58 protein-coding genes and 1 tRNA gene (1 of these 59 cut by a window edge) are annotated in these 56,359 nt (G+C 67.9%); 30 read left to right on the plus strand and 29 right to left on the minus strand.

Annotated elements, in window-relative coordinates; all coding sequences use genetic code 11:
* Positions 1-27: 27 nt before the first annotated feature.
* The 4 genes from KZ810_RS14210 to KZ810_RS14225 all read right to left on the minus strand — a co-directional run bounded on the left by KZ810_RS14210 (position 28) and on the right by KZ810_RS14225 (position 2,657).
* Positions 28-252, minus strand: a complete 225-nt coding sequence (locus KZ810_RS14210) for a hypothetical protein (RefSeq protein ID WP_219769788.1) — start codon at positions 250-252, stop codon at positions 28-30.
* A 410-nt stretch (positions 253-662) separates the two neighbouring features.
* On the minus strand, positions 663-1,322 hold the full coding sequence (locus tag KZ810_RS14215) for a UPF0149 family protein (RefSeq protein ID WP_219769789.1): 660 nt from the start codon (positions 1,320-1,322) through the stop codon (positions 663-665).
* On the minus strand, positions 1,319-1,516 hold the full coding sequence (locus KZ810_RS14220; protein WP_219769996.1) for a hypothetical protein: 198 nt from the start codon (positions 1,514-1,516) through the stop codon (positions 1,319-1,321). Before KZ810_RS14220 ends, KZ810_RS14215 begins: the two co-directional genes overlap by 4 nt.
* Positions 1,517-1,766: 250 nt before the next feature.
* Entirely contained in the window at positions 1,767-2,657 is an 891-nt protein-coding gene (locus KZ810_RS14225; RefSeq protein ID WP_219769790.1) for a LysR family transcriptional regulator, read from the minus strand.
* A 99-nt stretch (positions 2,658-2,756) separates the two neighbouring features.
* On the opposite strand from KZ810_RS14225, the gene KZ810_RS14230 reads away from it, so the two are divergent.
* On the plus strand, positions 2,757-3,542 hold the full coding sequence (locus tag KZ810_RS14230; RefSeq protein ID WP_219769791.1) for an SDR family NAD(P)-dependent oxidoreductase: 786 nt from the start codon (positions 2,757-2,759) through the stop codon (positions 3,540-3,542).
* A gap of 764 nt (positions 3,543-4,306) precedes the next feature.
* Here KZ810_RS14230 and KZ810_RS14235 read toward each other — a convergent pair.
* From KZ810_RS14235 to nusB, 11 genes are all read right to left on the minus strand, one after another.
* Positions 4,307-4,382, minus strand: a tRNA-Phe gene (locus KZ810_RS14235).
* Positions 4,383-4,412: 30 nt separating this feature from the next.
* The gene (locus KZ810_RS14240; protein WP_219769792.1) at positions 4,413-4,583 is read right to left on the minus strand and encodes a DNA gyrase inhibitor YacG; all 171 of its coding nucleotides are present in this window, start codon (positions 4,581-4,583) and stop codon (positions 4,413-4,415) included.
* A complete protein-coding gene (locus tag KZ810_RS14245; RefSeq protein ID WP_219769793.1) occupies positions 4,580-5,524 on the minus strand; it encodes a ribonuclease in 945 nt (314 codons plus the stop codon). The genes KZ810_RS14240 and KZ810_RS14245 overlap by 4 nt, the downstream gene beginning before the upstream one ends.
* Complete coding sequence (locus tag KZ810_RS14250; protein ID WP_219769794.1) at positions 5,517-6,083, minus strand: Maf family protein; 567 nt, start codon at positions 6,081-6,083, stop codon at positions 5,517-5,519. The genes KZ810_RS14245 and KZ810_RS14250 overlap by 8 nt, the downstream gene beginning before the upstream one ends.
* Positions 6,084-6,113: 30 nt before the next feature.
* Positions 6,114-6,359, minus strand: coding sequence for a translation initiation factor IF-1 (infA, locus tag KZ810_RS14255; protein WP_026325702.1), 246 nt, complete (start codon positions 6,357-6,359; stop codon positions 6,114-6,116).
* 233 nt (positions 6,360-6,592) lie between these two features.
* Complete coding sequence (locus KZ810_RS14260) at positions 6,593-9,457, minus strand: TonB-dependent receptor domain-containing protein (protein ID WP_219769795.1); 2,865 nt, start codon at positions 9,455-9,457, stop codon at positions 6,593-6,595.
* 178 nt (positions 9,458-9,635) lie between these two features.
* Entirely contained in the window at positions 9,636-11,807 is a 2,172-nt protein-coding gene (locus tag KZ810_RS14265; protein ID WP_219769796.1) for a sodium-translocating pyrophosphatase, read from the minus strand.
* A gap of 88 nt (positions 11,808-11,895) precedes the next feature.
* Positions 11,896-12,795 carry a thiamine-phosphate kinase gene (thiL, locus tag KZ810_RS14270; protein ID WP_219769797.1) on the minus strand — a complete coding sequence of 300 codons (900 nt, stop codon included), beginning with the start codon at positions 12,793-12,795 and terminating at the stop codon, positions 11,896-11,898.
* A gap of 2 nt (positions 12,796-12,797) precedes the next feature.
* The gene (locus KZ810_RS14275) at positions 12,798-14,336 is read right to left on the minus strand and encodes a cation:proton antiporter (RefSeq protein ID WP_219769798.1); all 1,539 of its coding nucleotides are present in this window, start codon (positions 14,334-14,336) and stop codon (positions 12,798-12,800) included.
* Positions 14,337-14,401: 65 nt separating this feature from the next.
* The gene (locus tag KZ810_RS14280; RefSeq protein WP_219769799.1) at positions 14,402-14,578 is read right to left on the minus strand and encodes a DUF4169 family protein; all 177 of its coding nucleotides are present in this window, start codon (positions 14,576-14,578) and stop codon (positions 14,402-14,404) included.
* Between the two features lie 3 nt (positions 14,579-14,581).
* On the minus strand, positions 14,582-15,070 hold the full coding sequence (gene nusB, locus KZ810_RS14285) for a transcription antitermination factor NusB (protein ID WP_219769800.1): 489 nt from the start codon (positions 15,068-15,070) through the stop codon (positions 14,582-14,584).
* Between the two features lie 108 nt (positions 15,071-15,178).
* Here nusB and KZ810_RS14290 point away from each other — a divergent pair, with 108 nt between their 5' ends.
* The gene (locus tag KZ810_RS14290) at positions 15,179-15,697 is read left to right on the plus strand and encodes a YciE/YciF ferroxidase family protein (protein ID WP_219769801.1); all 519 of its coding nucleotides are present in this window, start codon (positions 15,179-15,181) and stop codon (positions 15,695-15,697) included.
* A gap of 48 nt (positions 15,698-15,745) precedes the next feature.
* Here the strand turns inward: KZ810_RS14290 and hisD are convergent, their stop codons facing one another.
* Positions 15,746-17,041: a histidinol dehydrogenase gene (hisD, locus tag KZ810_RS14295; RefSeq protein WP_219769802.1), complete on the minus strand. Its 1,296-nt coding sequence runs from the start codon at positions 17,039-17,041 to the stop codon at positions 15,746-15,748.
* Complete coding sequence (gene hisG, locus KZ810_RS14300) at positions 17,038-17,715, minus strand: ATP phosphoribosyltransferase (protein WP_219769803.1); 678 nt, start codon at positions 17,713-17,715, stop codon at positions 17,038-17,040. Before hisG ends, hisD begins: the two co-directional genes overlap by 4 nt.
* A 66-nt stretch (positions 17,716-17,781) precedes the next feature.
* Here hisG and KZ810_RS14305 point away from each other — a divergent pair, with 66 nt between their 5' ends.
* Positions 17,782-18,882, plus strand: coding sequence for a DUF2332 domain-containing protein (locus KZ810_RS14305; protein WP_219769804.1), 1,101 nt, complete (start codon positions 17,782-17,784; stop codon positions 18,880-18,882).
* Here the strand turns inward: KZ810_RS14305 and KZ810_RS14310 are convergent.
* The 5 genes from KZ810_RS14310 to KZ810_RS14330 all read right to left on the minus strand — a co-directional run bounded on the left by KZ810_RS14310 (position 18,879) and on the right by KZ810_RS14330 (position 22,254).
* The gene (locus KZ810_RS14310; RefSeq protein WP_219769805.1) at positions 18,879-19,805 is read right to left on the minus strand and encodes a helix-turn-helix domain-containing protein; all 927 of its coding nucleotides are present in this window, start codon (positions 19,803-19,805) and stop codon (positions 18,879-18,881) included. The genes KZ810_RS14305 and KZ810_RS14310 overlap by 4 nt on opposite strands.
* Before the next feature lie 96 nt (positions 19,806-19,901).
* Positions 19,902-20,819 carry a pirin family protein gene (locus tag KZ810_RS14315; protein ID WP_219769806.1) on the minus strand — a complete coding sequence of 306 codons (918 nt, stop codon included), beginning with the start codon at positions 20,817-20,819 and terminating at the stop codon, positions 19,902-19,904.
* Positions 20,803-21,261, minus strand: coding sequence for an NUDIX hydrolase (locus KZ810_RS14320; protein ID WP_373369170.1), 459 nt, complete (start codon positions 21,259-21,261; stop codon positions 20,803-20,805). The genes KZ810_RS14315 and KZ810_RS14320 overlap by 17 nt, the downstream gene beginning before the upstream one ends.
* A gap of 4 nt (positions 21,262-21,265) precedes the next feature.
* On the minus strand, positions 21,266-21,973 hold the full coding sequence (locus KZ810_RS14325; protein WP_219769808.1) for a glutathione S-transferase: 708 nt from the start codon (positions 21,971-21,973) through the stop codon (positions 21,266-21,268).
* Complete coding sequence (locus KZ810_RS14330) at positions 21,970-22,254, minus strand: BolA family protein (protein WP_444547607.1); 285 nt, start codon at positions 22,252-22,254, stop codon at positions 21,970-21,972. Before KZ810_RS14330 ends, KZ810_RS14325 begins: the two co-directional genes overlap by 4 nt.
* A 121-nt stretch (positions 22,255-22,375) precedes the next feature.
* Between KZ810_RS14330 and KZ810_RS14335 the strand changes: the two genes are divergently transcribed.
* Positions 22,376-22,975: a J domain-containing protein gene (locus tag KZ810_RS14335; RefSeq protein WP_308461560.1), complete on the plus strand. Its 600-nt coding sequence runs from the start codon at positions 22,376-22,378 to the stop codon at positions 22,973-22,975.
* Between the two features lie 5 nt (positions 22,976-22,980).
* Here the strand turns inward: KZ810_RS14335 and KZ810_RS14340 are convergent, their stop codons facing one another.
* Positions 22,981-23,436, minus strand: a complete 456-nt coding sequence (locus KZ810_RS14340) for a VOC family protein (RefSeq protein ID WP_308461561.1) — start codon at positions 23,434-23,436, stop codon at positions 22,981-22,983.
* A 178-nt stretch (positions 23,437-23,614) separates the two neighbouring features.
* Here KZ810_RS14340 and cobS point away from each other — a divergent pair, with 178 nt between their 5' ends.
* Positions 23,615-24,619 (plus strand): cobaltochelatase subunit CobS, encoded by a 1,005-nt coding sequence (gene cobS, locus KZ810_RS14345; protein ID WP_219769809.1) that lies wholly within the window; start codon positions 23,615-23,617, stop codon positions 24,617-24,619.
* On the plus strand, positions 24,620-26,446 hold the full coding sequence (gene cobT, locus KZ810_RS14350) for a cobaltochelatase subunit CobT (RefSeq protein WP_219769810.1): 1,827 nt from the start codon (positions 24,620-24,622) through the stop codon (positions 26,444-26,446).
* A gap of 5 nt (positions 26,447-26,451) precedes the next feature.
* Here the strand turns inward: cobT and KZ810_RS14355 are convergent, their stop codons facing one another.
* Positions 26,452-26,913: a hypothetical protein gene (locus KZ810_RS14355; protein WP_258044956.1), complete on the minus strand. Its 462-nt coding sequence runs from the start codon at positions 26,911-26,913 to the stop codon at positions 26,452-26,454.
* A gap of 110 nt (positions 26,914-27,023) precedes the next feature.
* On the opposite strand from KZ810_RS14355, the gene KZ810_RS14360 reads away from it, so the two are divergent.
* The 9 genes from KZ810_RS14360 (at position 27,024) to KZ810_RS14400 (ending at position 35,524) form a co-directional block, all read left to right on the plus strand.
* Entirely contained in the window at positions 27,024-27,293 is a 270-nt protein-coding gene (locus KZ810_RS14360; RefSeq protein ID WP_219769811.1) for a ribbon-helix-helix domain-containing protein, read from the plus strand.
* 58 nt (positions 27,294-27,351) lie between these two features.
* Positions 27,352-29,817 carry a TonB-dependent receptor gene (locus tag KZ810_RS14365; protein WP_219769812.1) on the plus strand — a complete coding sequence of 822 codons (2,466 nt, stop codon included), beginning with the start codon at positions 27,352-27,354 and terminating at the stop codon, positions 29,815-29,817.
* A 16-nt stretch (positions 29,818-29,833) separates the two neighbouring features.
* The gene (locus KZ810_RS14370; protein ID WP_219769813.1) at positions 29,834-30,517 is read left to right on the plus strand and encodes a Fe2+-dependent dioxygenase; all 684 of its coding nucleotides are present in this window, start codon (positions 29,834-29,836) and stop codon (positions 30,515-30,517) included.
* A 61-nt stretch (positions 30,518-30,578) separates the two neighbouring features.
* Positions 30,579-31,742 carry a PepSY-associated TM helix domain-containing protein gene (locus KZ810_RS14375; RefSeq protein ID WP_219769814.1) on the plus strand — a complete coding sequence of 388 codons (1,164 nt, stop codon included), beginning with the start codon at positions 30,579-30,581 and terminating at the stop codon, positions 31,740-31,742.
* Between the two features lie 42 nt (positions 31,743-31,784).
* Positions 31,785-32,699 carry an acetylglutamate kinase gene (argB, locus tag KZ810_RS14380; RefSeq protein WP_219769815.1) on the plus strand — a complete coding sequence of 305 codons (915 nt, stop codon included), beginning with the start codon at positions 31,785-31,787 and terminating at the stop codon, positions 32,697-32,699.
* 327 nt (positions 32,700-33,026) lie between these two features.
* Positions 33,027-33,410, plus strand: coding sequence for a VOC family protein (locus KZ810_RS14385; protein WP_219769816.1), 384 nt, complete (start codon positions 33,027-33,029; stop codon positions 33,408-33,410).
* Positions 33,411-33,614: 204 nt separating this feature from the next.
* Positions 33,615-33,926 carry a YggT family protein gene (locus KZ810_RS14390; RefSeq protein WP_219769817.1) on the plus strand — a complete coding sequence of 104 codons (312 nt, stop codon included), beginning with the start codon at positions 33,615-33,617 and terminating at the stop codon, positions 33,924-33,926.
* An 82-nt stretch (positions 33,927-34,008) separates the two neighbouring features.
* Complete coding sequence (gene folD / locus KZ810_RS14395) at positions 34,009-34,878, plus strand: bifunctional methylenetetrahydrofolate dehydrogenase/methenyltetrahydrofolate cyclohydrolase FolD (RefSeq protein WP_219769818.1); 870 nt, start codon at positions 34,009-34,011, stop codon at positions 34,876-34,878.
* A gap of 25 nt (positions 34,879-34,903) precedes the next feature.
* A complete protein-coding gene (locus tag KZ810_RS14400; protein WP_219769819.1) occupies positions 34,904-35,524 on the plus strand; it encodes a MarC family protein in 621 nt (206 codons plus the stop codon).
* Between the two features lie 40 nt (positions 35,525-35,564).
* Here the strand turns inward: KZ810_RS14400 and KZ810_RS14405 are convergent, their stop codons facing one another.
* Together KZ810_RS14405 and KZ810_RS14410 are read right to left on the minus strand one after the other, a co-directional pair.
* Complete coding sequence (locus KZ810_RS14405) at positions 35,565-35,774, minus strand: hypothetical protein (protein WP_219769820.1); 210 nt, start codon at positions 35,772-35,774, stop codon at positions 35,565-35,567.
* Positions 35,775-35,784: 10 nt separating this feature from the next.
* The gene (locus KZ810_RS14410) at positions 35,785-37,488 is read right to left on the minus strand and encodes an AcrB/AcrD/AcrF family protein (protein ID WP_373369173.1); all 1,704 of its coding nucleotides are present in this window, start codon (positions 37,486-37,488) and stop codon (positions 35,785-35,787) included.
* Positions 37,489-37,652: 164 nt separating this feature from the next.
* On the opposite strand from KZ810_RS14410, the gene KZ810_RS14415 reads away from it, so the two are divergent.
* The 5 genes from KZ810_RS14415 to KZ810_RS14435 all read left to right on the plus strand — a co-directional run bounded on the left by KZ810_RS14415 (position 37,653) and on the right by KZ810_RS14435 (position 42,830).
* Positions 37,653-38,084, plus strand: coding sequence for a GtrA family protein (locus KZ810_RS14415; protein WP_308461563.1), 432 nt, complete (start codon positions 37,653-37,655; stop codon positions 38,082-38,084).
* Positions 38,084-38,812: a class I SAM-dependent methyltransferase gene (locus KZ810_RS14420; protein WP_219769821.1), complete on the plus strand. Its 729-nt coding sequence runs from the start codon at positions 38,084-38,086 to the stop codon at positions 38,810-38,812. Before KZ810_RS14415 ends, KZ810_RS14420 begins: the two co-directional genes overlap by 1 nt.
* A gap of 75 nt (positions 38,813-38,887) precedes the next feature.
* On the plus strand, positions 38,888-39,634 hold the full coding sequence (gene otsB / locus KZ810_RS14425) for a trehalose-phosphatase (protein ID WP_219769822.1): 747 nt from the start codon (positions 38,888-38,890) through the stop codon (positions 39,632-39,634).
* On the plus strand, positions 39,631-41,424 hold the full coding sequence (locus tag KZ810_RS14430; protein ID WP_219769823.1) for a glycoside hydrolase family 15 protein: 1,794 nt from the start codon (positions 39,631-39,633) through the stop codon (positions 41,422-41,424). Before otsB ends, KZ810_RS14430 begins: the two co-directional genes overlap by 4 nt.
* A complete protein-coding gene (locus tag KZ810_RS14435; protein ID WP_219769824.1) occupies positions 41,421-42,830 on the plus strand; it encodes an alpha,alpha-trehalose-phosphate synthase (UDP-forming) in 1,410 nt (469 codons plus the stop codon). The genes KZ810_RS14430 and KZ810_RS14435 overlap by 4 nt, the downstream gene beginning before the upstream one ends.
* 370 nt (positions 42,831-43,200) lie before the next feature.
* Here KZ810_RS14435 and KZ810_RS14440 read toward each other — a convergent pair whose 3' ends face one another.
* Together KZ810_RS14440 and acs are read right to left on the minus strand one after the other, a co-directional pair.
* Positions 43,201-45,264: a M13 family metallopeptidase gene (locus KZ810_RS14440; protein ID WP_219769825.1), complete on the minus strand. Its 2,064-nt coding sequence runs from the start codon at positions 45,262-45,264 to the stop codon at positions 43,201-43,203.
* 72 nt (positions 45,265-45,336) lie between these two features.
* Entirely contained in the window at positions 45,337-47,274 is a 1,938-nt protein-coding gene (gene acs / locus KZ810_RS14445) for an acetate--CoA ligase (protein WP_308461564.1), read from the minus strand.
* Between the two features lie 137 nt (positions 47,275-47,411).
* Between acs and KZ810_RS14450 the strand changes: the two genes are divergently transcribed.
* Positions 47,412-47,798 (plus strand): PilZ domain-containing protein, encoded by a 387-nt coding sequence (locus tag KZ810_RS14450; protein ID WP_219769827.1) that lies wholly within the window; start codon positions 47,412-47,414, stop codon positions 47,796-47,798.
* On the opposite strand, the gene KZ810_RS14455 is transcribed toward KZ810_RS14450, so the two are convergent.
* Positions 47,783-49,183: a helix-turn-helix domain-containing protein gene (locus tag KZ810_RS14455; protein WP_219769828.1), complete on the minus strand. Its 1,401-nt coding sequence runs from the start codon at positions 49,181-49,183 to the stop codon at positions 47,783-47,785. The two genes, KZ810_RS14450 and KZ810_RS14455, sit on opposite strands and share 16 nt — an antisense overlap.
* A gap of 101 nt (positions 49,184-49,284) precedes the next feature.
* On the opposite strand from KZ810_RS14455, the gene KZ810_RS14460 reads away from it, so the two are divergent.
* The 9 genes from KZ810_RS14460 to KZ810_RS14500 form a co-directional block, all read left to right on the plus strand.
* The gene (locus tag KZ810_RS14460; RefSeq protein ID WP_219769829.1) at positions 49,285-50,811 is read left to right on the plus strand and encodes an acyl-CoA carboxylase subunit beta; all 1,527 of its coding nucleotides are present in this window, start codon (positions 49,285-49,287) and stop codon (positions 50,809-50,811) included.
* Between the two features lie 46 nt (positions 50,812-50,857).
* Positions 50,858-51,148 carry a hypothetical protein gene (locus KZ810_RS14465; RefSeq protein ID WP_219769830.1) on the plus strand — a complete coding sequence of 97 codons (291 nt, stop codon included), beginning with the start codon at positions 50,858-50,860 and terminating at the stop codon, positions 51,146-51,148.
* A complete protein-coding gene (locus tag KZ810_RS14470; protein ID WP_219769831.1) occupies positions 51,145-51,357 on the plus strand; it encodes a hypothetical protein in 213 nt (70 codons plus the stop codon). The genes KZ810_RS14465 and KZ810_RS14470 overlap by 4 nt, the downstream gene beginning before the upstream one ends.
* On the plus strand, positions 51,354-51,785 hold the full coding sequence (mce, locus tag KZ810_RS14475; RefSeq protein WP_219769832.1) for a methylmalonyl-CoA epimerase: 432 nt from the start codon (positions 51,354-51,356) through the stop codon (positions 51,783-51,785). Before KZ810_RS14470 ends, mce begins: the two co-directional genes overlap by 4 nt.
* A 23-nt stretch (positions 51,786-51,808) precedes the next feature.
* Positions 51,809-52,597, plus strand: a complete 789-nt coding sequence (locus KZ810_RS14480) for an enoyl-CoA hydratase-related protein (protein WP_219769833.1) — start codon at positions 51,809-51,811, stop codon at positions 52,595-52,597.
* Between the two features lie 102 nt (positions 52,598-52,699).
* Complete coding sequence (gene scpA, locus KZ810_RS14485; RefSeq protein WP_219769985.1) at positions 52,700-54,862, plus strand: methylmalonyl-CoA mutase; 2,163 nt, start codon at positions 52,700-52,702, stop codon at positions 54,860-54,862.
* Positions 54,859-55,239, plus strand: coding sequence for a lysozyme inhibitor LprI family protein (locus tag KZ810_RS14490; RefSeq protein ID WP_219769834.1), 381 nt, complete (start codon positions 54,859-54,861; stop codon positions 55,237-55,239). Before scpA ends, KZ810_RS14490 begins: the two co-directional genes overlap by 4 nt.
* A complete protein-coding gene (gene bioB / locus KZ810_RS14495) occupies positions 55,236-56,243 on the plus strand; it encodes a biotin synthase BioB (RefSeq protein WP_219769835.1) in 1,008 nt (335 codons plus the stop codon). The genes KZ810_RS14490 and bioB overlap by 4 nt, the downstream gene beginning before the upstream one ends.
* Positions 56,240-56,359: the 5' end (the start) of a hypothetical protein gene (locus tag KZ810_RS14500; protein ID WP_219769836.1), read on the plus strand. The gene runs 255 nt beyond the window's last position; the window shows 120 of its 375 coding nt (coding positions 1-120); the start codon lies at positions 56,240-56,242; its stop codon lies off the right edge, out of view. The genes bioB and KZ810_RS14500 overlap by 4 nt, the downstream gene beginning before the upstream one ends.

Below are 56,359 nucleotides of genomic sequence, written 5' to 3' on the forward strand. Positions count from 1 at the left end.
CCCCCCCTGAGGCCGGATGACGGTTCGTCATCCTTCATGCTGCAAACCGCCATCACGGTCGCTCACTTTGACGGTATGGCCCCCGTCGTACCGCACCTCGCGAACTTGCCCTAGCGGTCCTTGCAACGCACGACCTTGGTGCGCGCTTTCTGAGAGAATTTGATGAACTTCCGTGTTGTTTCGGCAGACAGCGACGTGTGCTGGCGCGGTGATCAAAATGGATAAGATACGGGCTGCGAGCAAGAGCTTCATGTCTCATTCCATCATCTAGCAATACAGCGGGTCACTGCGTGCAAGATGCGATGAATGATCGACGTGCCGCCGCCCTTCCTCCGTAAGGTCGTGAAGGTGCACGAGGGTGACGGGCAGCTCTGGTGCCGGAACGGCGTCAAAGTCCGCGTCGTCGGTATGCAGGCGCTGGACTTGAGCGTGTGCAGTCGTGTCGCCGGCGCTGAGCGAATTATGTCCGCGCGAGATTGTCCGAATACCGCACGTTGCGGCGGGACAATCGGGCTCGCCGACCGCATGTTAAGGACGCGTTCCAGCAATCGCGGCCCGTCTCGAGGCCTCCGAAACTCCGCCTCCGCAATGTTCGGAGGAGGGCGTTTGCGCGACCACTGAAAAGCAGATCGGTTGAAGGGCCGTCTTCCGCTTAAATCCGTTCACCCACAGCAGTGTTTGTGCTTCCTTCCCGAGCCGCACGGGCAGGGGTCGTTGCGGCCGACCTTCACCGTCTTCGTGGACCCGGTCGGCGTCGGGGTCGGTCCGCCGGCATGCACGGAAGCTGCGTAGAGCAACTGAACCACGGCCGTCAGTTCGACGACGGCGTTTTCTTCGAAGGCGTTGATCTGCATGCTGTCGAGGTCGCTCTCTCCCCGCGCGACCGCCAGCAGCAATGCGAGGCGCCCGAGCGGCGCTTCCCATGGTTCGAGCCTCGCGAGCGCGTCCCACACCTCGGGTCGCAGCGATATCGCATCGCTCAGGCCGTCGACCCAATATTCCCACAAGGCTTCGCCATTGCGCTCGTCGACGTCGATGATCGGTCGCAGCCTGCCGTGATCGAGGTCGCGCGCGATTTCGCGCCGCCTGGCGGTCACGGCATCGACGAACCATTGCACGTCGATCGGATCATCGAAGGGCGGCACGCCGTCCGTCTCCGCGCCCCAGATCACCGACATCCACTCGTCGGTCGGAATCTCCTCAGGGAAGATCAGCAGGCCGGTAAGAAAGCCGTCGAGTTCGGTGAGCAGCAACGGCTCCTCGACGGGCAGGGCTGCGAGGGCGCCGTCGAGGCGTCGGAAGCGGGAGGGTGAGGGCTTCACAGACTGATGCTCCGACGCTCCATCTCCGCCGTCGCGATATTGCGCAGCGGCGAAGCTTCGCCACCCGCGAAGATGTCCGCGAAATCGAGGAGATCGTCGTTGTCGAGCGCGATGATTGCGGCCTCGATGGCATGAAGGCGATCGAGCGCGCGGTCGGTGTGCGCCGCGATGCGCTTCGCTTTGAACTTGAGCATAACTGCGCGCTAGCACCATCGCTGGCGCTTGGCAGCGGCCGTTTGAGGATCAGACCATATAGCCGGTGAGGGCGGGCCCGGACGACGCACGAACTCGCGGATATGACGCAACCCGAGACGTTATCAGCCGCCTGGTACGCGTCAGTCGGGTCCAGAGGCGGCGCTCGACGCAGTCTCTGGAGCCAGCAACGAGGTTTCCCACGTTGCGATTGCGCCCTCAGCAGGGGTGACTACGCCCGACCAGGTCAGGCTAGCCCAGCCGAAGATTGCGCGCCAGGAAGTCGACGAACGAGCGCACCCGAACCGCCAGCCGCTCGTGCGGGACGAAAAGGGCATGGATGTCCTCACCGTCGCCGGCATTGAACGCGGTCAGTACTTCCACCAGGCGACCCGACGCGAGGTCCTCCGCGATGTGGAAGCGGCCAAGGCGGGCGAGACCGCCGCCGGCGAGCGCCATCAGCCGCACCGCCTCACCAGAAGAGCCGAGGAAGTGACCTGTCGGAGTTCGCTGGACTGTTCGTCCGTGGATGCGGAACGGCCAGCTGTCGATTGACCGGCGGAAGTTGAAACGCAGGCAGTCGTGATGCTCCAGATCATGCGGATGCATCGGCTCGCCGCGCTCGTGGAGGTAGGCGGGGCTAGCCACGACCGCCATCGTGCTCCGGCCGAGCTTGCGCGCCCTTAGGTCGGCATCACGCAACGGGCCGACCCGGATCGCCACGTCGGCCTGTTCGTCGACCAAACCGACGAGTGCATCGGTCATCGTCAGGTCGACCGTCACCGCCGGACACTCGCGAAAATATGCGGGGAGAATGGGAAGCAGGCAATGCGTGCCGAGCGGGACCGACGCGTTGACCCGCAAAAGGCCCCGCGGCGTCTGATCTCGCTCGAAGCTGCGCTCAACCGAGTCTATCTCGGCGATCAGCCCTTCGACGCGTTCACGATAGGCTCGGCCCTCTGCGGTTAGTGCGAGCGCGCGGGTCGTTCGGGATGCCAGCTGCACGCCCAACCGGTTCTCCAGTCGTGCCATCGCGCGGCTCACGGCCGAGGGCGTGAGCCGCAGCGAGCGTGCAGCCGCGACGAAGCTGCCGTGCTCCGCCACAGCCAGGAAGATCATCATCTCGCCAAGCCGATTATCCATCTCGATTGATGATTCCCGTGCAATTCTGCCATGCTGGCATCCGATCTAATCACCAGTCACGTGAGTGTATAGATGACGGCGTTCACGAGGAGATGACACATGGACCTGCAACTCGCTGGCAAGACCGCGCTCGTTACCGGATCGACCGCCGGGATTGGCCTGGCGATTGCCGAGCGGCTCGCCCTCGAAGGGGTGGCCGTCACGATCTGCGGACGGGATCGCGCGAAACTGGATGCGGCCGCGCAGCGGTTGAGCAAGGCAGGAAGCGTTGCTGCGGTGCTGGCCGACCCGGCGACGTCAGCCGGGGCTGAGGCGCTGATCGAGGCAGTGCCCGACACCGACATTCTCGTGAACAATCTCGGGATCTACGAGGCGAAGCCGTTCACGGAGATCAGCGACGAGGATTGGCATCGTCTATTCGAAGTGAATGTCGTCAGCGGAGCCCGGCTGGCTCGCCACTATTTTCCCCGCATGCTGGCGCGCGACTGGGGGCGGATGCTCTTCATCGCGAGCGAGAGCGCGCTCGTCGTGCCGGGCGAGATGATTCACTACGGGATGACCAAGACCGCACAGCTCACGATCGCACGCGGATTGGCCGAGCAGACGCGCGGCACCGGGGTGACCGTCAATTCCGTTCTGCCAGGGCCGACCCGCTCTGAGGGGATCGTCGACTTCATTCGCTCGGTCGTCGACAACAAGGACGCGCCCGAGGCTGAGCGCGAAGCAGAGTTTTTTGCCAAGCTCCGGCCGCTATCGCTCATCCGCCGGTTGATCGAAGCCGAGGAGATTGCCGCGCAGGTTGCACTGCTCGCGAGTCCGCTCGGAGCGATCACCAACGGGGCGGCGGTACGGGTCGAGGGCGGTATCATCCCGACGATCGCCTAGGCGATGCTCAAGCCGCCTTTGTTTCAGATAACGAATGGCGAAAGCAGCGATGCCCGCGAGGTGGCGGGAATGACCGATTGTGGGTCTAGGCTGCCAAGATTTTTTTGCCCGGCAAGCTCCCGTCGACCAAGGTATTGTGTCTCGCAGAGGTGAAGGGCCAAAGATCCGCGAGTATCTACGGCTAAACAAAGACGTGCTCTCGCAGAAAACTGCGTAGTCTGAGGCCGAACTTCAAAACCTGAGTGATCAACCGACGCGTTTCCCAAAGCCGCAGACTTCTCTGATTCGAAGTTGGCCCATCGCCGTTGACCCCCGACAGTGGCGGTTGAAGGAAACCAGAGCGCATCATTACAATCTTGGCGAGCGCCTCGATAAGTGAGAACGGTTACATGTTCGTGGATCGCTGCGATTGCTCGACGCACTCGTAAAAGCCGGCAGATTCGCTGCGCGGTTTGACGCACAATTAAACCTATCCGCTGTCCAACAGCCGGTGCAACATTCTATGTGCGTACAGCGGGCGAAAGCGTCAGTAGTTTTTCTGCAACGAGAGATTGGAGCAGGCGGAACCGGGCGCCTCACGAATCGGACGTGAGGTATTGACCGCAATCGCAGGCTCCGTCGCTACTTTTCATTATCACGGACGCTAGCTAATAGCTGTCGAGCTTTGCGCAGCCCGACGCGGGCTGCTCGACCGTATGAGATGAATTCGAAATAAGGTGGTCACTGGACCACGGTTTGATGGCCAGCGTACCTGATCATAAACGTGGTGCCCAGGGACGGGATCGAACCGCCGACACTGCGATTTTCAATCGCATGCTCTACCAACTGAGCTACCTGGGCCAAGCCGCCGAACGGCGGTGAGCGGCGTCCTTAGTCGTGGTTGGCGGGGCTGTCCAGCGCTTCTTCGTCGGTTGACGGCCCCGGGATGCGATATCCTTCGCCGAGCCATTGCAGCAGGTCGCGGTCCTTGCAGCCGCGGCTGCAGAAGGGGGCGTGGTCGCGCGTCGCGGGGGCGGCGCAGATCGGGCAGCGGCTGGTCATGCGTCCAATATAGGCGCGCGACCGGTGCGGCGCACCAGCGCAGAATACCAGTCGGGCTCGGCGGCGAGGCGCGCGGCGACGGGCGGAGGCAGCCGGTGGTGGTTCGGCGCGGTCGGCGGCGTGCGCTCGATCTGGCGCAGCGCGGCGCGCGTGGCGGCGGCGACGGGATCGTCGCGCAGCAATTCGGGCAGCGAGGCGCGCGGGCGCGGGCGCACGATCTGGAGGAAGCCGAAGCCGTTCACCGCGGTACGCTCGAACGGCAGAGCCAGATGCGCGTCGATCGCGGCGGCGACCGCGAGACGCTGCGCCTTGCCCGTGATCGTTGGAAAGTCGATGCCGATCGAGCCGCCGATCGCGTGGCGCCGGATCGCGCGCGCCACCGCGGCCGCGGCGCGTTCGGCGAGTTGGTCGAGCGGGCCATCGCCGTCGACGTCGAACAGCGTCATCGCGGGCGTCGGCGACATCCGCAGCGCGCCGCCGGCGAATGCGATCTCGCCCGACGAGGCCTCGTCGAGCACCTCGCTCCAGCCGGCCTGTTCCAGCCGATCGGCCTCGTGGGGGCGCAGGTGGTGGACGGGGTGTCCGGTGGCCGAGATGCGCGCGAGCAAGTCGGGCCCCGCGACCGGCGCGGCGTCGGTCACCCGCGCGCGTGCGCGCTTGGCGCGCCCGGGCTCGGGGATCGTCTCGCGTACCAGCTCGACCGTGATCGCGGCGCCGAGCGTCACGCCGGGCGGGCGGCGGTCGAGCATCACCTGCTCGCCGCCGTCGATCGTCGCGAGCTGGAACTCGGTCAGCCGCGCGCGCGCGACGGTGCCCACCCGCAACCGTCCGGGGAGTTCGATCCGTGCGGCGAGGATGTGGTCGTCGTGGACGAGCGCGGCGCGCGCCTCGCCGATGCCGTCCTCGTAAAGCCAGTGCGCGTGGGTAGGGCGGTCAGCCAAGGATGCCGGCGGTGACGAGCAGCGCGCGCGTCTCGAACAGGGGCAGGCCGATCACGCCCGAGTGGCTGCCCGACAGGAACCGGACCCAGCCCTCGGCGCGGCCCTGGATCGCGTAGCCGCCCGCCTTGCCCAGACCCTCACCGCACGCGACATAGGCGTCGATCTCGTGCGGGGTAAGCGGTTTGAACGCGACGATCGTGTCGGCGAGCCGCGTGCGTTCGGTGCCGTGCGCGTCGATCACGCAGATCGCGGAGAGCGCGTGGTGGCGGCGGCCCGACAAGGCCGCGAGCAATTCGCGCTGGACCTGTTCGGACGTGGCGGGCGGCAGGATGCGGCGGCCGAGCGCGATGGTGGTATCACCGGCGAGCACGACTTCACCGTCGGCGCGGGAAACGGCGCGCGCTTTCTCCACCGCGAGGCGCAGCGCATAGGCGCGCGGCATTTCGCCCTTCAGCGGGGTTTCGTCGATCTCGGGCGCGGCGACGCGATCGGGCGCGGCGCCCAGGCGCGCGAGCAGATCGCGCCGGCGCGGCGAGGAGGAGGCGAGGACGAGCGGCATCGGAGACGCGGGCGGGTTGCGCCCGGTGCGTTATTGCGGGCCGGGGCCGCCGCGGCCGGGCATGAAGCGGTAGGTGATGCGCCCCTTGGTCAGGTCGTATGGGGTCAGCTCGACCAGCACCTCGTCACCGACGAGCACGCGGATGCGGTTCTTGCGCATCTTGCCCGCGGTGTGACCGAGGATTTCGTGATCGTTCTCGAGCCGGACGCGGAACATCGCGTTGGGCAGCAACTCGACCACCTGGCCGCGCATCTCGAGGAGTTCTTCTTTCGCCAAACGGTGTCTCTTTCGGGATTGGACGTGCGCGCCCTTAGCCGACAAGTGCGGAAAAGGGAAGGAAGCACGCGGAAAGTTCGTCGGACCGGGCAGCCGTGCAGCGACCGGCCGCCAGCTTTAATTAGATGGGAAGCGGACGGGGCGGGGGCAAGGCGCGCGCCGTCACGATAGGGGAGTGGTTCTTGGGCCGGGAAAGCGGCGGCGCCGGCAGGATGGCCGGCGCCGCAATTATCTCAGAGCCCGAAGGACAGGCGCAGATAACCGAACTGTCCCGGCACGTCGTAGGTCGTCGGGTCGTAATTATTCAGGCTGCAGCTGAAGCAGGCCGGCGGATCGCGATCGAGGACGTTGTTGACGCCGATCGTCAGCGCGAGCCGGTTGTCGAGCCAGCTGGGGCGGAATTGCAGCTGCACGTCGGTGTAGAAGCGCGCGTCGAGCCGGTTGCCGTTCTGGCTCTCGATCACATTGTCGATGTAGCGCCCGGTCAGCGTCGCGCCGATCGGACCGCCGCTCCAGTCGAGGATCGCCTGCCCCTTGAAGTGGGGATACGCCTGGTCGGGGCTGCCGCGCTCGGTCCCGGTGTAGCGCGTCGTCGTGGTGCCGTCGGTGGCCGGCACGACCTCCTCGTAGCGGAGCAGGTAATTGCCCAGCACCGACAGCCCGAACGTGCCGACGCCGGTCTCGCGCGAGCGGAAGGTGAAGGTGCCGTCGATCCCGCGGGTGCGGATGCCGCCGGTGTTGAGCAGAACGCCGTTGATCGCGGTGACGATGCCGCTCGGCGCGCGGCGGATCGCGGCGCAGCTGAGCGCGTCCGCGGTCTGCGCGCAGCGCCCGAGCAGTACGTCGGCGGGGATCGCGGCGATCGCCCCATCGACCTTGATGTCGTAGTAATTGACTTCGAGGCTCAATGCGCTGGCGAATCCGCGGCGCGCCCAGGCGGGGCTGTAGACACCGCCGAACAGCAGCGTGCGCGCGGTTTCGGGCTGGAGCGCGGCATTGCCCCCGGTCAGCACGGGAAGCTGCCCGTCGGGCTCGGCATAGCTGCCGTTGGCGGGAACGCCGTTCGCGGTGCAGTTCGTCCGCACCGTCGCCGATGCGCGATACGCGGACCCGGCGATGTTGCTGCACGGATCGCTGATCGGCTGATCGAAACGCGACTGCGCGCCGAACAATTCGCCGATCGACGGCGCTCGCAAGCTCTCGGCGTAGGACCCGCGCAGCAGCAGGTCGGCGACGGGTTTCCACAATGCGCCGCCGGTCAGCGTGGTGTTGCCGCCGAAGGTCGAATAATCCGAATAGCGCACCGCGCCGTTCAGCTCGAGCGAGGAGAAGAAGGGCACGTCGCGCAGCAGCGGCAGGCGAAGCTCGCCGTAGACCTCGTCGGTGTTGAACCGGCCCGCGGCCGCCTGCGCGGGAATGTCGGCGCTGTAGCCCGCCTGCGTGACCGGATCGGGGGTGAAGCTGCCGAACTGGTTGCGGTGTTCGTAGCCGATCGCGATGCCGACCGGCCCTCCGGGCAGGTCGAACAACTCACCCGACAGATTGGCGGTATAATCCTGCAATTCCTGGCGCGAGCGCGATTTCTCGTCGAAGCCGACGAAGCCGAGCATCGCCGGGGTGATCGAGCCGACGCCGCCGAAGAAATTGAACGGCACGCAGTCGCCGGTGCACTGGCTGACCGGGCCGAGCGCCTGTTGGAGCCTGAGCGCGTTGATGTTGCCGGTGAAGACCTGCTTGGCATCGTTGAACCCGATGACGGCGTTCGCGTCCCAGTACCAATTGTGCCCGAACATCTGGAACTTGCCGTCGAGCGTGCCGGTCAGGCTCATCGTGTCGACGCGCTGCGTGTAGGTGCGCTGCCCCGCCTCGACCAGCCGACGGAAGATCGCGGTGTAATTCTGCCCGGGCACCAGCGTGACGCCGAACGGATTGTACGGGTTGGTCGCGTCGACCGACAGCGTATCGAGCAGATTGCCGTTGCCGACGTCGGGACCGATGCCGAGCGGCAAGAACGCGGCCTGATTCTGCGAATTGCGGCGGTTGTACACCGCCTTCACGCGCAGGTTGAGCGCGTCGGAGAATGACGCGCGCGCCGACACGAACCCGCCGTAGCGTTCGTTGGGGGTCAGGAAATAATTGTACGGTGCGAAGTTGAACCGGTCAGCCGCGGTGAACGGCTTGAAACTGCCACCGGTCAGCGTCGGATCATAGACCGGCCGTCCGGTCAGCACCGGCTGGCGCAGCGTGAAATTCTGCCCGTTGATCAGGAATCGACCGAGCGGGGTGAAGCTCGAACAGCCGCCGATCGGGTCGCTGCACGACGTCTGGCCGGGATTGGGAAATTGCGAGATCGCGCGGTCGCGCGCGCTGACGTCCTGCTGCTTGGTGTAGAAGCCGCCGCCGACGACATGGACGCGGTCGTCGCCGACGCCGTAGCTCAGCTGGTAGTTCTGCGTCTGCCCGTCGTGCGTATCGAGGAACTGGCCGTATTGCGCGCTCGCCTTCAGCCCGACCTGCTTTTCCTTGGTGATGATGTTGACGACGCCGCCGATCGCGTCGGAACCGTAGAGTGACGAGGCGGCGGATTGCAGCACTTCGACCCGCTCGATCATGACGTCGGGGATCGAATTGAGGTCGACCGTGCCGGGAATGCCGCTCGCCGACGCGCCGTTGACGTAGCGCAGGCCGTCGACCAGCACGAGCGTGCGCTTGGCGCCGAGATATCGCAGGTCGATCGCGGCCGAGCCTGCGCCGACGCCGCCGCCGTCGGGCGGATTGCCGAGATTGCCCGAATTGTTGAATTTGCTGTTGAGCCCGCCCGACGACGCCGGGATCCGCTGCAGCACGTCCGCGATCGAGGACAGGCCGGTGCGCGCGATCGATGCTTCGTCGACGGTCGTGATCGGCGAGGGTTGATCGAGCGGATCGCGCCGGATGCGCGACCCCGTGACGACGATGTCGTCGCCCGGCGTCTCCGCCTGCGCTTCTTGCGCGGCGACGACGCCCGACTGCTGCGCCACAGCGGGTGCGGCGTGGATGCCGGCAAGCAGCGCGGCGGCCGCGATACCGGTTTTCAGGCGCGTGATCGTTTGTCTCATGAACCCCCCGTGCGTGCGATCGCCGTAACATTCGGCGCATTGTGGTCACGCAGGCGCAACATTCAGTGGAATTGCGGCCGGGGCAAGGGTCTAAAAATTCGCGTCCAGCAAAGCGGCGGCACTGTGGCCGCGATGCCGCAACCGGCGGGGGCGTGCACCGCCCCCACCGGACGTTTGCTCAGCCGGCACCGCCCGCCAGCGCGGCGAGCAGCAGGAGGGCGACGATGTTGGTGATCTTGATCATCGGATTGACCGCGGGGCCCGCGGTGTCCTTGTACGGATCGCCGACGGTGTCACCCGTCACCGCGGCCTTGTGCGCGTCAGATCCCTTGCCGCCGTGGTTGCCGTCCTCGATGTACTTCTTCGCATTGTCCCACGCGCCGCCCCCGGAGGTCATCGACAGCGCGACGAACAGCCCGGAGACGATCACGCCCAAGAGCATCGCGCCGACCGCGGCGAATGCGCTCGCCTGCCCGTCGACCGCGCGGACGATGAAGTAGAGCGCGATCGGCGAGAGGACGGGCAACAGCGACGGCACGATCATCTCGCGGATCGCGGCGCGGGTGACGAGGTCGACGGTGCGGCCGTAATTGGGCCGGTTGGTGCCCTGCATGATGCCGGGATTGTCGCGGAACTGTTCGCGCACCTCCTCGACCACCGCGCCCGCCGCGCGGCCGACCGCGGTCATCCCGAAGGCGCCGAACAGATAGGGCAGCAGCGCGCCGAGCAGCAGTCCCACGATGACGTATGGGTTCGACAGGCTGAAATCGACGGTCAGATCGGGGAAATAGGTCGCGAGGTCGGTCGTGTACGCGCCGAACAGGACCAGCGCGGCGAGCCCGGCGGAGCCGATCGCGTAACCCTTGGTCACCGCCTTGGTCGTGTTGCCAACCGCGTCGAGCGCGTCGGTGCGCGCGCGCACTTCGTCCTCCAGCCCCGCCATCTCTGCGATGCCGCCGGCGTTGTCGGTGACGGGCCCGTAAGCGTCGAGCGCGACAACCATCCCCGCGAGTGCGAGCATCGCGGTCGCACCGAACGCGATGCCGATGATCCCGGCGAGCTTGTAGGCGGCGATGACCGCGACGACGATGACCAACGTGGGCAGCGCGGTCGCCTCCAGGCTGATCGCGAGGCCTTGGATCACGTTGGTGCCGTGGCCCGTCTCCGATGCCTTGGCGATCGACTTGACCGGGCGATAGTTGGTGCCGGTGTAATATTCGGTGATCCACACGATCAGCCCGGTGACCGCGAGGCCGATCAGCATGCACCAGAACAGGTCGTTGCCCGTGAACGACGCGAGCGTGCCGCCCGCCTGCACCGCACCCTCCGCGCCCGTCGTCAGGTCGTCGCCCGCCGGATCGAGGAAGCCCGCGCCGCCGATCACCGCGTTCATGTCACCGAGCGTCCAGCGCGTCACCGCGTAGATTGCGGGGATGGAGAGCAGCGCCGAGGTCCAGAACCCCTTGTACAGCGCGCCCATGATCGACCCGCCGCGCCCCAGCCGCACCATGTAGGTGCCCAGGATCGAGGTCACGATGCAGACCCCGCCGACGATCAGCGGCAGGCTCATCAACCGCAGCAGTTCGGCCGCGTCCGCGCGGATAAGCAGCGCGATCGAGATCATCGTGACGCCAAGCGTGACGACATAGGTCTCGAACAGGTCGGCGGCCATGCCCGCGCAATCGCCGACATTGTCCCCGACATTGTCCGCGATCACCGCGGGGTTGCGCGGATCGTCCTCGGGAATGCCCGCCTCGACCTTGCCGACGAGGTCCGCGCCAACGTCGGCGGCCTTGGTGAAGATGCCGCCACCCAGACGCGCGAAGATCGAGATCAGCGAGGCACCGAACGCCAGCGCGGTCAACGCCTCCACGATCGCGCGGTCGTTGGGCGCGCGCCCGCCCGGCCCGACGAGGTACCAGAAGAACCCCGCGATCGCGAGCAGGCCCAGCCCCGCGACGAGCATCCCCGTCACCGCGCCCGAGCGGAACGCGGTGGTCAGCCCGCCCTGCAAGCTCCCACGCGCGGCCTCCGCGGTGCGCACGTTGGCGCGAACCGAGATGTTCATCCCGACATAACCCGCGACCCCCGACAGCAGCGCTCCGATGACGAAGCCGGTGGTCGACAGCAGGCCCAGCGTCGCGAACAGCACGACCGCGACGACCACGCCGACGATCGCGATGGTGGTGTACTGCCGCCCGAGATACGCCTTCGCGCCTTCCTGGATCGCGGCGGCGATGTCCTGCATCTTGTCGTTGCCGGCGGGTTGTCGCAGCACTTGGCCGCTCGTGAGGATGCCATAGGCCACGGCCAGCAGACCGCAGAGAATGGCGACATAGACGCTCGTCATGCCCGTTCTTCCCTCCTATTTTCACGAACGGCGCGTTTGTTCGCTCGCGCTCGCCCGTCGCCGAAGGGGCACCCAACAACGCGTTAAGTCAAGCGCCGTGCTGATAACCCAGATGATCGGGCAGGCGAACGGCCACGCCGAGATCGGTCAGCGACAGACCGGCTCCGGCCGCGAAGCGTCCGACCAACGTGGCGGGCACAGGCGGCGTCCAGTCGGCTGGCGCGGCGAACAGCAGTTCGTAATCGTCCCCCGCGGTCGCGGCGGCGAGTGCGTCCAGTCCGCAGGCGCGGGCCGCGGGCGACAGCGGCACCGCGTCGAGCGCGACCGTCACCGACAATCCGCTCGCCTCCGCCATGCGCGCCGCGTCGATCAGCAGGCCGTCGGACACGTCCATCATCGCGTGGACGTGCGGCGCGAGCATGCGACCTTCGATGAGACGTGGGGTCGGCCGGCGATAGCGCGCGAGCAGATACGCCTCGTCGTCACCGCGCGCATCGCCGCTCCGCGCGATCGCGAGACCCGGCCTGGCGTCGCCGATCGTGCCGGTCACCCACAGGGCATCACCCGCGCGCGCACCCGAACGCGGCGGCGCGGGCGCGTCTGCGCCGAACGCGGTCAGCGTCAGTACGCGCGGCGTGCCCGCTGGCCGCGTCACCGTGTCGCCGCCGAGCAGCCGCGCGTCGTATTGCGCGAGCACCGCGTCGAAGCCGCGCAGGAACGCGTCGTCCCACGCCGGGTCCGACAGCGGATAGTTGAGCAGCACGCCCTCGACCCGCGCGCCCTTGGCGGCGATATCGGACAGGTTGGTCGCGACCAGCCGCCACGCGACGTCGCCGGCCGGATCGCTCGACAGGAAGTGGACGCCCTCCACCATCGTGTCGGTGGTGACGACCAGCCCGGAGAGCAGGGCGGTATCGTCGCGCAGGCCCCTGGCGCCCGGGTGGAGCGGCAGCGCCCGCAGGCGATCGAGGAACGCGCGTTCGTCCACGCTCAATTCTCCTCGATGCGGCGATCCTCGTCGCCCGAGACGGTCAGCTGGCGCCAGTCGAGCGCCTCCTGGAGCAGCAGATAGGTGTCGCTGCTGATCGCCTGGTCGCCGCGCAACGTCTCCAACCGCTCGCGCTGCGCCAGCACCGCCGCGATCGCGAGGCCGTGGCGGCGGTTGAGCGTGTCGGGGTCCTTGCCCGACATGCCGTCGCGGATGTCCTGATATTCGCGTCGCAACTGGTCGGCGGCATCGCCCTGCTCGCCCTCCAGCCGATGGAGCGCCGCCTCGGCGAGATCGAGGCGGGCCCGGTCGATCTCCTCGCGCGCCTCTTGCTCGCGTCCGATCCCGAGCGCGCGGATCAGCGGGGTCAGCGTCGCGCCCTGGATCACCACGGTCGCCAGCACCACCGCGAACGCGGCGAGCACCACCGTGTCGCGCTGCGGGAACGCGGCGGGCAGCGCGAACGCGGTCGCGAGCGTCACCAGCCCGCGCATCCCCGACCAGCCGATCAGGAACGTCTCGGCCAGACTGATCGGCTTCATCCGGTGCCCGCGGTTGACCCGCCACAGCACGACGCCGCGATACCCGAACGCGATCAGCAACCGCGTCGCGACGACGCCCAGCACGACCCACAAGGCGAGCCAGCCGGCGTTGATCAATTCCTGCCCCGACATCGCGGTCACGATGTTGCGCGCCTGCTCGCCCATCAGCAGGAACGCGAACACGTTCAGCAGGAACACGACCGTGGTCCATACCGCGTAGGAATGGACCCGCATCCGCGGCGAGGTACGATCGCCCGCGCTCGTCGCGATCGTCATCGCGCTCGCAACCGTCGCCAGCACCGCCGACAGCCCGAGATGCTCGGCGACGATCCACGCGACGAAGGCGTGGAGGAATTGCAGCAGCGTGCCGCCGACGGTGTTCTCGACCAGCGGCTGCACCCGGCGCACGAGCAGGCCGTAGGCGATCCCGAACGCGATGCCGCCGGGGGCCGCGAGCGCGAAGCGCGCGCCCGTGCCCCAGTCGAACGTGCCGCTCATCTGCGCGGCGAGTGCGGCGTTGAACAGCAGCAGCGCGGTCGCGTCGTTGAACAGGCTCTCGCCCTTCAGCACGCCCGCGACGCGCTTCGCGACCGGCAGGTTGGTCAGCACCGCGGTCGCGGCAGCGGCGTCGGGCGGGGCGACGATCGCGCCCAGCGTCAGCGCGGCGGCGACGGGCAGCCCCATCGTGAACCAGCCGATCCACGCGACGAAGACCGCGGTCGCGAGCACCGCCAGCACCGCGTAAACGATCAACGGCAGCATCAGCCGCCGCGCCGCGCCTGCCGGAAAATCGAACGCCGCATCGACCAGGATCGGCGCGATGAACAGCGCGAGCGCGGTCTCGGGGTCGATCGACAGCACCGGCGCACCCGGGATCGCCGCCACCGCGACGCCCGCCGCCGCCATCACGGTCGGGTAGGGGAGCGACAGGCGCCGCGCGACCTGAAGCATCGCCACCGCGGCGAGCATCAGCGTCAGAAGGCTTTCGAAAAAGGTCACGGTGCGACGGTAACGGCTCGCGCCGCGATGTCACTCACTGCCGCGCCCGAGGCGACGCGCCCGCGTCAATCCTCGCGCCGTGCGCCGTCGAGCGTTCGCGTCATCCGGTCGTGCTCGGCCGCGTCGCGCTGCTTCTCCGCCTTGGTGCGGCCGAACACGGCGCGGTTGGTGGCGGCGGTCGCCTGCGCGTCGGCGCGCGCCTTCGCCTTGCGCGCGCGGCGAAGGCTGACGACCTCGCCCACGCCTCAGTCGGCTTTCGCGGGCGTCGCGGGCGCGGCCGCACCGCGCACGTCCTTCGCTACCGCGTCGAGGATGCCGTTGACGAAACCCTTCTCGCGGCGTTCGTAGAACGCGTCGGCGACGTCGATATATTCGCTGATCGACGCGCCCACGGGCACGTCGCTGCGCGCGAGCAGTTCGTAGGTGCCGACGCGCAGGATCGCCTTCATCGGCTTGTCGAGCCGATCGAAACTCCACCCCGACGACAGCCGCGCCGCGATCAGTCGGTCGATCTCGTCCAACCGCGCCTGCGTCCCCTTCACCAGATCGTCGAAGAACGCGGTGTCGGCGTCGGCATATTCGACGTCCTCGATCGTCGCGCCCAGCCGGTGATGGTGGAATTCGGTCAGCAACTGGGGGATGTTCGTCCCCTCCATCTCGTGCTGGTACAGCGCCTGGACGGCGGCGAGGCGAGCGGCGGCGCGGGCGCGCGAACGGGCAGCGGTGCGGGACATAAGCGGCCGCCTGTAGCCGCGCACGCGCGTTTCGTCACCCCTCCAACGCACCGCAACGTGGCCGCGCCCTGCTCGTTGATACCGCACCATTCACGAGGAGCGACGACCATGGGCCTGTTTTCCAAGGACATCAAAACGTTCGACGACCTGTTCCTGCACCAGTTGCAGGACGTCTATTACGCCGAGAAGCAGATCACCAAGGCGTTGCCCACCATGATCGCGAAAGCGAGCGACGCGGGATTGAAGGCGGGGTTCGAGCAGCATCTGAGCGAGACGCGCGTTCAGATCGACCGGCTCGACCGCATCTTCGGCTTGATGGGTGAGGCGGTGAAGGGCGTCACCTGCCCGGCGATCGACGGCATCATCAAGGAAGCGACCGAAGTCGCGGGCGAAATCGCCGACAAGGCGGTGCTCGACGCGGCCCTGATCGCCGCGGCACAGGCGGTCGAGCATTACGAGATCGCGCGCTACGGCACGCTGATCGCCTGGGCCGAACAGATGGGCCGCGGCGAGATCGCGTCGATCCTGAAGGAAACGTTGGCGGAGGAATATGCCACCGACGACAAGCTGACCGCGATGGCGACGGGCAGCGCGAACCGGAAGGCCGAGATGGCGTCCGCGGGGTAATTCGCCGCGGTGGCGGTTACCCCGGCCGGCGGCCGGGGTGACGCAGGTTCAGCGATTCGTCCTGATCCTGAGCGCCACCGATTTGGCGTGCGCGGGCAATCCTTCGGCATTCGCGAGTGCGACCGTCGCGGGTCCCAATTCGTTGAGCGCGCTCTCGTCGAGTTGCAGGAAGCTCGTCCGCTTCATGAAATCGGTGACGCCCAGTCCACTCGCGAACCGCGCGCGCCGGCCGGTCGGCAGGACGTGGTTCGGACCCGCGACGTAATCGCCGATCGCCTCGGGCGTGTGTCGCCCCAGAAACGCGCTGCCCGCGTGACGCAGGCGGTCGAACAGTGCGCGCGGATCATCGCACGCGAACTCGACGTGTTCGGGGGCGAGCCGGTCGACCAGCGGGATCGCGTCGGCGAGGCTCGGCACGACGATCACCGCGCCATTGTCAGCCCACGCGACGCGCGCCGTCGCCGCGGTCGGCAGCTCGGCGAGCTGGCGCTCGACCGCCGCCTCGACGGCAGCAGCGAAATCGGCATCGTCGGTCAGCAGGATCGACTGCGTCGTGACGTCGTGCTCGGCCTGGCTGAGCAGGTCGGCGGCGATCCATTCGGGATCGTTCCGCGCATCGGCGACGACGACGATCTCGCTCGGACCCGCGACCATGTCGATCCCGACCACGCCGTAGACCTGCCGCTTCGCCTCCGCGACCCAGGCGTTGCCGGGGCCGGTGACGACGTCGACGCGCGCGATGCGGGGCGTGCCATACGCGAGCGCGGCCACCGCCTGCGCGCCGCCGACGCGCCACACCTCGTCCGCACCGACCAGATGCGCGGCGGCGAGGACGAGCGGGTTGACCTCGCCATCGGGGGTGGGGGTGACGACCACCAGCCGCTCGACGCCCGCGACGCGCGCAGGGATCGCGTTCATCAGCAGCGTCGAGGGGTAGGCCGCGCGTCCCCCCGGCACGTAGATGCCCGCCGCGTCGACCGCGCGCCACCGCGCGCCCAGCCGCACGCCCGCCGCATCCGTGAAATCGGTGTCGGTCGGGCGCTGGCGCTCGTGATAGGCGCGGATGCGCGTCGCGGCGAGTTCGAGCGCGATCCGCAGCTCGGGCTCGAGCGCCTCGAACGCCGCAGCGCAGTCGCCAGCGTCGACGCGCCAGCCGGTCTCGTTCAGATCGTGGCGGTCGAGCTTCTGCGTGAAGGCGTGGAGCGCGGCGTCGCCGTCGTCGCGCACCGCGCGGATGATCGTCGACACGTCGCGCGCGACGTCGGTCGAGGTTTCGCGGCGATCGTCGACCAGGCGTGCGAAGGCGGCCTCGAATCCCGCGTCGCCGGCGTCCAGACGGATCATGCCGCGACCTCCGCTGCAGCCGCGGCGCGGCGGAACGCCTCCACCAGCGGAAATACGTGCGCGCGCGTCTTCATCGCGGCACGGTTGACGACGAGCCGCGCCGACACGTCGAGGATCGGCTCCACCTCGACCAGCCCGTTCTCCTTCAGCGTCCGCCCCGACGACACAAGGTCGACGATCCGCGGCGCGAGCCCGAGCAGCGGGGCGAGCTCCATCGCGCCATTGAGCTTGATGCACTCCGCCTGGACGCCGCGGCGCGCGAAATGCTGCGCGGTCAGGTGCGGATATTTGGTCGCAACGCGCACGTGGCTCCATCCGCGCGGATCGTCGTTCGCGGCGAGATCCGCGGGCTCGGCGACCGACAACCGGCAATGGCCGATGCCTAGGTCAACCGGCGCATAGAGTTCGGGATAGTCGAACTCGGCCAGCACGTCCGACCCGACGATGCCGAGCTGCGCCGCCCCGTGCGCGACGAAGGTCGCGACGTCGAACGCACGCACCCGGATCAGCGCGATGCGCGGGTCCTGCGTCGCGAAGCGGAGCGCGCGGCTGTTCTCGTCGGAGAAGGCGGCCTCGGGCACGACGCCCGCGCGCGCGAGCAGCGGCAGCGCCTCGGCGAGGATTCGGCCCTTGGGCACCGCGATGACGGTCACGTCTTGCTGGTCGGCTGGCATGATGCGTGGGCTTTACGAGCGCCGGGGAGGGGGCGCAATGTCGCGCAACGAGACAGGAGACGCGCGATGGCGAGCGAGGCGGAAAACCGGGCGGCGTTCGAGATCCAGGCGGGCTATTGCGATGCGATGGACGCGCCGGTCACCGCGCGTGTGGCACGCGCCCTCGGCCGCGCACTGACGCGGGAGACGTTGGTCGGGCGACGGGTGCTCGACTGGACGGGCGAACCCGTCGCCGATGCGCTGGTGTTGCGGCTGATCGGCGGGATCCACGCGATCCATCGACGCGGCCTTGACGCGCCGTTGTCGCAAGTGTTCGCCGGCACAATTACCGACGATCCCGACGTCGACGCGGCACTGGTGAATGCCGTCGCGCATCACGATACCGCATTACTCCCGTGGCTCGACGGGCCGCCGCAAACGAACGAGGTTGCCCGCTCCGCCGGCCTGATGACCGGGCTGCTCCACGTCACACAGCGTTTTGGTCCGAGCATCGAATTGCTGGAGATCGGTTCGAGCGCCGGGCTCAACCTGCTGATTGGACGGATGCATTTCGATCTGGGCGGCGTCGCGGTCGGCCCCGCTGGGTCGCCACTTCGAATCACGCCGGTGTGGCGCGGGGCGACGCCGCCCGCCGCCCGGGTCGCGGTCACGTGCGCGCGCGGTGTCGACATCGCGCCGGTCGACCTCGACAGCGCGCGAGCGGCCGAGCGGTTGCAGGCTTACGTCTGGGTCGACGCGGTCCAGCGGCAGGCTCGGCTCGACACCGCGATCGCGATGGTGCGCGAACACGGGGTCGAGCTCGAACAGGGCGACGCCGCCGACTGGGTCGAGGCGCGGCTCGCCGAGCCGCAGCCGGCGGGCGTGACCCGTGTGCTGATGCATTCGGTGGTGTGGCAATATCTGTCGCCCGCCGGCCGCGCGCGCATCGGCGCGGCGATGGCGGCCGCGGGCGCGCGTGCCACGCGCGAGCGTCCGCTCGCCTGGGTGATGATGGAGCCCAACCGCGACCTCCATCGGCACGAGGTCCGGGTGCAATGCTGGCCCGGCGGTTCGCCAATGGAACTCGTCGCGCTCACGCACGCGCACGGCGCCTGGGTCGAGGGGCTCGCCCCGCCGTACGAGACGCGCGACTATGTCATGCGCCGCGCGGCCTATGCGACCGGCTAGCGCGGGTGCGCGTGGAGCGCCTGCGTCGCGGGGCCGATCGCGGCGGCGCGCGCGACCATGCTCGCCGCCATGAAGGTCGTGCCCTGCGCTATGAACCGCCGCGGCGTGGTGCCGAGAAACGTGTTGGCGTCGCGCAGGAAATGCGACGCGTCGTAATAGCTGCTGTCGATCAGGTGGTACGCCATCGGCTCGCCCGCGCGCAGCAGGCTGACGAACGAGCGCAGGAAGCGCGCGCGGCGCAGCAGGATCTTGGGCGGCATCCCGAACGCGTAGATCGCCAGCCGGCGCAGCGTCGTCGTCGGCAACCCCAGCCGTTCCGCCGCGTCGCCGATCTCGATCACGCCGTCGACCAACATCAGCTCGGTGAAGCCGCGGATCGCCTCCTCGTGCGGGTGACGGTGCATGAACATCGGCGCGAGGATCGCGTCGAGCGTCGGTGCGATCGCGCGTTCGTCGCCAACAGCCTCCAGCGCGGACAGCATCTGTTGCGCGACGTCGGGGTGTAGCACCTGATCGAGCGGCACCACGCGATTGTGGAACGTCCCCGCGGGCCGCGCGAACATCCGCACCCAGCCGAGCGCGGTCAGACCGATCCCGACCTGGACGCCGCCGGTGGTCGTTGCCCGGAACGCATTGCTGGTGGCGCCGTACAGGCTGACCGGCGCGGGGGTGAATCGGTGGTTGCGGATCGCGATCCCGACCGGCCCGGCATCCAGCAGCACGCAGATCATCGGCGGCGCGGGCAGGAACCAGTTGACCATCTCGTCGCGCGCGGTCGCGGCATAGGTCGCGTAACCGCTGACCAGTTCGTGCAGATCGGCGGCGGGCAGATCGTAGCGCAGCGCGAGGCCGGGCGGCATCCGGAATGCTGTCTCTGGTACGCCGGGGCGATTGGTGCCGCCGCGCAGGTCCTCCGCTCTCATGCCACCTCTAATGCGTGGGGCACGCGCGAACGACCCTCCCCTGTAAAAAACTGTGGGCCCGATCCTGATCCGGATCAAGCCCGTCACGCTGACCGATCACGGATAGCTGACCGTTTTCGGTACTTCGGGGATCGGGATCCATTCCTGGTCGTCGCCGGGCACTGCGGCGAATTCGCCCGCCTTCCACGCGCGGCGCGCCTCGCGGATACGGTCGCGCGACGAGGAGACGAAATTCCACCATACGTGGCGCGGGGTCGAGAAGGCCGCGCCGCCCGCCAGCATCACCCGCCCGCCGCTGTCCGACCTGAGCGTCGCCGCGGTGCCGGGGCGGAGCACGTAGAGCCGCTGCGGCTCGAGCGTCATGCCGTCGAGCGTCGCCTGCCCGTGTGCCAGATACACCGCGCGCTCGTCGGTCGAATGATCGACCGGCACGCTGCCGCCCGCGTCGAGCGTGATGTCGGCGTAGATCGTGTCGGCCCAGGTCGTCGTCGGCGCACGCTCGCCCCAAAGCGACCCCATGATGACGCGCGCGCGTGCGCCGGCGTAACCGATCTCTGGCAATGCCTCGGCCGCGACATGCTCGAACGCGGGGTCGTGCTCTTCCAGATGGTCGGGCAGCGCGAGCCAGGTCTGGATGCCCGCGAGTGCGGGGCCGTCCGCGCGCACGTCCTGCGGCGATCGCTCGGAATGGACGATGCCCGATCCCGCGGTCATCAGATTGACCGCGCCCGGCGTGATCCGCACGTCGCTGCCGAGCGAATCGCGGTGCTGGAACGCGCCCTCGAACAGGTAGGTGACCGTCGACAGCCCGATATGCGGGTGCGGGCGCACGTCGACGCCGTCGCCCGGCGGCAGGTGCGCGGGGCCCATCTGGTCGAAGAACAGGAACGGGCCGACCATCGTCCGATCCTTGTGCGGCAGCGTGCGATAGACCTTGAACCCGCCCAGATCGTGCGTCGCGGGCGCGAGCGTCTGGAGGATCAGCGCGTCGCCGTCGTTAGGGGGCGTGGACATCGGTTTCCTCCAGCATCGTCAACAGATCAGCGGGATAGATCACTTCGGGCCAATCCGCGAGTTCGTCGCGCGCGAACCAGCGCGCCTCCGCCATCAGTTCGCGTTCCTGCTCGGTCAGCGCGGCACCCGACACGTCGTGCGCGTCGACGTCGACGCGGAACCAGCGTTCGTCCGCGGTCACCTCGACCCGGTCGAAGGTCAGGAAATCGACAACGCGCCGCGCGACCTGTGGGCCGCAGTCGCGGTCCAGCCCCGTTTCCTCCCATAATTCGCGCCGTGCCGCCGCCTCGTAGCTCTCGCCCGGATCGACCGCGCCGCCCGGCGTGCACCACAAGGGCGCGCGGTCGGGCGGGGTGAAGCGGAACAGCAGCACGCGGCGGCGCGCATCGACCAGCAGGATGCGCGCCGCCGGCCGCGGCACGCGCGTGATCGCAGCGCTCACCCCCTTACTCGCCATCGAGTTCGGGATAATGGCGAAAGATACCCTCTTCATTGAACGCGATGCGACGCGCGCTGCCCAGATAGGCGTGAACGCCCGGCAGCTTGGCGACCAGATCGTGGACGCGCGCCAGCGCGGGATAGCGGGGGCCAAGCGTCGCCATCTGCCGCGGGAACATGTAGCGCAGCCCCTCGATCAGCTGGAAGATCGAGGTGTCGGCGTAGGTCCAGCGATGGTCGATCATCCACGGCCCGTCGTTGCACTCGGCCGCTTCCTCGAAATGGTCGAGGTATTTGACCATCCGCTCGTCGCGGAACTGCTGCGCGGCGCGCGCGGCCTCCGCCTTCTGGTCGTCGTAATAGTCCATCACCGCGACCGGATGGTGAACGTTGTGCGCTTCCGCCACCATGTCCGCGATGGTCAGCTGGAGCTGGTGAACCCAGTAGCGGTCGGCGATCGCCGACGGCGCCAGATCGCGGCGATCACCGAGGTAGAGCAGGATGTTCGCCACCTGCGCGATGACCAGCCCGTCGATCTCGAGATAGGGCGGCGCGAACGGCGCACGCCCGGCGCGCGCGTCCAGATCGTCGATCAGCGCGTCGGTGCCCTTCGTCCGCGCACAATCCTCGTAGTCGATCCCCGCGGCCTCCAGCGCCAGCCGGACGAACTCGCCGCGGCCCTGGATATGGGGCCAGTACCACAGCCGCGGTTTCATCGCCCGGCGTCCGCTTCCACGTTGCCGGCTTCTTCGTTGCGCGGCGCGCGGGCCTCGATCGCGAGTGCGTGGATATGATCGGCGAGCAGATCGGCCAGCGCGCGATTGACCAGCCGCTGCTGCGCGACGCGCGACTGGCCCGCGAACGCCGCGCTCTCGATCACGACGCGGAAATGGCTCTCGCCCGATCCGTCGTCGCCCATGTGGCCGCGGTGCTGCGCGCTCTCGTTGATAACGCGCAGCTGCGTCGGCGCCAGCGCGTCGGTCAGCCGTTCGATCATCGCGCGCTCGACGGGGCCGGCGTCGGGGGCGGTATTCGGGTCCGCGTTCGGGGCGGTGGCAGGGTCGGTCATGCGCCCCATATAGGCGGTTTTCGCGGGAAAGGCGCCAGGCTCGATCATCGTGACCGTCAAGAAGGACAGATCAAACACGCGGTTCCACGGCCGCATCGAAAACAGCGAGCGCGGCTGCGATCATCCCGGTTGCGCCGAGGCGGGTGAGTTCCGCGCGCCCCCGCTCGAAGGTCCCGGCAGCGGCGACGGGCCGCCGCGCTTCCGCTGGTTCTGCCTCGACCATGTCCGCGCGTTCAACGCCGGATACAATTATTTCGAGGGCATGACCGCCGACGAGATTCACCGCGCGCAAAGCCCGACCGCGGGGTGGGAGCGCGAGACGCGTGCGTTTGCGCGCGCGGGGCAGGGCGATCACCCGCCGCGCTGGGCCGATTTCGCCGACCCGCTCGACGCGATCGGCGCGCGTTTCCGCCGCACGGTCGCGCCCGAACGCGCCGACGGCAAGCCGTTGTCGGGGGAGGACCGCCGCAGCCTCGACGTGCTCGGCCTCGCGCCCGACGCGGATCGCCCCTCGTTGCGCAAACGCTATTCCGAGCTGGTCCGCAAATACCACCCCGACCGCAACGGCGGCGATCGCAGCCACGAGGATCGGCTGACCAAGGTGATCGCCGCCTATCAGCAACTCCGCCAGGCGCCCGCCTTCGCCTGACCGCGCTACGCGTCGGCTCCGTTGTCCGGCATGGTCGCGAACGGCCCCCAGCCGTGCCCGTCCCGATCCTCGAACGCGCGGCTGTACATGAAGCCCAGGTCCTCGGGCTCGTGCAGCTCGCGCCCGCCCGCGGCGAGCGCGGCCTGCGTGATCGCGTCGACCTCGTCGCGGTGGCCGAGACCGAGCGCGAGGAGCGCGCCCGTCTCGGTGAATGGGTCGATGATCCGCTTGGGCGTGAGCGTCGCGAACAGTTCGTGGTCGAGCAGCATGACGGTGATCCCTGCCGCCCATTGCATCGCGGCACCTCGCGCGGTCGAGAATTCAGCATTCCGCTCGAACCCCAGCGCCGCGTAAAACGCTGCGGCGCGCGCCACGTCGGCGACGGGCAGGTTCACGAAGATCGTCCGCGTCATGTGGATGTCCCCCGCACGCGAGTCGCGCACGCGATCAGGATGCGCCACCAGCACGCGAATGCAACCGCGGAGCGCTTGCGCGGCGGCGGCAACCCGCCGCGTCCCGGGGCGTTATCCCACCCGTTCCATCTGCCGGCGCAGGCCGGGCCGACGCCCACGCCGGGTTGACGCGAACGCGATCCCTTCGCACTGATTGCGGCAACTCATAACAAGCGGCTCAAGCTCGATGAACGATCTCTCCAACACCCAGCCCGACAGCCGGGACAGCACGATCATGGACGCGCCCGACAAGATGGTCGGCGTGCGCGAGCTGTTCGGGATCGACAGCGACATGGAGGTGCCCGCCTTCTCCGAAGCCGACGAGCGCGTCCCCGATCTCGACCCCGCCTATGTGTTCGACCCCGACACGACGCTCGCGATCTTGGCGGGCTTCGCGCACAACCGCCGCGTGATGGTGCAGGGCTATCACGGCACCGGCAAGTCGAGCCATATCGAGCAGGTCGCGGCGCGGCTCAAATGGCCGTGCATCCGCATCAACCTCGACGCGCACATCAGCCGCATCGACCTGATCGGGCGCGACGCGATCGTGCTGCGCGAGGGGCAGCAGGTGACCGAGTTTCGCGAAGGCCTGCTCCCCTGGGCGCTGCAGACGCCGACCGCGCTCGTCTTCGACGAATATGACGCGGGCCGCCCCGACGTGATGTTCGTGATCCAGCGCGTGCTCGAAACCGAGGGCAAGCTGACCCTGCTCGACCAGAATCGCGTGCTGCGCCCGAACCCGTGGTTCCGCCTGTTCGCGACCGCCAATACGGTCGGGCTGGGCGATACCAGCGGCCTCTACCACGGCACGCAGCAGATCAACCAGGGTCAGATGGACCGCTGGAACATCGTCGTCACCCTGAACTACCTGCCGGCGCAGACCGAGGCGAACATCGTGCTCGCGAAATCGGGCGAGTATGACAAGCCCGAGGGCAAGAAGACGGTCGAGAACATGGTCCGCGTCGCCGACCTGACGCGCAAGGGCTTCATCAACGGCGACATCTCGACCGTCATGAGCCCGCGCACCGTGATCACCTGGGCGCAGAATACGCTGATCTTCAAGGACATGGGCTTCGCCTTCCGCCTGTCGTTCCTCAACAAGTGCGACGACGCCGAGCGTCCGTTGGTGGCCGAATATTACCAGCGCGTGTTCGGGAAAGACCTGCCCGAGAGCGTGGCCACGAAGGCGTAAATGGCGACCGACACGCCCCTCGACCGGTTCAAGGCAGTCCTCGGCGGCACCGCACGCGCGTTGTCGGACGAGGCGGAGGTGGAGCTCGCCTTCACCGCCGACGCGCCCTCGGCGTCGGGCAAGCATATTCGCGTGCCGATGCCCGCGCGCTCGCTACCCGCGGATCAGGTGGCGGAAGCGCGCGGGTTCGCCGACGCGTTCGCGCTGCGGCTGAAACACCACGACACCGCGCTTCACGCGCGCGGCGCGCCGAATGAGGCGGTGGCGCGCGCGGTGTACGACGCGGTCGAGACGGCGCGGGTCGAGGCGCTAGGCAGCCGCGGCTACGCGGGCATCACCGACAATCTCGCCACCGCGCTCGACGTGCGGCTGCGCTCCGACCCGATCACGCGCGCGCGCCAGCAGAGCGAAGTGCCGCTGTCGACCGCGCTTGGCCTGATGGTGCGCGAGGCGCTGACCGGGCTGCCGTCGCCGGTCGCGAGCGAGCCGGGTCTCGCGCTGGTGCGCGACTGGGTCGGAGAACGCGTCGATCTGGACGAGCTCGCGCTCGTGCTCGACGATCAGCGCGCGTTCCAGGGCCTGACGCGCAAGCTGCTCGAGGACCTCGAACTCGTCGAGGGCGAGCAGGTACCCGAGGAGAGCGACGAGGAAGGCGGCGAGGACGAGGCCGGCGGCGAGGGCGAGGACAGCGACGAGGCCGACGAGGGCGAGGCCGAGGGCAGCGAGGGCGAGGCGCAGACCGAGGCACGCGGCGAGGAACGCCAGTCGGACGAGCAGGACGGCGAGGGGCAGGAAACCGACGGCGATGACATGGACGACGTCGACGGCGAACCCGGCGACGAGGGCGAGGAGGGGATGCAACCCGTCCGCCCCAATCGCCCGCCCGCCGACCATATGCCTCAGTTCGACTACAAGGTCTGGTCGACGCAGTTCGACGAGGTCGTGGCGGCGACCGACCTGTGCGACGCCGACGAACTCGTGCGGCTGCGCGGTTATCTCGACCAGCAGCTCGTTCACCTGCAATCGACCGTCTCGAAACTCGCCAACCGGCTCCAGCGGCGGTTGATGGCGCAGCAGTCGCGCTCGTGGGATTTCGACCAGGAGGAAGGGCTGCTCGACGCCGCGCGGCTCGCGCGCGTGGTGACCGCGCCGGGGCAGTCGCTCAGCTACAAGATCGAGCGCGAGACCGATTTCCGCGACACCGTGGTCACGCTGCTGATCGATAATTCGGGGTCGATGCGCGGGCGTCCGATCTCGATCGCGGCGATCAGTGCGGACATCCTCGCGCGCACGCTCGAACGCTGCGGCGTCAAGACCGAAATCCTCGGCTTCACCACGCGTGCGTGGAAGGGCGGGCAGTCGCGGGAGACGTGGCTGTCCGCTGGTCGCCCGCCGCAGCCCGGGCGGCTCAACGACGTGCGCCACATCGTCTACAAGAAGGCCGACGAGCCGTGGCGGCGCGCGCGCACCTCGCTCGGACTGATGATGCGCGAGGGGCTGCTCAAAGAGAATATCGACGGCGAGGCGCTGCTGTGGGCGCACGCGCGGATGATGGCGCGGCCCGAGGAACGCCGTATCCTGATGGTCATCTCCGACGGCGCACCGGTCGACGATTCGACGCTCAGCGTGAACTCGGGCAGCTACCTCGAACGCCATCTGCGGCAGGTGATCGACTGGATCGAGAAGCGCTCGCCGGTCGAGCTGGTCGCGATCGGCATCGGCCACGACGTGACGCGCTACTACAGCCGCGCGGTCACGATCATGGACGCCGAGCAATTGGGCGGCACGATCATCGAACAGCTCGCCGCGCTGTTCGACGCCGAGTGAGGCGGTCAGGCGTGTGGACGCTCTCCATCAACGGTCAGGTCGTCAGGGCGGGTCAGTCGTAGGTGTGTCTGGTAATAGTATTTGCCGGTTGGGCAACCGTCAGCGATGAAATCGATCCGGGTCTTACGCGCAGTGCCGCGCACCGCAATGGTGTGGCCTAACAGGTACGTGGTCGGAGCGCTGCCAAATCTTCTCAGCAATGCTTGGTTGACGGCAGGCGTCAAGGCGACCGTCAGATTGCGCGGGTCGCGATAGTCGTGCTCCGAGTTCAGGTAGAAGCCGTGATAATCCTCGCCGCCGGAGCGCACTGCGAATTCGAACACCCCCGACACGCCGCTTGGAGACTCGGCGGCGTTCATCACCGCCTGCTGCGGCGACAGTCGGTAAGACGATGGTACGTCGGCGCCGATGACGAACATCGCGGCGACGATGCTCAGCGATGCCGATATCGCTCGATCAACCATCATCGATCCCTCTCCACATTCCCGTCTCGCCACGCTGGCAGCGGTTTGTGTCGCCGACAAGTCAGCGGCTTTCGCCGGGAAGCGAAATCCCGCAAGCCTTTGGTCGTTTTTCGATGACGATCGTCGCGCCGCCCGGCGGGTTCGTTGGTCCGGTCAAACGCTCGATCACGATCGCGGGGCACCAGACCTCGATCAGCCTCGAACCCTTGTTCTGGCGCGCGCTGGAGCAGGCCGCGGTGGCGCGCGCGCTGCCCCTGTCGGCGCTCGTCGCGCAGGTCGACGCGGTCAGGATCACCGCGCGCGACGCCCCCAACCTTGCCAGCGCGCTGCGCACGTGGATCCTGGCACAATCTCGCGACAAAGATGCGACTGGATCGCATTAGCGTTGACAGTGCGAGTGACTCGCAATAGCTGAGCCCCGACAACAAAGGGGTTTGTTTCATGTCATCCTGCGCGTCGCCGTTCCTCGCGCTGTCGTGCGTCGGCTTCATCGCCAGCGCGCCCGCCATGGCCGAAGCGCCGGTGCCGGTGCCCGTATCCGGCGTCGAGGCGCGCGCGCAGGACGGTCGCGCGCAGATCGACCGCGACGACGTCATCGTCACCGCCGCCGCGCAGGCGAGGCCACCCGCGGTCGAGAGTCCGAAGGCGACCTCGGCGCTGATCGATACGCCGCAGACGATCACCGTCATCTCCGACCAGACGCTCAGGAAGCAGAACCTGCTGACGCTGCGCGACGCGTTGCAGACGATCCCCGGCATCACCTTCGGCGCAGGCGAGGGCGGCGGCGGCTACGGCGACACGATCAACCTGCGCGGTTTTTCCGCCAACAACGACATCACGATCGACGGCGTCCGCGACAGCGCGCAATACAGCCGCACCGATCCGTTCAACCTCCAGCAGATCGAGGTCTACAACGGCGCCAATTCGGTTTTCAACGGCTCGGGCAGCGTCGGCGGGACGATCAACCTCGTCAGCAAGGAACCGCGTCCCGAGGATCTGACGATCGCGCAGGCCGCGATCGGGACCGACGATTATTACCGCGCCGCGGTCGACGCCAACCAGCGCGTCGGCGATCTGGTCGCGGTGCGGCTTAACGGCGTCTATCATCGCAACGACGTGCCCGGGCGCGATGTCGAGCGGATGAAGCGCTGGGGCGTCGCGCCCGCGGTGACGATCGGCGTCGGCGCGCCGACCAGCCTGACGCTCGCCTATGTCCATCAGGAAGACCGCAACACGCCGCTCTACGGCATCCCCTATTTCGTCACGCCGGTGAACGACGGCCCGTTGCCCGGCACCAGCCGCTCCGATTATTACGGCATCGTCAATCTCGACCGGCAGGACGTGACGGTCGACCGGCTGACCGCGACCTTCCGCCACGCGGTCAATGACCAGATCGCGGTCCGCAACCTGACACGGTGGCAGCGTGTCGGGCAGAACAGCGTGACGAGCGCGCCGCAGGGCACCTTCTGCCTCGCGGGCACGAACCGTCAGCCGGTGACGGCGGCGATCAACGGTACCGTGGGCGCCGCGTGCCCGACCGGATTGCAGCCCGGCTTCTGGCTGCCATCAGGTCCGCGCGGACTGCTGCGCGAGCAGGAAAACCAGCTGCTGTTCAACCAAACCGACCTGCGGCTGGAGCATGGCGAGAAGGGCGGCGTGCGCAACGTCGCCAACATCGGCGTCGCGGGCACGATCGAGGATTACGACCTCGTGCAGGCTTCCCTGACGCGCACGGCGGCGGGGGCCGCGGTCACCTTGCCCCCGCTCAGCATCGTCGCGCCGGACACGACCTATACCGGCCAGGTCAACCGAACCGTCACGGCGATCTCCTCCGCCACCTCGCGCAATCTCGCGGTCTATGCTTTCGACACGCTGGAGCTGGGGCGCTACTTCGAGGTGAACGGCGGCGTCCGGTGGGAAAGCAACCGCGCCACCTTCCGCGCACACCCGCTCGCGTTCGTGCCGCCGGGGTCGACGCAGGTCACCGCGCTCGCGCAATTGCCGCAGGTCAGCCGCGAGCGACTGTTCTCCTACCGCATCGGCGGCGTGTTCCACCCGGTGCGCGACGTGAGCGTCTACGCCGGCTACGGCAACGCGCGCACGCCTTCGTCGGCGACGGTGCGGCTGGGATGCGGCACGCTCGCGACTGCCACCGCGGCGGACCCGTGCGCGGTCGCGCCCGAGACCGCGCGCAATTACGAGGTCGGCGTCAAGGCGGGGCTGTTCAACCGCCGCCTGGAGCTGACCGCCGCCGTGTTCCGCAACGAGCGATCGAATTTCCGCGTGCCGTCGAACGACCCCGCGCTGCCTGCCTCGCTCCAGGTGCTCGACGGCCGCAGCCGCGTCGACGGAATCGCGCTCGGCGCCAGCGGCAACGTCACGCGCAACTGGACGATCTTCGCCAATTACACCTATCTCGACGGGCGGGTACGCCAGTCGGTGTCGGACTATTGCCGCGCCAATCCGCGCGGGTCGGCGGCGAACGTCGGCGGCAACGGGTGCACCAACTCAGTGGCGATCCCCGATCCGCAGGCGGGCAGCCGGCTGATCCAGACCCCCGAACATTCGGGCAGCCTGTTCACCACCTATCGCCTGCCGTTCGGGTTGGAGCTCGGCTACGGGCTGACCTATCAGGGATCGTTCTACGCCAACGCGCCGGTCGTCGCCGCCGACGGGCAGGTGACGCCGCAGTACAAGGTCGACGATTACCTGATCCACCGCGCCTATCTCGCCTACACCGTCCGCGAGGGCGTGACGCTGCAATTGAACGTGCAGAACCTGACCGACGAGCGTTATTTCACCAGCGTGCGCAACAACGTCAACGCGACCAGCGGTGTCGTGACCGGCGGCTGGGCGGCGCCCGGCGATCGTCGCCAGGCGGTGCTGAGCCTGTTCTACAGTTTCTGATGCAGGGACTACCGTCATGCTGATCGCGATCCCCGACGTGCTCGACCCCGCCGGCGTCGCGCGACTGCGCGGGGTGATCGATGCGGGCGCCTGGGCCGACGGCAATGCGACCAGCGGGCCGCAGTCGGCACTCGCCAAGCGCAACGAGCAATTGCCCGAGGACGATGCCGCCGCGCGCGAGGGCGGGGGGCACGTCCTCGACGCGCTCGGTCGCTCGCCGCTGTTCGTCGCCGCCGCGCTGCCGCTCAAGGTCTTTCCGCCGCTGTTCAACCGCTACGCCGGCGGGCAGGCGTTCGGGATGCACGTCGACAATGCGATCCGGCTGCGCCGCGGCAGCGATTTCCGGTTGCGCGCCGATCTGTCGGCGACGCTGTTCCTCGCCGACCCCGACAGCTACGACGGTGGCGAACTGGTGATCGAGGATCAGTTCGGCGAACAGCGCGTCAAGTTGCCCGCCGGGCACATGGTGCTCTATCCCGCCTCCAGCCTCCACCGCGTCGAGCCGGTGACGCGGGGCACGCGCATCGCATCCTTCTTCTGGATCCAGTCGATGGTGCGCGACGATGCCGCGCGGCGCATCCTGTTCGAGCTCGACCAGAGCGTGCAGGCGATCGCCGCCGACAAGGGGCACGGCGACGCGACCGCGATCCGGTTGACCGGGGTGTACCACAATCTGCTGCGGCGCTGGGCGGACGCATGACGCTGCGATTGACGCGCATCAACCTGCGTGCGAGCCCGCGCGGTGGTCGGGGGACGAAAGCATGAACAAGCTCAAATGGCGCAAGGCGTGGTTCCAGGTCCACAAATGGATCGGGCTGCTGCTCGCGGTCCTGATCATCCCGATCTCGCTGACGGGGGCCGCGCTCGTCTGGCACGACGCGCTCGACCGCGCGGTCAATCCGTCGCGCTATGCGATCAGCGGCCAGACGCTGCTGCCGCTCGACCGCTACGTCGCCGCCGCACGCACCCGGATCGCGGGCGGTGACCGTATCGCCAATCTGGTGCTGCCCGAGGATGGCGACGGCCCCGTCACCGTGACGGTCGCGCCCGCATCCCCATCCGCAACCACACCGGGCGCGAAGCCGCGCGGTGGGCCGCCGCCGCGCACGATGATCTACCTCGATCCGCCGAGCGCGCGCGTGCTCGACGTCGCCGACAGTCGCACCGGACTGGTGCGGACGATGCACGTGATCCACGGCAGCCTGATGGTGCCGGGGGTGGGGCGCAGCATCGTCGGCTGGATCGGCGTCGCGATGATGCTGTCGAGCTTCACCGGGCTGTGGCTGTGGTGGCCGTCGGTCGGGCGCTGGGCGCGGGGCCTGCGCTGGCGGCGGCACCGCAACACCGACACCAATCTGCATTACCTGACCGGTTTCTGGGTCGCGCTGCCGCTGTTCGTCCTGTCGCTTACCGGGGCGTGGATCAGCTTCCCCGCGTTCTTTGGCGCATTGGTGGGCGAGGGCGCGCGCGGACCGGGTGGCCCCGCCGGCGTTCGCGCCGCGGCGATGCGCGCGCGTCCGCTCGACCGCCCCGCGCTGCCGCTCGCGCGCGTCGTCGCGCTCGCCAAGCCGCTGGCGAGCGAGGCGCGATTGCGCACGATCGTGTGGCCGACCGACCTCAAGGCCGACTGGACCGTCTCCTACGACACGCAGCCGATGCGCGTCGTCACCGTCGCCGACGACAGCGGCGTCGCCGCGCTGGAGCGCAGCCGCGGCGGGGTGGGCGTCGCGCGCTGGATGCGGCGCATCCACGACGGCACCGACATGGGCTGGCTGTGGCAGGCGATCATCTTCGCGGGCGGCGTGATCCCCGCGCTGCTCGGCGTGACGGGGGTCATCATGTGGTGGCGTGCGCGCGGATGGAAGGCGGACCTCGCCGCGCGGCAGCGGGCGAAGCGCGCAGGGGTAGCGCAGGTGAATGCGTAGCGCGCTTTCGCAATCGCGCCGCGGCCGCTATCGCGCGCAGCCATGACCGATCACACCCTGTCGCCCGCGCTCAAGGCCGAGACTCTGGTCGAGGCGCTGCCGTACCTGCAACGCTACGCGGGCAAGACCTTTGTCGTGAAATACGGCGGCCACGCGATGGGCGACCATCAGGCGCAACGCGATTTCGCCGAGGACGTCGTGCTGTTGAAGGCGGTCGGAATCAACCCGGTCGTGGTCCATGGCGGCGGGCCGCAGATCGGCTCGATGCTGAAGCGGCTGGGGGTCGAATCGCGCTTCGTCGACGGGTTGCGCGTGACCGACGCGGAAACCGCGCGGATCGCCGAAATGGTCCTCGCCGGCTCGATCAACAAGGAGATCGTCAGCTGGATCGGCCGCGCGGGCGGGCGCGCGGTCGGCATCTCGGGCAAGGACGCCGGGCTCGTCCAGGCGGAAAAGGTTGGCACCAGCCGCGAGGCCGATCCGCTCCAGGGGATCGAGCGTCACGTCGACCTGGGGTTCGTCGGCGAGCCGGTCGCGGTCGATCGCCGCATCATCGACACGCTGTCGGCCGACGGGATTATCCCGGTGATCGCGCCGATCGGCATCGGCGCGGACGGCCACACCTACAACATCAACGCCGACACGATGGCGGGCGCGATCGCCGCCGCGCTCGGCGCATCGCGCTTCTTCCTGCTGACCGACGTCGCGGGCGTGCTCGACAAGCAGGGCGAACTGCTGACCGATCTCGACCCCGCTGAGGTCAAGGCGCTGCGCGACGACGGCACGATCAGCGGCGGCATGATCCCCAAGCTCGAAACCTGCGTCGCCGCGGTCGAAGCCGGGGTCGACGCCGCGGTCGTGCTCGACGGCCGCATCCGCCACGCGATGCTGCTCGAAATCTTCACGCGTCGCGGCGCGGGCACGCTGATCCGCCGCGGCGAAGCGGCTGGGAACTGACGCGCGGCCACGCCGACGCCGGGGCTGTCCTACACGCGGCCACCCTGCCAGTCCCTGCATTGCTCCTTGACACCGCAACACACAGACGCGCGCGCACGCACATGCGTAGGGGTGTGACCTTTGTGACCTTCCGCAATGCCGGGGCGCGGGCATGAAGGACACGTTTGGTACCTCCAGAGGACGGCACCCGCACCATCACCGCCCTCGCCCAATGTCCAACATTCCGATGGCCGGGGGTGACCGTGAGTGGTGGGCGGGTTAGGTGAGACCGCTAGCGGCGATCGAATGCGATCAGCCTTTGGGAGAGAATGCGTGCTTTTTCACACCATGGTCGGATCGAACGACATCGAACGCTCCAAGCGTTTCTACGACACGGTGCTCGGCACCTTGGGTGCAGGGGAAGGGACGCGAAACATCGCCGACAGCGGCCATACGCGTTTGATCTACAATAACGGCAGCGACACCAACTTCATCGTCAGCCAGCCGATCAACGACGAACCAGCAAGCGTCGCCAACGGCAGCACCGTCGCCTTTTCCTGCGACTCGCCCGAGCAGGTGAAGCTGCTTCACGATACCGCCGTTGCCGCTGGCGGAACCTCGATCGAAGCTCCGCCCGGACCGCGCGAAACCGCTTCGATGGGCACGATCGAATTGGCTTATTTTCGTGACCCCGACGGCAACAAACTATGCGGAATTCATTTCCCCGCCTGATCGGCCCGGCACGGGTCCGCTTTTGGCGTAAGCGGACCTCAGCCATGCCATCCCGCGAATGTCGGCGATGCATCAAAACACGGCATTCCCGACCCCACTCCCGCCATCGCCCCCGGAACCACCGTCCCGCGTCTCGCGTAGGGCGTTCCGTTCCACGTCCGCATCGGCTAGAACCGATCGCACCCGTTCGGAGATGAAGCCCCCGTGTTGACGCTGACCATCATTCAGATCCTCCAGGTCCTGCTCAACGTCGTGTGGTGGGTGATCATCATCCAGTTCGTGCTGTCGCTGCTGATCGTCTTCAACGTCATCAACACGTCGAGCCCGTTCGTCCGCTCGCTCCACGACGGGCTCGATCGGCTGACCGATCCGCTCTACCGCCCGATCCGGCGGCGCTTGCCCAACACCGGCGGGATCGATTTCGCGCCCATGATCGTGCTCGTGCTGATGGCGATCGCGAACATCATCCTCAACAACGTCGGCGCGAGCGTGATGGCGAGCGGCAACGCGATCTGATCGCGATACGCACCGCTCGCAATTTGCCTAACCGGCGCCGCGGCGCTGGCGAAGGCCGCCGCCGCACCCTAAGGAGGCGGGCATGACTGCACGGATCATCGACGGCAAGGATTTCGCGGCCGGCCTGCGCGCGCGGGTCGCGGCCGAAGTAGGGCGCGTCGTCGCCGCATCGGGGCGCAAGCCGGGGCTGGCGGTGGTGCTCGTTGGCGAGGATCCCGCCTCGTCGGTCTACGTCCGCAGCAAGGGCAAGGCGACGCTCGCCGCCGGGATGGAAAGCTTCGAGCATCGGCTACCCGCCGACGTCGGCGAGGACGAACTGATCGCGCTGGTCGACCGGTTGAACGCCGATCCCGCGGTCGACGGCATCCTCGTCCAGTTGCCGCTGCCGCGCCACATCGACGAACGGCGCGTCATCACGCGGATCGATCCCGACAAGGACGTCGACGGCTTCCACCCGGTCAATGCCGGGCGGCTCGCGACCGGGCTCGAGGGGTTCGTGCCCTGCACCCCGCTCGGCTGCCTGATGCTGCTGAAGGACGTGCATCCGACGCTCGCCGGGCTCGACGCGGTGGTGATCGGGCGCTCGAACATCGTCGGCAAGCCGATGGGGCAATTGCTACTGGCGGAAAGCTGCACCGTCACGATGACGCACAGCCGCACGCGCGACCTCGCGGCGCACGTTCGCCGCGCCGACATCGTGGTCGCCGCGGTCGGCATCCCGGGCTTCGTAAAGGCCGACTGGATCAAGCCCGGTGCGAGCGTGATCGACGTCGGCATCAACCGCACCGACGCGGGCCTCGTCGGCGACGTCGATCCCGCCGCGGCGCAGGTCGCGGGCGCGATCACCCCGGTGCCCGGCGGCGTCGGCCCGATGACGATCGCGGTGTTGATGCGCAACACGCTCGTCTCGGCGGCGCGGCGCGAGGGCGTGACGCTGGACGACGCGCTGTGATCCCCTCGCACCGACGGCGCGGCTGATGCTCGAGCTGTTCGTCTCCTCGTTCGTCACCTTTTTCGTGGTGATCGACCCGCCCGGCTGCGCGCCGATCTTCGCCGGGCTGACCGCGGGGGCGACCGCGGCGCATCGCCGCGCAATGGCGGTGCGCGCCGTGATCGTCTCGGCGATCATCCTGCTCGTCTTCGCGCTGGTTGGTGAGCCGCTGCTCCACGGCCTCGGGATCGAACTCGCGAGCTTCCGCATCGCGGGCGGGATCATGCTGTTCCTGATCGCGCTGGAGATGGTGTTCGAGAAGCGCACCCAGCGGCGCGAGGATCGCGCGGCAAAGGTCCAGGCGACCTCCGAGGTCGAGGACGTGTCGATCTTCCCGATGGCGATGCCGATGATCGCGGGGCCGGGCTCGATCGCGACCGTGATGCTGCTGATGGCGCGCAACAACGGATTCGAGCGCTCGCTGGTCGTCTTCGGCGCGCTGCTCGCCAACCTCGTGCTGATGCTCGTCGCGCTGCTGGCGGCGGGGCCGCTGATGCGCGTGGTGGGCGCGAAGATCGAGGCGGTGGTGACGCGTATCCTCGGTGTGCTGCTCGCCGCACTCGCGGTTCAGTTCGTGATCGACGGCGTGATGGAACAGTTGCGCTAACGACGGCGCAGGCGACCGGCGAGGGCGATCAGGCGTTCGATCAGCCCCCGACGCCGGACGCGCCCGCGCCGATCACGGCAACGCCGGTCAGAAACATGACCGCGCCGCCGCCGCAGGGGCCATCCACCCCCGCGCAAGACAGCGCTCCGCCGACGAGGGTAATCAGCGTCCAGAGGCCGAGCGCCGGCAACGCAAGCACGACCGCGGCCATCACGCCCCAGTCGATCGACGATCGATCGCGATAGGCCATTCCCGCCCGCCTAGTTGATGCGAAACGCGCGGAACGGCGACCGCGCGGGCAGCGGCACCGGCTCGAGCCAGTCGAATGCCTTGCCGTGCGCCAACTGGTCGTAGAACCCGCCCTTCGCCTTGGCGCGGTAATTGGTCGATTCCGCCATGTTGGGGCAGACGAGCAGCAGCGTCGCGCCGTGGCGGCGCATGATCGCGCGTGCCTCGGCGGGCGAACGGCTAAAGGCGTGCTGAACGTCGAGGATCGCGTCGCCGTTGCGGTGGTACGGCCCCGCGATCGCGTCGTGATGCGTCAGCGTGATCAGCCGCGGGCCAAGGTCGACGAAGGTGAACACCGTCTGCGCGGGGATCGCGTTCAACGGCGCCATCGCCGGGATCGTCAGGCAGCGCCCCGTCGCGCGGTTGACGCGGGTGACATAAGCGTTGGGCCGGTCGATCGGCAGATAGCGCACCGCCAGCGTCATGAACCAGCCCGAGACGAGGACATAGGCCATCGCCGCCGCGGCGAGCTTCGCCGGCCACCAGCGCGGGGAGGCGACCCACGGCAGCATCGCGACGGCGAGTGCGACCGCGCCGGGCACCGCCATCAACTGCGCGGCGGGTCCTGCGCGCGCCTGCCACAACAGCATGACGCACGAGAAGGCGGTGAACAGCGCGACGCAGGTCCACCCGAGCAGCGCGGGGGTCCGACGCGCGCGCCACGTGGCGAACAGCGCACCGACCAGCCCGATGATCGGTAGCGCGACGATCGGGGCGGCGCTGCGCAACGGGTGCCGGTAGATCGGCTTCGCCTCGCGGACATTGGCGAGCCAGCTTGAATAAAGTTCGGGTGATACCTGCTCGGGGCGGCCGAGGCATTGGGGGAAGGCAAGCGCGAAGAAGGCAGCGACGACCCCGCCCGCGACGAGCGCGGCGGCAATCCGTACCCCGCGACTGCGCGGCGACCAGAAAGCGAGCGTAAGCAGCAACGCTGCAGCGACCACGACGGTCGACAGATAGACCGGGGTCAGCGCGTCGCACCGCATGACGCGGTTGGCGTAGGAGGCGAATCCCGCGAACCCCGCCGCCGTCCCGCCGCCGAGCGACAGGGCGTAGGCGGCGAGCCGCGCATGCTCGGCCCGGTCCCATACCCAGCGAAGCGCGATGATCGCCCCCGCCATCGCGGCATAGGGGAGCAGTTCGAGCCCGATCGACAGCGAGTAGGCGCTGGCGAGCCCGACGATCACGCCCCCGCGCGACGCCTGCGGATCGCATAGTCCGGCCACCGTCAGGCACAGCATCGCGAGCTGCCAGCCGTGGTGGTCGATCCGGTCGGGCATGTACATGCCCAGCGCGACGTTGGTGACGAGCACCACCGCGATCGCGATCGGCCAGGCGAGCGGCGACACCAGCCGCCGCACGGTCGCGCCGAGCCCCAGCAGCGCGAGCGACAAGGGCAGCAGCGGCGCGATGCCGCACGCCAGCCGTTCCGCCTCGGCCACGCCGGTGAAGGGGCGAAACAGCAGGATCAGCGCGGCGATCGGCAGGTCGACCAGCCGGCTCCAGTGGACGTTGAAGCCCGTCGGTGGGTTCAGGCGATAATTGGTGAGATCGAACCAGCCCTGTCCGGCGAGCAGCGCGCGAACCTGCATCAACCGCATGTTGTCGTCGGTATCGCCCAGGCTCAGCCACTGGATCGCGTTCCAGCGCTGCCCGACATACCATGCCGCGATCATGATCCAGGCGATCAGCGTCAGATTGATCCAGCGGCGGTCGAGCACGCTTGCCAGGCGCGGGGGCACGGCACGGGGCAGGATGGTCAAAACGCTTCCTTCATGGCGCGCGAGCTAGTACGGCCGCCGCCGCGCTCCTGACGCGGGGATGCACAAAGGGCAAGATGGTGGCGGCAGGCAGCAACGAGGCAGGCGGGACGTATCGCCGGTCGGATCATCGCGAGATGTTCTGGCAGCTCGTCCGCTTCGGCATCACCGGCGGGCTGGTGACGGTGTTCTACGCCGCGGTCTATTGGCCGCTCGCCACCTATGTGATGAACCCCAATCTGGCGGTGGTGATCGCATTCCTGGCGGCAACCGCGGTCGGGCGGTTCGCGCATGGCGCGGTCAGCTTCAAGGGGCACGGCACGCGCTCGGCCCGCACTGCGCGCCGCTTCTTCGTGGTGCAGCTGTTCGGGTTCGCGCTGCAGCAATTGTTCACCTGGGTTTTGGTCACCGGACCCTTCTTTCATGGACCGACGTGGTGGCCATTGGTGCCGGCGGTGACCGTCGTGCCGCTGATCACCTTTGGCCTGCAACGCAACTGGGTTTTCGCATAATGGATCGCCGCGTCTACGATCGCATGGCCGAGCACGATTCCACCCATTGGTGGTACCGCGCGCGCCGCGATATCCTGTCCGATTTCGTCACGCGCGACGGGCATCTGCCCGCGAACGCGCGCATCCTCGAGATCGGCTGCGGCACCGGGCACAACCTGCCGATGCTCAGCACGTTCGGCCGCGTCGATGCGATCGAGATCGATCCCGCGGCGCGCGACATCGCGAGCGCGCGGCTCGGCCGCCCGGTCGGCGACGCGCCGCTGCCGGTGCTGCCCGGCGTCGAGCGTGGCAGCTACGACATGGTCGCCGTCCTCGACGTGGTGGAGCATATCGCCGACGACGTCGGCGCGCTGAAGGCGATGCGCGAATGTCTGGCGCCCGGCGGCAAGATCCTGATCGCGGTGCCCGCGCACCAGTGGATGTGGAGCGCGCACGACGTCGTGAACCACCACGAGCGGCGTTATTCGAAGAAGACGCTGACCGCGGCGATCCGTGCGGCAGGGCTGCGTCCGCGCAAGCTCGGCTATTTCAACTCGATCCTGTTCCCGCTCGCGGCGGCGGCGCGGATCGCCGGGCGGCTGACCGGGCGCGACGACAGCGACGATTCGCCCCCCGCCGCCCCCGTCAACGCGCTGTTCGAGCGGATCTTCCGGGTCGAGCGGCATTTGGTCGGGCGCGTGCCGATGCCGATCGGCGTGTCGATCCTCTGCTTCGCCGAGCCTGCGTGAGCTGACGCCGCCCGCGCACGGCGGCGGGGCATCGCGCGCTTGCACCCTGGCGGCGAAGCCGCCACGGGGCGGGGCATGTCCGACACGCTGCCGCCGCCCCCCGCCGACCTTCTGATCGGCGCGAGCCTGTTCCTCGACTTCGATGGCACCCTGGTCGAGATCGCGGCAACGCCCGACGCGGTTCGAGTGTCGGATGCGCTGCGCCAGTTGCTGCGCGACCTCGATGCGCGGCTGGCGGGCCGCGTCGCGATCGTCAGCGGACGCTCGGTTTCCGAGATCGCGGCACTGATCGACCCCGTCCGCCTGCCGATCGCCGGCAGTCACGGGCTGGAGATCGCCGCGGCGGGTGCGCCACCGATCGTCCCGACGCGAACCGCGGGGGTCGACGCGGCGCTATCCGCCCTGCGCGATTTCGCCGCGGATCGCCCGGGCGTGCTGGTGGAGGACAAGCCGTTCGGGGTCGGGCTGCACTATCGTCAGGCGCCCGCCGCGGAGGACGAGGCACGCGCGCTGGCGGGGCGGCTCGCCGACGAACACGACCTGCACCTGCAGCTCGGCAAGATGGTCGCCGAGCTCCGCCTGCCGGGCGCGGACAAAGGCAGCGCGTTGAACGCGATGATGGCGGAACCCGCACGTGCGTCCACGCGTCCTGTCTTCATGGGGGATGACGTAACCGACGAGGCGGCGTTCGCCGCCGCATGCGACCTTGGTGGAGCCGGTATCCTGATCGGCCCGGCGCGGGACACTGCTGCCCGCTTCCGGCTCGACGATGTTTCGGCCGCGCTCGACTGGCTGCGCGCCGGTGCCGAGGTATTGGCATGAGCAATCTTGATCTCTGGCCGATCGGCAATTGTCAGGTCAGCGCACTGGTCGATCGCGCCGGCCGGTTCGTCTGGGCGTGCGTGCCGCGGGTCGACGGTGACCCCTTGTTCTCCGGGTTGCTCGGCGGCGACGCGCCCGAGGGCGGGTTCTGGGAGATCGGGGTCGAGGATTCGGTCTCGGTCGAGCAGCATTTCATCCGCAACACCCCCGTGCTGGTGTCGCGCCACACCGATCGACACGGCGGCGTGATCGAGGTTACCGATTTCTGCCCGCGCTTCATCCGCAACGGGCGCACCTATCGCCCGGTCGCGTTCGCGCGGATCGTCAAGCCGATCTCGGGCAGCCCCCGGCTCAGGATGCGGCTGCGCCCGACCTGCGGCTGGGGCGGCACCTGCCGCGAGCAGGTGGGCGGGTCGAACCACGTTCGTTTCCTGCTCGATGCGCTGGCGATGCGGCTGACCACCGACGCGCCGATCGGGATGGTGCAGCAGGAACGGTCGTTCCGCGTCGAGCGACCGCTGCATTTCTTCCTCGGACCCGACGAGAGTTTCGCGGGAGATTTCGCGAGCACGCTTGACCTGATGCTCCACGACACAGTCGCGGAATGGCAGCAATGGGTCCGCGGCCTCGCCGTGCCACTGGAATGGCAGGAGGTGGTGATCCGCTGCGCGATCACGCTGAAACTGTGCCAGCACGAGGAAACGGGCGCGATCGTCGCGGCGCTGACCACCTCGGTGCCCGAACATGCGGGGTCGGAGCGCAACTGGGACTATCGCTACTGTTGGATCCGCGACGCTTATTACACGGTGCAGGCGCTCAATCGCCTCGGCGCGCTTGACGTGCTTGAGGGCTATCTCGGCTACCTACGCAACATCGTCGACGCGGCGGGTGACGGCGACGACGACGGGCACATCCAGCCGCTCTACGGCGTGCTCGGCGAGCCGCAGCTGCCCGAACGCGTCGCGCCGCTGCTGCCGGGATATCGCGGGATGGGTCCGGTGCGGGTCGGCAACCAAGCCGCCGAGCAGATCCAGCACGACGCCTACGGCCAAATCGTGTTGTGCAGCGTCCACGCCTTCTTCGACCACCGCCTGTTCCGTCCTGCCGACGCCGCCGACTTCGAACGGCTCGAACACGTCGGTGAGCGTGCGTGGAAATATTACGATCAACCCGACGCGGGGCTGTGGGAGCTTCGCACGCGGCAGAGCGTCCACACCTATTCCTCCGCCATGTGCTGGGCGGCGTGCGATCGGCTGGCGAACGCGGCCGAGCGGCTGGGGTTGAGCGACCGACGGTCGTTGTGGGCCGGGCGCGCGGACACGATCCGCGCGGTGATCGAGCGATCGGCGTGGCGTGAGGATACGCGGCGAATGTCGGCGACCTTCGCCGGCGACGATCTCGACGCGAGCGTGCTGCAGTTGCTCGACCTGCGCTTCTTCGAAGCCGACGATCCGCGCTTCATCGATACGCTGAAAGCGATCGAGAAGGGTCTGCGGCGCGGCTCGACGATGCTGCGATACGATACCGAGGATGATTTCGGCCTGCCCGAAACCGCCTTCAACGTCTGCACTTTCTGGCTGATCGAGGCACTGTACCTGACCGGCCGCCACGACGAGGCGCGAACGCTATTCGAGGAGATGCTGTCGCGCTGCACCGCCGCGGGACTATTGTCGGAGGACATCGATCCCACCAGCGGCGAACTCTGGGGGAATTACCCCCAGACCTACTCGCTCGTCGGCATGATCAATTGCGCTGGCATGCTCAGCAAGCCGTGGAGTGCGATCCGATGAGCCGAACGAGCGATGGCCGACTGATCGTCATTTCGAACCGCGTCAGCGCGCCCAAGGGATCAACCTCGGGTGCGCAGGGCGGGCTCGCGGTCGCGCTCGCCGCCGCGCTGCGCGAGAATGGCGGTATCTGGTTCGGCTGGTCGGGTGAGGTGACCGATCATTATACCGGACAGATCGACTTCCAGCGCAATCAGGGCGTGACCACCGCGGTCGTCGACCTCGAGGAACAGGACGTCGAGGAATATTACGAGGGCTATGCGAACCGGACGCTGTGGCCGCTGTTCCACTACCGCATCGACCTGGCCGAATATGAGCGCGATTTCGCGGGCGGTTACCAGCGCACCAACGAACGCTTCGCCAACACGGTGCGTCCGCTGATCGAGCCCGACGACCTGATCTGGATCCAGGACTATCACATGTTCCCGCTAGGCGCGGAACTGCGCAAGCTCGGGTGCCAAAACCGGATCGGTTTCTTCCTCCACATCCCCTGGCCGCCGCGACGGCTGCTTGGCACGCTGCCGGGTGCGAAGGCGCTGGTGGAGGCGATGTTCGACTATGATCTCCTCGGTTTCCACACGCAGGAATGGCTCGATTCATTCTGCGACTTCGCGATCCACGACATGGGCGCGACGATCGAGGGCGACGTCGCAAGGCTGGGGGACCGCTGCGTGCGGCTGCTCGCCGATCCAATCGGGATCGATGCGAAGGAATTCGCCGAAGCGTCCGCCGGGGTGCAGGCGCGGCTCGCGTTCCGGCGGATGCGCGATTCCGCCGACGGGCGCGACATGATCGTCGGCGTCGACCGCCTCGATTATTCCAAGGGGCTGGAGGAGCGCTTCTCGGGCTACGAACGCTTCCTGATCGAACATCCTGAGGAGCGGAAGGAGGTCTTCCTCCTCCAGATCGCGCCGCCGAGCCGGGTTTCGGTCGAGACGTACCGGCGTATCCGCAATTCGCTCGAAGGGCTGTCTGGGCGGATCAACGGCGAATATGCCGACGTCGACTGGGTGCCGATCCGCTACGTCAACCAGGGCTATCCGCGCGACGTACTGGCGGGCATCTACCGCGCTGCGAAGATTGGGCTGGTGACGCCGCTTCGCGACGGCATGAACCTCGTCGCGAAGGAATATGTCGCCGCGCAGAACCCCGAAGATCCGGGCGTTCTGATCCTGTCGAAATTCGCCGGCGCCGCCGAACAGATGAAGGATGCGCTGCTGATCAACCCGTACAGCGCGGAAGAAATGTCGGACGCGATCCACCAGGCATTGCGAATGCCGCGCGAGGAACGCGTCGCGCGCTGGCAGGCGCTGATGGAGGGTGTGCAGAAGGAGGACGTGACCTGGTGGGCGTCGCGCTTCCTCACCTCGCTACGGCAACAACGACCGACGGTCGCGACCGCGGCGTAAGGGAGGGGTAGCCACGCGGTCGGGGAAGCGAACGCGCGCCGTCACCGCTGAACAGGGGCGATAAGTTCGCGCCCCGATACGCGGTCGGGCGCGTGCGTGTGATTGCGACCCGCGATCTAGCCATGGTGTGCGGGCGCTGATCCCTCGCTAGGCGGAGAGGGGGCAACAGGCGATCCTCGATATCGCCATGTCGTGTGCGTCAGCACACGCCAGAGCGGCGACGTCGAACATCTCGCTTCCGTCGCGCGGTAGCTACGCCGCTCGTCCGGCTCGGCAAGGCTGCGGCGCGGACGTCAATCCCGCGCCGTCAGACCAGCGTGTTCGCTCATGCGAACCGGCGCGTAGCATCGCCACGCGCCGGGTATCGGTCTTACCAGATCTTCACGCGCTGCTCAGGCGCGAGGTACATCTTGTCGCCGGGCTTCACGTTGAAAGCGGTGTACCAGGCGTCGACGTTGCGGACGACGCCGTTGACGCGGTTGTACGGCGGCGAATGCGGGTCGGTCAGCAGGCGGCTGCGCAGCGCATCCTCGCGGACCTTCGACTGCCACGCCTGGGCGTAAGCGAGGAAGAAGCGCTGATCGCCGGTCAGCCCGCCGATCACCGGCGCCTTGCCGTGCGTCTGCTGGTACTTCTGATACGCGGTATACGCCGCCTCGACGCCACCCAGATCGCCGATGTTCTCGCCGAGCGTCAACGCGCCCTTCACGTGCGTGCCGGGGATCGGCTCGTAGGCGTCATACTGGCTGACCAGCACCCCGGTCCGCTTGGAGAATGCCGCGCGGGTCTCGGGCGTCCACCAATTCTCGAACTTGCCGGTCGGGCCGAACTGGCTGCCCTGATCGTCGAAGCCGTGACCCATTTCATGGCCGATCACCGCACCAATCGCACCGTAATTGACCGCGGCATCGGCCTTGGGGTCGAAATACGGCGGCTGGAGGATCGCGGCGGGGAAGGTGATCTGGTTCGACAGCGGGTTGTAATACGCGTTCACCGTCTGCGGCGTCATGCCCCACAAGGTGCGGTCGACCGGCTTGCCAAGATACGACAGGTCGAGCTGGTGCTGGAATTCACCCGCGCGCATGTTGTTGCCCAGCGGATCGCCCCGCACGACCTTGAACGTCGAATAGTCGATGTATTTGACCGGGTGGCCGACGCGCGGGTCGAACGCCGCCAGCTTGGCGAGCGCGGCCTGCTTGGTCTTCGCGTCCATCCAGGTGTTGGCCGAGATGCGCTCCTGATAGCCCGCGCGCAGGTTGCTGATCAGCTCGCCCATCTTCGCCTCGGACTCAGGCGGATAATGGCGCGCGACATAGACCTGGCCGACTGCCTCGCCCATCGCGCCGTTGACGAGCGCGATGCCGCGCTTCCAGCGTGCGCGCTGTTCCTGCTGGCCCGACAGCGTGCGGCCGTAGAAGTCGAAGCTGGCGGTATCGAACGCCGTGGGCAGCACGGCGGCGTTCGCGCTGGCGAAGCGGAACTTCATCCAGTCCTGCCACGTCGCGACGGGCGTCGCGGCGTAGATCTTGCCGAGCGCGGTGAGCGCGGTCGAAGTGCCCATGATGACGACGGGGAAGCGGTCGTAGCCCGCGGTCCGAAGCATCAGCGGCCAGTCGAACTCGGGGGCTAGTGCCTTGCGCTGCGCGGCGTCCATCGGCTTGATCATCGCCTGCAGATCGCGCTGCTGGACCGGGGTCCACTGCACCTTTGCCATCGCGGTCTCTAGCGCGACAATCCGGTCGGCCCTGGCCGATGCGTCGGCGATCCCCGACAGCGTCAGCACCTGCTCGACATATTTGCGATAGGCGGCGCGATACGTATCGTACTTCGCGCCCGGCAACAGGTAGTAATCCTGCGGCATGCCGAGCGAGCCCTGGCTCGCGATCGCGATATATTGCGTCGGATCGCCCGGGTTGGGCATCTGGCCGACCTCGACCGGCGAGGCGTAGCCGACGCTGGCGAACAGCGTCTGTAGCTTGGTCTTGTCGTTCGCGGCGTCGATCTTCGCGAAATAGGGCTTGAGCGGCGTCGTGCCGGCGCGCTCGATCGCGGCTTCGTCCATGAAGCTGCCGTAGAGGTCGCCGATCTGCTTGCCGCCGGCGCCGACCGAGGCGGGATCACGCGACGCGTCGGTAAGGATGTCGCGGACCTGCCCCTCGGCCTCGTCGGCGAGCGTCACCATGTATCCGGCCGAGGTGCGGTCGGCCGCGATCTGCGTGCGCTTGTCCCAGTTGCCGTTGGCGTAGGTCCAGAAATCGTCGCCCGGCTTGACCGAGGTGTCCTCGGCCGAGAGATCGACGCCGAACGCGCCGTAACGCGGCCCGGTCTTCGCCGCGGCGGCGGGCGCGGGCACAGCAGTCTGCGCGAGCGCGGGCGCTGCAATCGCGAGCGCGGCGACGCCCAGCGATAGGCGCGATAATACAGTGAGTTGCATTGATCCCCTTCCCCTACTTTGGTGTGTCAGTGATTTAAGGCAGTGACGTAACCGTTGCAACCATTCGTTGCGTCACGACACCCGGTTGGCGACGAGGTCGTCGACCACCGCGGGGTCGGCGAGCGTCGAGGTGTCGCCGAGCGAGCCTGTGTCGCCTTCCGCGATCTTGCGCAGGATGCGGCGCATGATCTTACCCGATCGCGTCTTGGGCAGGCCGGGGGCGAATTGCAGCGCATCGGGGGTGGCGATCGGGCCGATCTCTTTCCTGACCCACGCCTTCAGTTCGGTGGCGAGCGTGTCGGACGCGTCTACCCCGGCCTTCAGCGTGACATAGGCGTAGATGCCCTGACCCTTGACGTCGTGCGGCATGCCGACGACCGCGGCCTCGGCGACCGCCGGGTTGAGGACGAGCGCGCTCTCGACCTCGGCGGTGCCCATGCGGTGGCCGGAGACGTTGATGACGTCGTCGACGCGCCCGGTGATCCAGTAATAGCCGTCCTCGTCGCGGCGGCATCCGTCGCCGGTGAAATAATTGCCGGGATAGGTCGTGAAATAGGTCTGGAAGAATCGGTCGTGATCGCCCCACACGGTGCGCATCTGCCCCGGCCACGACGCGGTGATGCACAAATTGCCGCTGGTGGCGCCCTTCAACACCTTGCCCGCCTCGTCCACCAGTTGCGGCTGGACGCCCGGCAGCGGTTTCGTCGCGGAGCCGGGCTTGAGGTCGGTCGCGCCGGGCAGGGGGGCGATCATCGCGCCGCCGGTCTCGGTCTGCCACCAGGTATCGATGATCGGACTGCGCCCCTCGCCGACGACGTCGTGGTACCAGCGCCATGCCTCGGGATTGATCGGCTCGCCGACCGTACCCAGCAGACGCAGCGAGGCACGGCTGGTCGCCTTTACGGCCGCATCGCCTTCCTTCATCAGCGCGCGCAGCGCGGTCGGCGCGGTGAAGAGCGTGTGGACCTTGTGCCGGTCGACCACCTGCCAGATGCGGCTGGCGTCGGGCCAGGTCGGCAGCCCTTCGTACATCAGCGTCGTCGCGCCGTTCGCGAGCGGGCCGTAGACGATATAGGTGTGCCCGGTGACCCAGCCGATGTCGGCGGCGCACCAGTAAACGTCGGGCGCGCGGTAATCGAACGCCAGTTCGTGCGTATAGGCTGCCCACAGCAGATAGCCGCCGGTCGAGTGGAGCACGCCCTTCGGCTTCCCGGTCGAGCCCGAGGTGTAGAGGATGAAGAGCGGGTCCTCCGCCGCCATCGGTTCGGGCGCGCAATCGTCGGACACGTCGGCGGCCGCCTCGTGGTACCAGACATCGCGCGCGCCCATCGTCACCGCGCCGCCGGTCGCGTGGACGACGAGCACGCGTTCGAGCGTCGGCGCGCTTGCCGCCGCGGCGTCGACATTGGCCTTCAACGGGACCGTCCTGCCGCCGCGCCGGCCTTCGTCGGCGGTGACGACGATCTTCGACCCGCAATCCTCGATCCGGCCGGCGAGCGCGTCGGGCGAGAAGCCGCCGAACACAACCGAATGGATCGCGCCGATCCGCGCGCAGGCGAGTAGCGCGAACGCCGCCTGGGGGATCATCGGCAGGTAGATCGTGACGCGGTCGCCCTTCCCGACGCCCTGCGCACGCAGCACGTTGGCGAAGCGGCATACCTCGCGGTGGAGCTCGGCGTAGGTGAAGCGGCGTGGCTCCTCGGTCGGGACGTCGGGTTCCCAGATGATCGCGGTCTGGTCGCCGCGTTCGGCGAGGTGCCGGTCGATGCAATTGACGCTGGCGTTGAGCGATCCGTCGGCGAACCAGCGGATGTGGAAGTCGTCGGCGTCGAACGACCAGTCGCCGGCGGTTTCGGGCGGGGTGATCCAGTCGAGCCGACCTGCCTGTTCTAGCCAGAACGCGTCCGGGTCCGCCACGCTCGCGTCGTACATCGCGCGGTAGCCGGCGGCATCGACGCGGGCCGCATGTGCCCAATGGTCGGGGACGGGAAACAGGTCGGTATCGGCCACGCCAGACTTCCTTTTTTGTCGCAGAGCGTCCATGCGCCCGCGCAGGCGGCGAGGGCAAGCATCGTGCCCGTCCGGCCGCACACGCTTTCCATTTGTTAGTAGAGCGGTAACCTTTTTCGCGGTAGGCGCGAAGCGCCATGTCACCGATTTCGCCTCTCGCTGCCGACGCCGCCGCCGCTCGCGATCCACGCACCAGCGTGATGCTGAGCGCCGATGTCGTGCGCAGCGAAGGGTCGCAGCCGACGCAGCACCGCGTGCTCAACGTATCGAAATCGGGGGTGTGTATCGCCAAGCCGGTCGGGCTGGTCGCGGACATGCCGGTGATGGTGTCGCTGGGACGCGTCGATCACGTTGCGGCCCGCGTCAAATGGGTCCGTAACGACCGCGCCGGGCTGCGTTTCGACGAGCCGATCGATCTGGAGGCGGCGCGGCAGCGTCGGCCGGGAAACGCCGGCCCGCCGCCGCCGACCTCGGGCTGGATGGCCGCCGCGAACGAACGTTTCCGCCGTCAGACCACGCTGTAGGGCACAACGCGCCGCGTCGCCGGATCGACGCGGATCGCGCGGTCGGTCGGCGGAAAGGCGCGTTGGTCGCAGTCGCTGCGCGGACACAGCCGACAGGAAATACCGATCGGGGTCGGCGTGCCGGCCAAGCCGTGCGACATGCCTCCCTGCCATATCCCGAGCGCATCGGCGTAGACGAAGTCGGCCGCGTGCACTGCCTCGCACCCCAGCACCACGGCGTAGCGGCGCGGTGCGCGCGTGAACCGCCCCGATGGCTTCACCAGCCCCTTCGCCATCGACACGTAGCGGACGCCGTCGGGTGTCTCGGCGTGCTGGACCAGGATGCGGTCGGGGATCGCCGCCGCCTCGTGGACATGCCACAGCGGGCAGGCACCGCCGAAGCGCGCGAATTGCAGCCGCGTCGCCGAATGTCGCTTGGTGATGTTGCCCGCCATGTCGACGCGACAGAAATAGAAGGGGATGCCCTCCACCCCCGGGCGCTGCAGCGTCGACAGCCGGTGACACGCCTGCTCGAAACTGACGCCGAAGCGGCGTGACAGCCGGTCGATGTCGTGGCGCACCGCTTTCGCTTCGGCACGGAACGCGGCGTATGGCATGACGAGCGCACCGGCGGCGTAGTTCGCAAGCCCGATGCTCAGCAGGCGTCTTGCCTCGTCGTGCGCGAGCGGGGCGGCCGCGACGATGTCCGCGATCGGCGCGGCGAAGGCGATCGCGGCGAGGCGATGCGCGACGAGGAAATGCCGCGTCTCGGCAGGGATCGCGGCGGCGAGCGTCAGCACCCGGCCGTCGAAGCGTGCGAGCGGCGCGCCGTCGTCGGGATCGAACGCCAGTGCGACGTTGTGATCGGCGAGCTGCTGCTCGAGCGCGCCGCGGTTCGCGAGTCCTTCCGCCGCACGGTCGAGCGCGTCAACGTAATTGCCCGCGTCGTGAAACCAGTCGCGCACCGCCTCCCATGGCAGCCGTGCGCCGGTGCCCGTCAGCCCCGCACTGGTGATCATCGCTTCCTCGGCGAGTGCGGCGCGTTCCTCGGCGGCGCGCTTGGCGGCGTGCAGCGCGACGAAGCGGTCGGCGAGGTCGGGCTGTTCCTGCGCGAGCTGTGCGATCGCCTCCGCGTCGAGCGGGGTGACCGCGGGATCGGCGAGTGCGGCGGTGAGCGCGGACAGGCGGCGCGCGGGTGCCTCGCCCTCGATCCCGGCGAGCGCCGACGGGAAATGACGCGCGAGCGCCGCGGTGACGGCGGCGGTCAGCGGGCGCTCACCACCCTCCAGCTGAGACAGGTAGCTGACCGATAGCCCCAGCCTCGTCGCCATCGCACGCTGGTTGAGACCGGCGGTGCGGCGCAGGTCACGCAGCCGGTCACCGGCGTAGAGGCGCGAGCGGGGCATGATCCGCAGCCTAATTCGCAAATCGGCCGTTCGCAACTTCGCAACTTCACATTTGCGCGGGTAGCGACGAGGGCGCAGGAGGACGGACACAGGAGATCAGGATGTCATCGACGCTCGCCGAACTCGAGAAGAAGCGCGCCGCGGCGAAGCTGGGCGGCGGGCAGAAGCGCATCGACGCGCAGCATGCCAAGGGTAAGCTGACCGCGCGCGAGCGGCTCGACGTTTTGCTCGACGAGGGCTCGTTCGAGGAACTCGACATGTACGTCGAGCATAATTGCGTCGATTTCGGCATGTCCGAACAGGTGGTCCCCGGCGACGGCGTGGTGACCGGATCGGGCACGATCAACGGCCGGCTGGTGTTCGTCTTCTCGCAGGACTTTACCGTGTTCGGCGGCTCGCTGTCCGAACGGCACGCGCAGAAGATCTGCAAGATCATGGACATGGCGATGAAGGTCGGCGCGCCCGTCATCGGTTTGAACGATTCGGGCGGCGCGCGCATCCAGGAGGGTGTCGCCAGCCTCGGCGGCTATGCCGAGGTGTTCCAGCGCAACGTGCTCGCCTCGGGCGTCGTGCCGCAGATCAGCCTCATCATGGGGCCGTGCGCAGGCGGCGCGGTCTATTCGCCCGCGATGACCGACTTCATCTTCATGGTGGAGGATTCGAGCTACATGTTCGTGACCGGCCCCGACGTCGTGAAAACCGTCACCAACGAGATCGTCACGCAGGAAGCACTCGGCGGGGCGATCACTCACACGACGAAAACCAGCGTCGCCGACAATGCATTCGGCGATGATATCGAATTGCTGTTAGCAACGCGCGACTTCGTCGATTTCCTGCCCGGGTCGAACCGCCAGCCAGTGCCCGAGCGGCCGACCGACGATCCGTGGGACCGCGTGGAGCTTAGCCTCGACACGCTGATCCCCGCGTCGGCAAATCAGCCGTACGACATGCATGAGCTGATCCGAAAGACGGTGGACGAGGGCGACTTTTTCGAGATCCAGCCGGGGCACGCCGCCAACATCATCTGCGGCTTCGGTCGGATCGAGGGGCGCACGATCGGCGTCGTCGCGAACCAGCCGATGGTGCTCGCGGGCGTGCTCGACATCAACTCGTCGAAGAAGGCAGCGCGCTTCGTCCGCTTCTGCGACGCGTTCGATATCCCGATCATCACCTTCGTCGACGTGCCAGGTTTTCTTCCCGGCACCGCCCAAGAGCATAACGGCATCATCAAGCACGGTGCGAAGCTGCTGTTCGCTTATGCCGAGGCGACCGTGCCCAAGATCACCGTCATCACGCGCAAGGCCTATGGCGGTGCCTATGACGTGATGGCGTCGAAGCATCTGCGCGGCGACTTAAACTACGCCTGGCCGACCGCGGAGATCGCCGTGATGGGCGCGAAGGGCGCGGTCGAGATCATCTTCCGCGGCCGCACGCCGGAGGAGATCGCGCAGCGCACCGCCGAGTATGAGGCCCGCTTCGCCAACCCGTTCGTGGCTGCTTCCAAGGGATTCATCGACGAGGTGATCATGCCCCACTCCACCCGCCGCCGCATTGCGCTGGGCCTCCGCAAGCTCGCCGGCAAGGCACTGGAGAACCCGTGGAAGAAGCATGACAACATTCCGTTGTGATGCGTCGGCGTGCACATTATCATGTCCATTATAAGGGAGGCATGATGTGCAGACCGAACGCGTGACTTTCCTGACGACGCCGGAGCATAAGGCCGCGCTCGATGCCTATGCGGCATCCAACGGCAAGTCGGTCGGCCACGTCGTGCGTGAGGCGACGAGCCGGTATATCGCGCCATTGCCGCAGGCGAACGACGAGGAAGCGGATGAACTCGACGCGATCGTCCCGATGGTAGAGGACGCGGTGCAGGAGATGACGGCCGCGATCGCCGCGATGCGTGCCGACATCGCGCGCACCTGCGCCAAGGTCGACGCGATCCTCGGCGGGGATCAGGCATGAGTGCGGGCGAGCGCGCGTTGAACGCGATCAAGACGATCTTCACCTTGAAGGAGCAGGTCGACGGGCTGGGACGCGATATCGTCGCGATGAACACACGGGTCTCGCGTCTGGCCGAGGCGCATGGCGAGCTACGCGATCGCGTCAGCCGGCTGGAAGGCATCATCGAGGGCGCGGCGATGGCAGCGCGGCAGCGAAGGATCGAGGAATGAAATTGGGCCGCCTCAACCATGTCGGGGTCGCGACGCCGTCGATTAAGCGCTCGGTCGAAACCTATCGCACGCTGCTGGGCGCCGAAGCGATCGGCGAGCCGTTCGACCTGCCCGCGCAGGGCGTGCGCGTGTGCTTCGTCGACGCGCCCAATACGCAGATCGAGCTCATCGAGCCGTTCGACGATACGTCGCCGATCGCGGGGTTCCTGCGCAAGAACCCGGCTGGCGGTCAGCACCACGTGTGTTTCGAGGTGCCCGATATCCATGCAGCAGTCGCGCACCTCAAATCGGAGGGCGCAACCGTACTGGGCGAGCCGCGGATCGGCGCGCACGGCACGCCGATCGTGTTCGTCCACCCGAAGGATTTTGGCGGATTGCTGGTCGAGTTGATGGAAACGCCCCAAGACGAGCACGCGGGCGATCACTGACAACAAAGAGCGGGAGAGGTGCCATGACCGATTACCAGACGATCATCGCCGAGAAGAAGGGTGACGTCCTCGTACTCACGCTCAACCGGCCCGAGCGGTTGAACGCGGCCTCGATCGACCTCGCGCAGGAACTGACCGAGGCGCTGTACGACCTTCAGGACGCGCGCACGGTGCTGCTGACGGGGGCGGGGCGGGCGTTCTGCTCGGGCGCGGACCTGCAGGCGCGCGGCGGCGACAGCGCGGTCAAGGGCGGCAACGTCAGTCACCGCGCGCTGATGAACTTCTACAATCCGCTGATGAGCCAACTGCTCCATCTGCCGGTGCCGGTCGTGACCGCGGTCAACGGCCCCGCGGCGGGGGTCGGTTGCTCGATGGCGCTCGCGGGCGACTTCGTCCTCGCGGGCAAGAGCGCCTATTTCCTGCAAGCGTTCGTCAACATCGGGCTAGTACCCGACGGCGGCTCGACCTGGCTGCTCGCGCGCACGATCGGCAAGGCGCGCGCAACGCAGATGATGATGCTGGGTGAGCGGATCGGCGCGGACCAGGCCGCCGACTGGGGCTTGATCTACCGCGCGGTCGAGGATGCGCAATTGATGGACGAGGCGCTTTCGCTCGCGACCCGATTAGCGGCCGGGCCGACCGTCGCGCTCGCCGCGATGCGCCGCAACATCATGACCGCGCTCGATGGCTCGTTCGACCAGACGCTGCGCGCCGAGGCCGAGGGGCAGCGTACTGCTGGCAATTCGCAGGATGCGCGCGAGGGCGCGAAGAGCTTCATCGAGAAGCGCAAGCCCGCCTTCACCGGCGCGTGACACCGATCATCCGAGTAGAGTGACATGACCGACCCCCAGAGCGAACCCGTGATCGAGCATAACACCGGCGAGGACGCGGGCAGCCCGCCCAAGCCCGCGGCGATGCCGACCGAGGTCGCGGCACCTCCCGCGACACCGACGCTCGACATTTGGGCGAAGGCCGCGGCGAAGGAGGTCAAGGGCCGCGACCTGACGTGGGACACGCCCGAGGGGATCGCGGTCAAGCCGCTCTACACCGCGCAGGACGTGGAAGGGTGGGAGCCGGGCCTGCCCGGTTTCGCACCGTTCACGCGCGGGGTGCGCGCGTCGATGTACGCCGGGCGGCCGTGGACGATCCGGCAGTACGCCGGCTTCTCGACTGCCGAAGCGTCCAACGCTTTTTATCACCGCAACCTGAAAGCGGGGCAGAAGGGCCTCTCGGTCGCGTTCGATCTCGCAACGCACCGCGGCTACGACAGCGACCACCCGCGCGTGACGGGCGACGTCGGCAAGGCGGGCGTCGCGATCGACTCGGTCGAGGACATGAAGATCCTGTTCGACGGCATTCCGCTCGACCAGATGAGCGTCAGCATGACGATGAACGGCGCGGTGATTCCGATCCTCGCCTTCTTCATCGTCGCGGGGGAGGAGCAGGGCGTCGATCGCAAGCTGCTCGACGGGACGATCCAGAACGACATCCTCAAGGAGTTCATGGTTCGCAACACCTACATATATCCGCCTGAGCCTTCGATGCGGATCATCTCCGATATCTTCGGCTACACCAGCCGCGAGATGCCGAAGTTCAACTCGATCTCGATCTCCGGCTATCACATGCAGGAAGCCGGCGCGACGCAGGTGCAGGAGCTCGCCTTCACCATCGCCGACGGCATGGAATATGTGAAATACGGCGTCGCGAGCGGACTCGACATCGACAAGTTTGCGGGCCGCCTCAGCTTCTTCTTCGCGATCGGCATGAATTTCTTCATGGAGATCGCCAAACTGCGCGCCGCGCGCGTGCTGTGGCACCGCGTGATGACCAACCTAGGTGCACGCGACGAGCGGTCGAAGATGCTGCGTACCCACTGCCAGACCAGCGGCGTGTCGCTGACCGAGCAGGATCCGTACAATAACGTCATGCGCACGACGATCGAGGCGATGGCGGCGATGCTTGGCGGCACGCAGTCGCTCCACACCAACGCGCTCGACGAGGCGATCGCGCTGCCGACCGACTTTTCCGCCCGGATCGCGCGCAATACGCAGTTGGTGATCCAGGAAGAAACCGGGATGACGAATGTCGTCGATCCGCTGGGCGGCAGTTATTACGTCGAGGCGCTGACCAAGGATCTGGTCGACCGCGCCTGGGCGATCATCGAGCGCGTCGAGCGCGAGGGCGGAATGGCGAAGGCGGTCGCGGCTGGCTGGCCCAAGGCGATGATCGAGGAAGCATCCGCCGCGCGCGCCGCGCGGGTCGATCGCGGTGAGGACGTGATCGTAGGCGTCAACAAATACCGCAAGGAGAACGAGGACCCGATCGAGATCCTCGACGTCGACAATCACGCGGTGCGCGAGGCGCAGGTTCGCCGCATCAACGAGATGAAGGCGAAGCGCGACGAGGCGGCGTGCCGGGCGGCGCTCGACGCATTGCGCGAGGGCGCGCGCGGGCAGGGCAATCTGCTCGAGCTCGCCGTCGAGTGCGCGCGGGCGCGAGCGACGCTGGGCGAGATTTCATCGGCGATGGAGGACGTGTTCGGCCGTTTCGGCACCCAGCCGACGCCGGTCAAGGGTATCTACGGCGGCGCATATGACGGCGATGCCGCCTGGGCGCGGCTGGAAGAGGGGGTCGCCGCAACCGAGCGGCGGCTTGGCCGCAAGCCCCGGATGCTCGTCGCCAAGATGGGGCAGGACGGCCATGATCGCGGTGCGAACCTCGTCTCGTCGATGTTCGGCGATCTGGGGTTCGAGATCGTGCCCGGCCCGCTGTTCCAGACGCCAAAGGAGGCGAGCGATCTGGCCTTGTCGAAGGACGTCGACGTCGTCGGCGCGTCCAGCCTCGCGGCGGGGCACAAGACGCTGATCCCCGAACTGATCGGCCACCTGCGCGACGCGGGGCGTGCCGACATCAAGGTGATTGCGGGCGGTGTCATCCCGGCCCAGGACTATCAGGCGCTACGCGACGCGGGCGTCCAGGCGATCTTCGGCCCCGGCACCAATCTGATCGCGGCGGCGCAGGAAGTGCTCCGCCTGCTCGGCCACAACATGCCGCCGATGAGCGAGGCTGCGGAATGAAGATGATGATGATGTTGATCGCGGGGGCGCTGCTTGCTGCGCCGGCGATGGCGGAGTCCGACGGCAACTACCAGGCCGCCGACGCGCAGTTGAATGCGGCGTATCGCACCGCGATGACCCGAATGAAGCAGCTCGACCGCGGCACGAAGCCTGCGGACCTGCCGCCGGCCGAACGCGCTGGCCCCAGCTATAGCCAGGCGCTGCTCAACAGCCAGCGCGCGTGGATCGCCTATCGCGATGCCAATTGCCACGTGTTCTCGTACGAATATCGTGGCGGATCGGCGCAAGGGCTGTCCAACCGCATCTGCCTGATCCGCGTTACCCGCGCGCGCACCGCCGAGTTGCGGCTGCTGCAATCGGTGTTCGCCCCCAAATGACCGAGACCCCGATGACGACCCGTACCGACTGGACGCGCGACGAAATTGCCGCGCTCTTCGACCTGCCCTTCACCGAGCTCGTGTTCCGCGCCGCCGAGGTGCACCGCACGCACCACGATGCGGGCGCGGTGCAATTGTCGACGCTGTTGTCGATCAAGACCGGTGGTTGCCCGGAAGATTGCGGCTATTGCTCGCAATCGGTTGTCGCCGACAGCGGGGTCAAGGCGACCAAGCTGATGGACGTGCGCCAGGTGCTGCAGTCCGCGGCACAGGCGAAGGATGCAGGAAGCACGCGCTTCTGCATGGGCGCGGCGTGGCGTAACCCCAAGGATCGCGACATGCCCGCGGTGCTCGAGATGGTGCGCGGCGTGCGCGCGATGGGGCTGGAGACGTGCATGACACTCGGCATGCTGACGCCGGCACAGGCGGAGATGCTGGGAGAGGCCGGGCTCGATTACTACAATCACAACATCGACACCTCGCCCGAGCGTTACGGCGAGGTCATCACGACGCGCAGTTTCGACGAGCGGCTCGACACGCTGGCGCACGTGCGCGACGCCGGCATCAACGTGTGCTGCGGTGGGATCGTTGGCATGGGGGAGACGCGCGACGACCGGGTCGGCTTCGTCCACGCGCTCGCCACCCTGCCCGAACATCCCGGCAGCGTGCCGATCAACGCGTTGGTGCCGGTCAAGGGCACGGTGCTGGGGGACATGCTCGCCGACACGCCGCTCGCCAAAATCGACGACATTGAATTCGTCCGCTCCGTCGCGGTCGCGCGCATCACGATGCCGAAGAGCATGGTGCGCCTGTCCGCAGGGCGAGAGAGCATGAGCGAGGTGACGCAGGCGCTGTGCTTTATGGCGGGCGCGAACTCGATCTTCACCGGCGACAAGCTGCTCACCGCCGCCAACGCAGGTGACGACCGCGACGCGGCGCTGTTCGACAAGCTCGGACTGCGCGCGATGGCGGCGGAGTGCCGAGCGATGGAAGCGGCGGAATGATCCGCTCCGTTGCTCGTTATGCACTGGTTGCGGCAATCGGCTGGAGTGTGTCTGCAATGACTGATGTGCGAGAAGACTGGCCCGACCTGCCGACCACCGCGTTCGTAGCGGGGCGG

The organism is Sphingomonas citricola (assembly GCF_019429535.1).
Taxonomy (GTDB): Bacteria; Pseudomonadota; Alphaproteobacteria; order Sphingomonadales; family Sphingomonadaceae; genus Sphingomonas; species Sphingomonas citricola.

Coding starts and splice junctions, on each gene's coding strand:
- KZ810_RS14230 (WP_219769791.1), top strand. CDS start 2,757: ATGGACCTGCAACTCGCTGGCAAGACCGCGCTCGTTACCGGATCGACC.
- KZ810_RS14305 (WP_219769804.1), top strand. CDS start 17,782: ATGGCGAGCGAGGCGGAAAACCGGGCGGCGTTCGAGATCCAGGCGGGC.
- KZ810_RS14355 (WP_258044956.1), bottom strand. CDS start 26,913: ATGATGGTTGATCGAGCGATATCGGCATCGCTGAGCATCGTCGCCGCG.
- KZ810_RS14455 (WP_219769828.1), bottom strand. CDS start 49,183: ATGCCCCGCTCGCGCCTCTACGCCGGTGACCGGCTGCGTGACCTGCGC.
- KZ810_RS14460 (WP_219769829.1), top strand. CDS start 49,285: ATGTCATCGACGCTCGCCGAACTCGAGAAGAAGCGCGCCGCGGCGAAG.
- cobS (WP_219769809.1), top strand. CDS start 23,615: ATGAACGATCTCTCCAACACCCAGCCCGACAGCCGGGACAGCACGATC.
- KZ810_RS14265 (WP_219769796.1), bottom strand. CDS start 11,807: ATGACGAGCGTCTATGTCGCCATTCTCTGCGGTCTGCTGGCCGTGGCC.
- KZ810_RS14365 (WP_219769812.1), top strand. CDS start 27,352: ATGTCATCCTGCGCGTCGCCGTTCCTCGCGCTGTCGTGCGTCGGCTTC.
- KZ810_RS14360 (WP_219769811.1), top strand. CDS start 27,024: ATGACGATCGTCGCGCCGCCCGGCGGGTTCGTTGGTCCGGTCAAACGC.
- KZ810_RS14240 (WP_219769792.1), bottom strand. CDS start 4,583: ATGACCAGCCGCTGCCCGATCTGCGCCGCCCCCGCGACGCGCGACCAC.
- bioB (WP_219769835.1), top strand. CDS start 55,236: ATGACCGAGACCCCGATGACGACCCGTACCGACTGGACGCGCGACGAA.
- KZ810_RS14250 (WP_219769794.1), bottom strand. CDS start 6,083: ATGCCGCTCGTCCTCGCCTCCTCCTCGCCGCGCCGGCGCGATCTGCTC.
- KZ810_RS14220 (WP_219769996.1), bottom strand. CDS start 1,516: ATGCTCAAGTTCAAAGCGAAGCGCATCGCGGCGCACACCGACCGCGCG.
- mce (WP_219769832.1), top strand. CDS start 51,354: ATGAAATTGGGCCGCCTCAACCATGTCGGGGTCGCGACGCCGTCGATT.
- KZ810_RS14375 (WP_219769814.1), top strand. CDS start 30,579: ATGAACAAGCTCAAATGGCGCAAGGCGTGGTTCCAGGTCCACAAATGG.
- KZ810_RS14310 (WP_219769805.1), bottom strand. CDS start 19,805: ATGAGAGCGGAGGACCTGCGCGGCGGCACCAATCGCCCCGGCGTACCA.
- KZ810_RS14410 (WP_373369173.1), bottom strand. CDS start 37,488: ATGATCGCGGCATGGTATGTCGGGCAGCGCTGGAACGCGATCCAGTGG.
- KZ810_RS14435 (WP_219769824.1), top strand. CDS start 41,421: ATGAGCCGAACGAGCGATGGCCGACTGATCGTCATTTCGAACCGCGTC.
- KZ810_RS14430 (WP_219769823.1), top strand. CDS start 39,631: ATGAGCAATCTTGATCTCTGGCCGATCGGCAATTGTCAGGTCAGCGCA.
- KZ810_RS14470 (WP_219769831.1), top strand. CDS start 51,145: ATGAGTGCGGGCGAGCGCGCGTTGAACGCGATCAAGACGATCTTCACC.
- hisG (WP_219769803.1), bottom strand. CDS start 17,715: ATGCCAGCCGACCAGCAAGACGTGACCGTCATCGCGGTGCCCAAGGGC.
- folD (WP_219769818.1), top strand. CDS start 34,009: ATGACTGCACGGATCATCGACGGCAAGGATTTCGCGGCCGGCCTGCGC.
- nusB (WP_219769800.1), bottom strand. CDS start 15,070: ATGTCCCGCACCGCTGCCCGTTCGCGCGCCCGCGCCGCCGCTCGCCTC.
- KZ810_RS14385 (WP_219769816.1), top strand. CDS start 33,027: ATGGTCGGATCGAACGACATCGAACGCTCCAAGCGTTTCTACGACACG.
- KZ810_RS14450 (WP_219769827.1), top strand. CDS start 47,412: ATGTCACCGATTTCGCCTCTCGCTGCCGACGCCGCCGCCGCTCGCGAT.
- KZ810_RS14325 (WP_219769808.1), bottom strand. CDS start 21,973: ATGAAACCGCGGCTGTGGTACTGGCCCCATATCCAGGGCCGCGGCGAG.
- KZ810_RS14370 (WP_219769813.1), top strand. CDS start 29,834: ATGCTGATCGCGATCCCCGACGTGCTCGACCCCGCCGGCGTCGCGCGA.
- KZ810_RS14330 (WP_444547607.1), bottom strand. CDS start 22,254: ATGATCGAACGGCTGACCGACGCGCTGGCGCCGACGCAGCTGCGCGTT.
- otsB (WP_219769822.1), top strand. CDS start 38,888: ATGTCCGACACGCTGCCGCCGCCCCCCGCCGACCTTCTGATCGGCGCG.
- KZ810_RS14315 (WP_219769806.1), bottom strand. CDS start 20,819: ATGTCCACGCCCCCTAACGACGGCGACGCGCTGATCCTCCAGACGCTC.
- KZ810_RS14290 (WP_219769801.1), top strand. CDS start 15,179: ATGGGCCTGTTTTCCAAGGACATCAAAACGTTCGACGACCTGTTCCTG.
- cobT (WP_219769810.1), top strand. CDS start 24,620: ATGGCGACCGACACGCCCCTCGACCGGTTCAAGGCAGTCCTCGGCGGC.
- hisD (WP_219769802.1), bottom strand. CDS start 17,041: ATGATCCGTCTGGACGCCGGCGACGCGGGATTCGAGGCCGCCTTCGCA.
- KZ810_RS14480 (WP_219769833.1), top strand. CDS start 51,809: ATGACCGATTACCAGACGATCATCGCCGAGAAGAAGGGTGACGTCCTC.
- KZ810_RS14260 (WP_219769795.1), bottom strand. CDS start 9,457: ATGAGACAAACGATCACGCGCCTGAAAACCGGTATCGCGGCCGCCGCG.
- KZ810_RS14210 (WP_219769788.1), bottom strand. CDS start 252: ATGAAGCTCTTGCTCGCAGCCCGTATCTTATCCATTTTGATCACCGCG.
- KZ810_RS14400 (WP_219769819.1), top strand. CDS start 34,904: ATGCTCGAGCTGTTCGTCTCCTCGTTCGTCACCTTTTTCGTGGTGATC.
- KZ810_RS14490 (WP_219769834.1), top strand. CDS start 54,859: ATGAAGATGATGATGATGTTGATCGCGGGGGCGCTGCTTGCTGCGCCG.
- scpA (WP_219769985.1), top strand. CDS start 52,700: ATGCCGACCGAGGTCGCGGCACCTCCCGCGACACCGACGCTCGACATT.
- argB (WP_219769815.1), top strand. CDS start 31,785: ATGACCGATCACACCCTGTCGCCCGCGCTCAAGGCCGAGACTCTGGTC.
- KZ810_RS14225 (WP_219769790.1), bottom strand. CDS start 2,657: ATGGATAATCGGCTTGGCGAGATGATGATCTTCCTGGCTGTGGCGGAG.
- KZ810_RS14405 (WP_219769820.1), bottom strand. CDS start 35,774: ATGGCCTATCGCGATCGATCGTCGATCGACTGGGGCGTGATGGCCGCG.
- KZ810_RS14420 (WP_219769821.1), top strand. CDS start 38,084: ATGGATCGCCGCGTCTACGATCGCATGGCCGAGCACGATTCCACCCAT.
- KZ810_RS14440 (WP_219769825.1), bottom strand. CDS start 45,264: ATGCAACTCACTGTATTATCGCGCCTATCGCTGGGCGTCGCCGCGCTC.